This is a genomic window from Rosenbergiella australiborealis (assembly GCF_018494035.1).
In the GTDB taxonomy this organism is placed as follows: domain Bacteria; phylum Pseudomonadota; class Gammaproteobacteria; order Enterobacterales; family Enterobacteriaceae; genus Rosenbergiella; species Rosenbergiella australiborealis.
In genome coordinates, this window is the sequence record NZ_JABBFO010000014.1 from 1 (window position 1) to 57671 (window position 57671).

54 protein-coding genes and 1 tRNA gene (1 of these 55 running past the window's edge) are annotated in these 57671 nt (G+C 46.1%); 32 read left to right on the plus strand and 23 right to left on the minus strand.

What is annotated here, in order from left to right:
* Positions 1-499 precede the first annotated feature (499 nt).
* Both HGT73_RS12700 and ggt read right to left on the minus strand, forming a co-directional pair.
* Positions 500-598, minus strand: coding sequence for a YoaK family small membrane protein (locus tag HGT73_RS12700; protein ID WP_214215604.1), 99 nt, complete (start codon positions 596-598; stop codon positions 500-502).
* A 96-nt stretch (positions 599-694) separates the two neighbouring features.
* Entirely contained in the window at positions 695-2458 is a 1764-nt protein-coding gene (gene ggt / locus HGT73_RS12705; RefSeq protein WP_214215605.1) for a gamma-glutamyltransferase, read from the minus strand.
* Positions 2459-2672: 214 nt separating this feature from the next.
* Here ggt and leuE point away from each other — a divergent pair, with 214 nt between their 5' ends.
* A complete protein-coding gene (gene leuE / locus HGT73_RS12710; RefSeq protein WP_214215607.1) occupies positions 2673-3311 on the plus strand; it encodes a leucine efflux protein LeuE in 639 nt (212 codons plus the stop codon).
* A 29-nt stretch (positions 3312-3340) separates the two neighbouring features.
* On the opposite strand, the gene HGT73_RS12715 is transcribed toward leuE, so the two are convergent.
* A complete protein-coding gene (locus tag HGT73_RS12715; protein WP_214215609.1) occupies positions 3341-3664 on the minus strand; it encodes a DUF6388 family protein in 324 nt (107 codons plus the stop codon).
* A gap of 141 nt (positions 3665-3805) precedes the next feature.
* Here HGT73_RS12715 and yedD point away from each other — a divergent pair, with 141 nt between their 5' ends.
* A complete protein-coding gene (gene yedD, locus HGT73_RS12720; RefSeq protein WP_214215611.1) occupies positions 3806-4246 on the plus strand; it encodes a lipoprotein YedD in 441 nt (146 codons plus the stop codon).
* Between the two features lie 14 nt (positions 4247-4260).
* Here the strand turns inward: yedD and HGT73_RS12725 are convergent, their stop codons facing one another.
* From HGT73_RS12725 to fliD, 3 genes are read right to left on the minus strand one after another with little or no spacing between them, the layout of a single operon-like run.
* Positions 4261-4542, minus strand: coding sequence for a hypothetical protein (locus HGT73_RS12725; protein WP_214215612.1), 282 nt, complete (start codon positions 4540-4542; stop codon positions 4261-4263).
* On the minus strand, positions 4539-4937 hold the full coding sequence (gene fliS / locus HGT73_RS12730) for a flagellar export chaperone FliS (RefSeq protein ID WP_214215613.1): 399 nt from the start codon (positions 4935-4937) through the stop codon (positions 4539-4541). Before fliS ends, HGT73_RS12725 begins: the two co-directional genes overlap by 4 nt.
* Before the next feature lie 9 nt (positions 4938-4946).
* Positions 4947-6377: a flagellar filament capping protein FliD gene (fliD, locus tag HGT73_RS12735; RefSeq protein WP_214215614.1), complete on the minus strand. Its 1431-nt coding sequence runs from the start codon at positions 6375-6377 to the stop codon at positions 4947-4949.
* 178 nt (positions 6378-6555) lie between these two features.
* Between fliD and HGT73_RS12740 the strand changes: the two genes are divergently transcribed.
* Positions 6556-7398, plus strand: a complete 843-nt coding sequence (locus HGT73_RS12740; RefSeq protein ID WP_214215615.1) for a flagellin N-terminal helical domain-containing protein — start codon at positions 6556-6558, stop codon at positions 7396-7398.
* Positions 7399-7626: 228 nt separating this feature from the next.
* Entirely contained in the window at positions 7627-8343 is a 717-nt protein-coding gene (locus tag HGT73_RS12745) for an RNA polymerase sigma factor FliA (RefSeq protein ID WP_214215616.1), read from the plus strand.
* 33 nt (positions 8344-8376) lie between these two features.
* Here the strand turns inward: HGT73_RS12745 and putA are convergent, their stop codons facing one another.
* Positions 8377-12318, minus strand: a complete 3942-nt coding sequence (gene putA, locus HGT73_RS12750) for a trifunctional transcriptional regulator/proline dehydrogenase/L-glutamate gamma-semialdehyde dehydrogenase (protein ID WP_214215617.1) — start codon at positions 12316-12318, stop codon at positions 8377-8379.
* Positions 12319-12693: 375 nt separating this feature from the next.
* Between putA and putP the strand changes: the two genes are divergently transcribed.
* Positions 12694-14175, plus strand: coding sequence for a sodium/proline symporter PutP (putP, locus tag HGT73_RS12755; RefSeq protein ID WP_214215673.1), 1482 nt, complete (start codon positions 12694-12696; stop codon positions 14173-14175).
* Positions 14176-14222: 47 nt separating this feature from the next.
* Here the strand turns inward: putP and efeB are convergent, their stop codons facing one another.
* The 3 genes from efeB to efeU are packed head-to-tail and all read right to left on the minus strand — an operon-like array spanning position 14223 to position 18244.
* On the minus strand, positions 14223-15482 hold the full coding sequence (efeB, locus tag HGT73_RS12760) for an iron uptake transporter deferrochelatase/peroxidase subunit (RefSeq protein WP_214215619.1): 1260 nt from the start codon (positions 15480-15482) through the stop codon (positions 14223-14225).
* Positions 15483-15485: 3 nt separating this feature from the next.
* Complete coding sequence (gene efeO, locus HGT73_RS12765; protein ID WP_214215621.1) at positions 15486-16691, minus strand: iron uptake system protein EfeO; 1206 nt, start codon at positions 16689-16691, stop codon at positions 15486-15488.
* 5 nt (positions 16692-16696) lie between these two features.
* Positions 16697-18244 (minus strand): iron uptake transporter permease EfeU, encoded by a 1548-nt coding sequence (gene efeU, locus HGT73_RS12770; RefSeq protein ID WP_214215623.1) that lies wholly within the window; start codon positions 18242-18244, stop codon positions 16697-16699.
* Positions 18245-18933: 689 nt separating this feature from the next.
* Between efeU and phoH the strand changes: the two genes are divergently transcribed.
* Entirely contained in the window at positions 18934-19722 is a 789-nt protein-coding gene (gene phoH, locus HGT73_RS12775; RefSeq protein ID WP_214215625.1) for a phosphate starvation-inducible protein PhoH, read from the plus strand.
* 335 nt (positions 19723-20057) lie between these two features.
* Here phoH and HGT73_RS12780 read toward each other — a convergent pair whose 3' ends face one another.
* The 3 genes from HGT73_RS12780 to HGT73_RS12790 form a co-directional block, all read right to left on the minus strand.
* Positions 20058-21164 (minus strand): amidohydrolase, encoded by a 1107-nt coding sequence (locus tag HGT73_RS12780; RefSeq protein ID WP_214215626.1) that lies wholly within the window; start codon positions 21162-21164, stop codon positions 20058-20060.
* A 65-nt stretch (positions 21165-21229) separates the two neighbouring features.
* Positions 21230-21697: a YjiG family protein gene (locus tag HGT73_RS12785; protein WP_214215628.1), complete on the minus strand. Its 468-nt coding sequence runs from the start codon at positions 21695-21697 to the stop codon at positions 21230-21232.
* The gene (locus tag HGT73_RS12790; protein WP_214215630.1) at positions 21690-22370 is read right to left on the minus strand and encodes a nucleoside recognition domain-containing protein; all 681 of its coding nucleotides are present in this window, start codon (positions 22368-22370) and stop codon (positions 21690-21692) included. The genes HGT73_RS12785 and HGT73_RS12790 overlap by 8 nt, the downstream gene beginning before the upstream one ends.
* 400 nt (positions 22371-22770) lie before the next feature.
* On the opposite strand from HGT73_RS12790, the gene HGT73_RS12795 reads away from it, so the two are divergent.
* A complete protein-coding gene (locus HGT73_RS12795; RefSeq protein WP_214215674.1) occupies positions 22771-23655 on the plus strand; it encodes a LysR family transcriptional regulator in 885 nt (294 codons plus the stop codon).
* A 91-nt stretch (positions 23656-23746) separates the two neighbouring features.
* Here the strand turns inward: HGT73_RS12795 and umuC are convergent, their stop codons facing one another.
* The 4 genes from umuC to msrA all read right to left on the minus strand — a co-directional run bounded on the left by umuC (position 23747) and on the right by msrA (position 26438).
* Positions 23747-25009, minus strand: coding sequence for a translesion error-prone DNA polymerase V subunit UmuC (gene umuC / locus HGT73_RS12800; protein WP_214215632.1), 1263 nt, complete (start codon positions 25007-25009; stop codon positions 23747-23749).
* Positions 25009-25431 (minus strand): translesion error-prone DNA polymerase V autoproteolytic subunit, encoded by a 423-nt coding sequence (umuD, locus tag HGT73_RS12805; RefSeq protein WP_214215634.1) that lies wholly within the window; start codon positions 25429-25431, stop codon positions 25009-25011. The genes umuC and umuD overlap by 1 nt, the downstream gene beginning before the upstream one ends.
* A 247-nt stretch (positions 25432-25678) precedes the next feature.
* Positions 25679-25766: transfer RNA gene (locus HGT73_RS12810), tRNA-Ser, on the minus strand.
* A 138-nt stretch (positions 25767-25904) separates the two neighbouring features.
* Positions 25905-26438 (minus strand): peptide-methionine (S)-S-oxide reductase MsrA, encoded by a 534-nt coding sequence (gene msrA / locus HGT73_RS12815; RefSeq protein ID WP_214215635.1) that lies wholly within the window; start codon positions 26436-26438, stop codon positions 25905-25907.
* A gap of 281 nt (positions 26439-26719) precedes the next feature.
* Here msrA and otsB point away from each other — a divergent pair, with 281 nt between their 5' ends.
* From otsB to HGT73_RS12895, 16 genes are all read left to right on the plus strand, one after another.
* Entirely contained in the window at positions 26720-27487 is a 768-nt protein-coding gene (otsB, locus tag HGT73_RS12820; RefSeq protein ID WP_214215636.1) for a trehalose-phosphatase, read from the plus strand.
* Position 27488: 1 nt separating this feature from the next.
* A complete protein-coding gene (otsA, locus tag HGT73_RS12825; RefSeq protein WP_214215637.1) occupies positions 27489-28868 on the plus strand; it encodes an alpha,alpha-trehalose-phosphate synthase in 1380 nt (459 codons plus the stop codon).
* Positions 28869-29443: 575 nt separating this feature from the next.
* Positions 29444-29779 carry a flagellar transcriptional regulator FlhD gene (flhD, locus tag HGT73_RS12830; RefSeq protein ID WP_214215638.1) on the plus strand — a complete coding sequence of 112 codons (336 nt, stop codon included), beginning with the start codon at positions 29444-29446 and terminating at the stop codon, positions 29777-29779.
* Between the two features lie 13 nt (positions 29780-29792).
* Positions 29793-30377 carry a flagellar transcriptional regulator FlhC gene (gene flhC / locus HGT73_RS12835; RefSeq protein ID WP_214215639.1) on the plus strand — a complete coding sequence of 195 codons (585 nt, stop codon included), beginning with the start codon at positions 29793-29795 and terminating at the stop codon, positions 30375-30377.
* Positions 30378-30467: 90 nt separating this feature from the next.
* Positions 30468-31355, plus strand: a complete 888-nt coding sequence (gene motA / locus HGT73_RS12840) for a flagellar motor stator protein MotA (protein WP_214215640.1) — start codon at positions 30468-30470, stop codon at positions 31353-31355.
* The gene (gene motB, locus HGT73_RS12845) at positions 31352-32296 is read left to right on the plus strand and encodes a flagellar motor protein MotB (RefSeq protein ID WP_214215641.1); all 945 of its coding nucleotides are present in this window, start codon (positions 31352-31354) and stop codon (positions 32294-32296) included. Before motA ends, motB begins: the two co-directional genes overlap by 4 nt.
* Before the next feature lie 3 nt (positions 32297-32299).
* Positions 32300-34252 (plus strand): chemotaxis protein CheA, encoded by a 1953-nt coding sequence (gene cheA / locus HGT73_RS12850; RefSeq protein ID WP_214215642.1) that lies wholly within the window; start codon positions 32300-32302, stop codon positions 34250-34252.
* Between the two features lie 12 nt (positions 34253-34264).
* A complete protein-coding gene (gene cheW / locus HGT73_RS12855; protein ID WP_214215644.1) occupies positions 34265-34744 on the plus strand; it encodes a chemotaxis protein CheW in 480 nt (159 codons plus the stop codon).
* A gap of 79 nt (positions 34745-34823) precedes the next feature.
* The gene (locus HGT73_RS12860) at positions 34824-36491 is read left to right on the plus strand and encodes a methyl-accepting chemotaxis protein (protein WP_214215646.1); all 1668 of its coding nucleotides are present in this window, start codon (positions 34824-34826) and stop codon (positions 36489-36491) included.
* A gap of 91 nt (positions 36492-36582) precedes the next feature.
* Entirely contained in the window at positions 36583-37428 is an 846-nt protein-coding gene (gene cheR, locus HGT73_RS12865) for a protein-glutamate O-methyltransferase CheR (protein ID WP_276516180.1), read from the plus strand.
* Positions 37425-38474 (plus strand): protein-glutamate methylesterase/protein-glutamine glutaminase, encoded by a 1050-nt coding sequence (locus HGT73_RS12870; RefSeq protein WP_214215647.1) that lies wholly within the window; start codon positions 37425-37427, stop codon positions 38472-38474. Before cheR ends, HGT73_RS12870 begins: the two co-directional genes overlap by 4 nt.
* A gap of 37 nt (positions 38475-38511) precedes the next feature.
* On the plus strand, positions 38512-38901 hold the full coding sequence (gene cheY / locus HGT73_RS12875; protein WP_214215648.1) for a chemotaxis response regulator CheY: 390 nt from the start codon (positions 38512-38514) through the stop codon (positions 38899-38901).
* Positions 38902-38910: 9 nt separating this feature from the next.
* A complete protein-coding gene (gene cheZ / locus HGT73_RS12880; protein ID WP_214215649.1) occupies positions 38911-39552 on the plus strand; it encodes a protein phosphatase CheZ in 642 nt (213 codons plus the stop codon).
* 146 nt (positions 39553-39698) lie between these two features.
* Positions 39699-40847 carry a flagellar biosynthesis protein FlhB gene (gene flhB / locus HGT73_RS12885; RefSeq protein ID WP_214215650.1) on the plus strand — a complete coding sequence of 383 codons (1149 nt, stop codon included), beginning with the start codon at positions 39699-39701 and terminating at the stop codon, positions 40845-40847.
* Positions 40840-42915, plus strand: a complete 2076-nt coding sequence (gene flhA / locus HGT73_RS12890) for a flagellar biosynthesis protein FlhA (protein WP_214215651.1) — start codon at positions 40840-40842, stop codon at positions 42913-42915. The genes flhB and flhA overlap by 8 nt, the downstream gene beginning before the upstream one ends.
* A 1-nt stretch (position 42916) precedes the next feature.
* Positions 42917-43411 (plus strand): flagellar protein FlhE, encoded by a 495-nt coding sequence (locus HGT73_RS12895; RefSeq protein ID WP_214215652.1) that lies wholly within the window; start codon positions 42917-42919, stop codon positions 43409-43411.
* A 13-nt stretch (positions 43412-43424) separates the two neighbouring features.
* On the opposite strand, the gene argS is transcribed toward HGT73_RS12895, so the two are convergent.
* Complete coding sequence (gene argS / locus HGT73_RS12900) at positions 43425-45155, minus strand: arginine--tRNA ligase (RefSeq protein ID WP_214215654.1); 1731 nt, start codon at positions 45153-45155, stop codon at positions 43425-43427.
* A 229-nt stretch (positions 45156-45384) separates the two neighbouring features.
* Between argS and HGT73_RS12905 the strand changes: the two genes are divergently transcribed.
* Complete coding sequence (locus HGT73_RS12905) at positions 45385-45948, plus strand: VOC family protein (RefSeq protein WP_214215655.1); 564 nt, start codon at positions 45385-45387, stop codon at positions 45946-45948.
* A gap of 3 nt (positions 45949-45951) precedes the next feature.
* Here HGT73_RS12905 and HGT73_RS12910 read toward each other — a convergent pair whose 3' ends face one another.
* Positions 45952-47088 (minus strand): MalY/PatB family protein, encoded by a 1137-nt coding sequence (locus HGT73_RS12910; protein ID WP_214215657.1) that lies wholly within the window; start codon positions 47086-47088, stop codon positions 45952-45954.
* Between the two features lie 77 nt (positions 47089-47165).
* Between HGT73_RS12910 and cutC the strand changes: the two genes are divergently transcribed.
* Entirely contained in the window at positions 47166-47978 is an 813-nt protein-coding gene (cutC, locus tag HGT73_RS12915; RefSeq protein ID WP_214215659.1) for a copper homeostasis protein CutC, read from the plus strand.
* Here cutC and cmoB read toward each other — a convergent pair.
* Both cmoB and cmoA read right to left on the minus strand, forming a co-directional pair.
* Positions 47946-48926, minus strand: coding sequence for a tRNA 5-methoxyuridine(34)/uridine 5-oxyacetic acid(34) synthase CmoB (gene cmoB / locus HGT73_RS12920; RefSeq protein WP_214215661.1), 981 nt, complete (start codon positions 48924-48926; stop codon positions 47946-47948). The two genes, cutC and cmoB, sit on opposite strands and share 33 nt — an antisense overlap.
* Positions 48923-49651, minus strand: coding sequence for a carboxy-S-adenosyl-L-methionine synthase CmoA (cmoA, locus tag HGT73_RS12925; RefSeq protein WP_214215676.1), 729 nt, complete (start codon positions 49649-49651; stop codon positions 48923-48925). The genes cmoB and cmoA overlap by 4 nt, the downstream gene beginning before the upstream one ends.
* Before the next feature lie 248 nt (positions 49652-49899).
* On the opposite strand from cmoA, the gene aspS reads away from it, so the two are divergent.
* From aspS to ruvB, 6 genes are all read left to right on the plus strand, one after another.
* The gene (gene aspS, locus HGT73_RS12930) at positions 49900-51678 is read left to right on the plus strand and encodes an aspartate--tRNA ligase (protein WP_214215662.1); all 1779 of its coding nucleotides are present in this window, start codon (positions 49900-49902) and stop codon (positions 51676-51678) included.
* Entirely contained in the window at positions 51678-52115 is a 438-nt protein-coding gene (nudB, locus tag HGT73_RS12935; protein ID WP_214215663.1) for a dihydroneopterin triphosphate diphosphatase, read from the plus strand. Before aspS ends, nudB begins: the two co-directional genes overlap by 1 nt.
* A 65-nt stretch (positions 52116-52180) precedes the next feature.
* The gene (locus HGT73_RS12940; RefSeq protein WP_214215664.1) at positions 52181-52924 is read left to right on the plus strand and encodes a YebC/PmpR family DNA-binding transcriptional regulator; all 744 of its coding nucleotides are present in this window, start codon (positions 52181-52183) and stop codon (positions 52922-52924) included.
* Positions 52925-52953: 29 nt separating this feature from the next.
* A complete protein-coding gene (gene ruvC / locus HGT73_RS12945; RefSeq protein WP_214215665.1) occupies positions 52954-53475 on the plus strand; it encodes a crossover junction endodeoxyribonuclease RuvC in 522 nt (173 codons plus the stop codon).
* 89 nt (positions 53476-53564) lie between these two features.
* Positions 53565-54182, plus strand: a complete 618-nt coding sequence (gene ruvA, locus HGT73_RS12950) for a Holliday junction branch migration protein RuvA (RefSeq protein ID WP_214215666.1) — start codon at positions 53565-53567, stop codon at positions 54180-54182.
* A gap of 8 nt (positions 54183-54190) precedes the next feature.
* Positions 54191-55201 (plus strand): Holliday junction branch migration DNA helicase RuvB, encoded by a 1011-nt coding sequence (gene ruvB, locus HGT73_RS12955; protein ID WP_214215667.1) that lies wholly within the window; start codon positions 54191-54193, stop codon positions 55199-55201.
* Positions 55202-55370: 169 nt separating this feature from the next.
* On the opposite strand, the gene znuB is transcribed toward ruvB, so the two are convergent.
* Together znuB and znuC are read right to left on the minus strand one after the other, a co-directional pair.
* A complete protein-coding gene (gene znuB, locus HGT73_RS12960; RefSeq protein ID WP_214215668.1) occupies positions 55371-56156 on the minus strand; it encodes a zinc ABC transporter permease subunit ZnuB in 786 nt (261 codons plus the stop codon).
* Positions 56153-56911, minus strand: a complete 759-nt coding sequence (gene znuC / locus HGT73_RS12965; protein ID WP_214215669.1) for a zinc ABC transporter ATP-binding protein ZnuC — start codon at positions 56909-56911, stop codon at positions 56153-56155. Before znuC ends, znuB begins: the two co-directional genes overlap by 4 nt.
* A 79-nt stretch (positions 56912-56990) precedes the next feature.
* On the opposite strand from znuC, the gene znuA reads away from it, so the two are divergent.
* Positions 56991-57671: the 5' portion of a zinc ABC transporter substrate-binding protein ZnuA gene (znuA, locus tag HGT73_RS12970; protein WP_214215670.1), read on the plus strand. It continues 294 nt past the right edge of the window; the window shows 681 of its 975 coding nt (coding positions 1-681); it begins with the start codon at positions 56991-56993; its stop codon lies beyond the right edge, outside the window.

A 57671-nucleotide genomic window follows, 5' to 3' on the forward strand; every position in this document is an offset into this window, starting at 1 on the left:
GGTGTTAGCTCATTAATTAGCCTAACCCTATTAGATCAAAGTCCTGGCCAAGAGGCCAGGACTTTGTCAGCAATCTGCTACCCGCTTTTAGCGGGTTTTTTCATTTTTGGTGATCGCGCATGATGGATGCTACTGAGACAGTCTCGAATGCGAGATAAAAAAAACCCGCACGAAGCGGGAAGTAGGAACATAACAGGATTGAGTAGAAACATACTGGCCATTGATGGACAACAGCTCTTTTTTTCGGGGAGAAAAGAGTATGTCTTCATTAATTAAGCGTAGTATCAACATTGGTGATAATCAATAAAACAATAATAAACTTTGTGACTATTAGTGCTATGTGTATAAGTGGTTTAAGAGTGTTGTTATCACTAAAGCAAAAAAAAACCCGCCAGGGGCGGGTAAAATTTATTGCAGTTTTCAGGATGTAACAGCTTTGTCTCGCTATAACTAATCAGACTGACGTTTTAACGATAAGTTCATTCTTTTTAAAAAAAAGTTATGAACCGGGAATATAAGCGCCACTAGCGATAAACCAAATGAGTAAAGCTACGCCAGCGACAATAATCGCGACAGGGAATAGATAGCCTAATTTCATCGTTATTATTTCTCCTGCAAATAAAACGACCATTATCCCACTGAATGCAGATAAGACAACTTATCCGTGAAAAATAATGGTCGATAAAACGTGAAATTAGTAACCGCGTGCGGAACCTGCCGGACGTCTGACATCATTTGCGCCGTATAAATAGCCGGGTCTTACATTACCGGATACCGCGCTATCATTGCCTGAACTTGCTGTGCCCACCCCGGCTGCACCCGGTAAACCGACCATGATTAATTCTGCTGCGCCCCACGGCGTTTGCTCAACCATGTTATAACCCATTTTTGTCAGCAGATTCAGTGTGTCAGCAGAAAGGCCATTTTTCTCATAATAGACCTCATCTGGGTACCATTGATGGTGGATACGAGGGGCATCAACCGCTTCTTGGGGTTTCATACCAAAATCAATGATATTAAGCGCGGTTTCTAACGTAATAGTGATAATTCGTGAGCCGCCCGGGGAGCCCAGAACTAAAAAGACTTTTCCATCTTTGGTAACAATGGTTGGACTCATGGAGGAGAGTGGGCGTTTTCCAGGCGCAATACTGTTTGCGGTACCTTGGACTAACCCATAAAGGTTTTTAGCGCCAATTTTAGTGGTAAAATCATCCATCTCATCATTCATCAATACCCCACTACCCGGAGCCATTACGACGGCACCAAATCGGCCATTGACGGTATAAGTCGTTGATACTGCATTCCCAGAATGGTCAATGATTGAGTAATGCGTGGTTTCAGGCTTTTCACCAGTCGCCACCAGCGGTTTGATTTGTGAGGAGGGGGTGGCTTTATCGGTTTGAATTTTTTCCCGCAATGTGGCCGCGTATTGCTTATCCATGAGTTTAGCAACGGGATTTTGTACGAAGGCAGGATCGCCAAGATAGGTATTCCTATCGGCATAGCTAAAGCGCAGGGCTTCAGTTAACGTATGAACCATCGCTGCGGAGTTAAAGCCCATTGATTTTAGATCATAACCTTCTAAGATATTGAGCGTTTCACAGAGTGTTACCCCCCCAGAGCTAGGCGGTGGCGCAGAGACGAAGGTATAACCGCGGTAGGTACAGGTTAGCGGCGTTAATTCTGTCGCACGATAGTGGGTAAAATCGTTAGCCGTAATAATTCCGCCGCCTGCCGCTGAGGCTTTCTCGACGGCTTTAGGGAATTGACCATGATAAAAGGCATCGGGACCTTCTTTAGCAATCCGCGATAATGTCTGCGCTAAATCGGTTTGTCGCAAACGATCACCGGGTTGTAATGGACTACCGTCTGGACGTAAGAAAATTTTCGCTACGGCAGGATTTTGTTTAAAGCGAGCAACCGTAGTGTCTAAAATATCCGTATCCGCGCGGGTCAGAATAAACCCCTCTTTGGCTAGCTTTATCGCGGGAGCCATGACGGCTTCACGGCTTAATTTGCCGTATTCACGACGAGCCATCTCCAGCCCCATAACAGTGCCAGGAACACCTGTAGCTTTCCACCCATAAAGACTGCTACCTGGGATTAATTCCCCTTGTGCATTTTGATACATTGAGGCGGTTGCAGCTCCCGGGGCGGTTTCACGAAAATTGATAAACGTGTCTTTGCCATTGGCTAAATGAATTGTCATAAATCCGCCACCGCCAATATTACCACAGCATGGATTCACTACGGCTTCGGCATACCCGACGGCAACCGCTGCATCAATTGCATTTCCACCTTGTTTGAGAATATTTACGCCAACTTGTGTGGCAAGATCTTGTGACGTGACCACCATACCATTTTTAGCTTCGACTGCTGGGGCTGAGGCCGCTTGTGCAAAAGGAGCGGGGGACAAAATAAGCAGAGTGAGTGCTGAGCGTGCGTATTTCCTAAACATAGAACTATGACCTTTTTGTTTATTTCTTTCTACCCTAAACGTATTTTAAAAAAACTCAAGAAATTCAATAGGCTATCATTAGTAAAAATTATACTTGTGACAAGGCACAAAAACGCTGTTCGGGACTGGAGTTTTATCACGCAATCTTTGTTATTATTAGCCTTTCGATTCGCTGGTTTTCAACACGCTCAGAGTTTATTAAGCGAGGTTTATCGTGTTTGCAGAGTATGGTGTGCTAAATTTTTGGACTTATGTGGCAGGTGCTATTTTTCTAGTCTTGATCCCTGGACCCAATACACTTTTTGTTCTAAAGAATAGCGTTGGCCGTGGCGTAAAATATGGTTATCAAGCCGCGACCGCGGTATTTATTGGCGATGCGGTTTTGATGTTTTTAGCTTATGCCGGAGTAGCTACCCTCATTAATACCACTCCCGTGTTGTTTAATGTTGTGCGTTATCTGGGGGCTGGATATCTGCTTTGGTTGGGCATTAAAATGCTGTACACCACTTTTAGTCACCGTGAGTCCAGCCCCGTCCAATCAGCAAAAAAAGAGCGTGGTGCGGTGTTTAAACGCGCATTGGTATTAAGCCTTACCAATCCAAAAGCGATTTTATTTTATGTTTCGTTTTTTGTGCAGTTTATTGATGTGAAAAGTGCCCATCCCGGGATTGCCTTTTTTATTTTGGCGACGGTATTAGAAATCGCGAGCTTTTGTTATTTGAGTTTGATTATTTTTACTGGGGCTTCACTGACACGTGTTATCGGAACGCGTCAGCGTTTAGCTAAGGTTGGTAATTCGATGATTGGTTTGCTGTTTCTTGGATTTGCCGCACGACTGGCTACCATGCAGTGAACAATACGCTCACTGAGTGAGCGTATTCATTACAAATGGTTTTTTTCGCAAAACTCTTCCCAAGTCATTCCCAACGCTTCTGCATGGCTGCGCAGATAGCTTTCTATCGCTTGCGCGGCGACAGCATTATCGGTTTCGACTAGTTGAATAGAAAAAATGATGCCATCGAGCTGTTTTTGGCGGATGAAGGCGGCGTAAATGCGCTCAGCATGGAGGCTACGCAGCTGCTCGACGGTCATGCCATTATCACGAGCATCTTTTTCGGTGACTTCGTCAAGTGCGACTTGGAAATCGGGATGGGCGGAAAAAAAGATGTCGCGGGCTTGTGCATAATACTGTTCTGGGGTTTTCATGGATTTGCGCTAACTCTTGTAAAAATCTGAGTTAATTGTACCTGTTTTAGGCAAAGATGTCAGTGCCAGTCATTCACCAGCTTGCATTGTGCTATCAAAACATTATACCTTAGCGCCAGAAAAAATCTGTAGGGATACCTTATGAAAACTCGATTACTACTGTCTCTTTTCTTACTCGCGGGTTGTAGTCCTATTACTAACTATCAAACTATTGTTAAAACACCTGCACCGCAATCGTTAGAGGGAGTGTGGCGTACAACTGGCCCACAGTCTGGATTACTGAGTCAGAATGCTGTCGGGTATTTGATTATTGATGGGGCGGGGAACACGCTGGACTGTCGTCAGTGGCAACGTGTTATTGCTAAGCCAGGGAAACTCAGTCGTATTAACGATAAATGGGTCAATGTGAACTATCAAGTGAGAATTATGCCGTTAAAGATTGATAACGGCATGTTACGCTATGACAGGCTGACGTTAGCCAAAGTGCCGGCAGCCAGTGAGGAGTGCCAAAAAGCATTAGCAGAAGCAAAACGACAGACCTCTGCAGCGACCATTCAGAATATCGAAATTAAAGGACAATAGCGGATAAAGGCGGATTATACCGCCTGATAAGCCAGCTTGATTTTATCCTGAGTCGTTTGATGGATCATGGCTTCAACGTCATCACGTAATTGATACAGCGATGTCTCAACAGTCTTATGGGCGGCCAGTAGTGTAGAGGTTAATGGCCGGTCACTCGCTTTATCCAGTCGCCTGACCGATGCATAATAAGCATCCGTAATTGGAAGCAACGCTAAGTAATCCCTCTCGTCTATTGCTTGTTGTAGCCTATTTAGGACGTCAATGCTTTGCGCTACACTGTTCAACGAATCCTTCACGATACTCTGTCCTTATCTTGTGATTGTTGCCAAGCCTCGGCGATATTTTGCAGCAGTTCACGGCAATGATCGAGTTTACCTTGGTCATCGTGCAGATTTGCCAGCATCAGTTGTTGAATGAGGTAGTGGAATAACGACAATAACTGTTTTGCCAGCACGTCTTCAGCATAAGGCTCTAACGCTTGAATCAGTCCCGTATCAATAATCGCGACGGCTTTAGCGATCATCGCACCTTTGGCCGCAATGTCACGACTTTCCATCGATAAGCGAGCGCGGGTCAGGGCATTTAATGCCCCTTCAAACAATAGCGTGGTCAGCTGTGTCTGACTCGCGCTTAGTACCGCACTTTCGACCCCTACCTGTGCATAGAGGTTGACGAGCTGCTGTTTCTTCATCGAAAACCCTTAATCATCCGAGGAGGAGAATTGTGCCGTTAAATACTCTTTGGTTTGTGTCATTTGTGAAATGACTTTATTTAACAGTGTAAATTGGGTTTTATAGCGAGCCATCGTCGCTTCAATACGTGATTGCTGCTGGTCGTAGCGAACCTCCAACTTATCGTAAGCGTCATTTAACGCACTGACGGCATTGGTTAGTATGCCTTTTGAGGAGTAGGTGTCACTCAGTATTGTTGTGAGCGCTTTATTCGCAACGGTACTAAATCCGCTGGATTCCCCATCACCTAAGAAGAATTGATAGACGGCTTGCGGATTATTGGTTAGCGCTGCGGAAAGTTTGTTTTCATCAATATTCAGGGTTCCGATACTGCCATCAGCAGCCTTGGTCGTGTTTTGCGTTATTCCCAGTTCCGCCATGATAGTGATGGCCCCAGATTGAGCGGTGGTCAGTACTGAACGTAATTGGTTTTGAATATCGCGCACTGTGCCATTACCCATTAGGGGACCATTACTGGTAGTGTCGGTCGATAAGCTACTGGAGCCCGCAAATTTTGTGATGCTGGTGACGACAGATTGAAAATTATTGTAGGCCGACACCCAGGCTTTGATATTTTTTACCGCGTCGGTGGTGTTATTGGCAATCTCTAGACGCTCATCTTCTGTAGAGACCGCGGTTAATTGCAAGGTGACGCCATACGGTGCATCGACCACCGTATTCGATGCGCTCTGCACTTCAATACCATTAACGACTAACAGCGCATCTTGGCCTGCAGACGATTGCTGCATACCTGAGGACGCGATGTTATCGCCATAACCGATTAAGGCTTGCAGTTGATCATCCCCACTGACGGAGAGACTAATGGTATTATTGGCGCCAGTCTCTTTGGCAGAAATAGACAGGTAATATTCACCGTCATTCGATTTGATACTGGTGGCCACCACGCCAGCATTGCTTTTATTAATCGCGCTGACAAGACCGTTTAAGCTGGTATCACTATCATTGAGCGCGATAGTCACCGGATCACCTTCGCCCGTTGAGATAGTCAGTGTTCGTCCTTCGCCGCCAACAGTCCCTAAAGGTTGCTGATTACTCTTTATCTTATCCGATAATAAACATTGGGCAGTCGCCAGTTGTTTTACGTTAACTTGATAACTACCGACACTGGCATCACTACTACTGGTCGCGGTGAATGATTTATGACTACTGATGATGCTGGTGGCGTTTAAGGCGCTTGCTGAACTGAGTGCTTTTGTTGCAGTTTGTAAGGACTCTAGGGCAGTACGCAGTTGACCAAAGGCGGATATTTGGCTCTTCACGGTAGTCGCCTGTTGGGCGATTGGCGCTAAACTCTGTGATTCAAGAGACTCTAGCTTACTGTACAGTGCATCCAAATCGTAAGCCCCGGTTCCTATATTTAAATTAGTAATTGTTGCCATAAAAACTCCTGATTTTTATCGTTACTAGCGTTTTTATCGGCAATAAATAGAAAAGAGTGAGTGGAGAGAAAATATTTTTTTCAGTTTTATAAAGTTAGGAAAAGGGGCGCCGATAATCCTTTTGACCACGCATTGAAGCACAGTGCGTAACCATTAACTCGGAGCAAAGGAACTGTATATGGCTGTTATTAATACTAATATCATGTCTTTAACTACCCAGAATAACTTGAATAAATCTCAATCAGCGCTGGGAACGGCAATTGAGCGTCTCTCTTCAGGTCTGCGGATTAACAGTGCTAAAGATGATGCGGCTGGCTCTGCGATTGCAAACCGCATGTCCTCAAACATCCGTGGGTTAACACAAGCCTCGCGTAATGCCACGGACGGTATTTCGCTAGCACAAACCGCTGAAGGTGCGCTTAATGAGATGAACTCCAACTTACAACGTATTCGTGAGCTGACTGTACAAGCAAAAAATGGTACCAACAGCGCAGAAGACGTTAAATCGATTCAAGCGGAAGTGGATGCACGCTTATCGGAAATTACCCGTATCGGTACCGCGACGACCTTTAACAACATCAAACTATTTGATAGTTCACAAAGTATCAGCATTCAGGTCGGTGCCAATGATGATGCTGCAGCCAACGTTATCACGGTTTCACTGACCGACGATGGTTTTAAGTCTAAAGCATTAGGTGCAGCTTTTAGCGTGAGCAGCAGTGGTTCCGGAACGGGTGGGGGAACTGATGCGTCGTTAGCTGAAATTGATAAACGTATCGCCGCTGTTGACTCAGCACGCAGTAGCTTAGGTGCTATTCAAAACCGCTTTGAATCAACGATTAATAACTTAAATACCACGGTCAATAACTTGAGTGCTTCGCAGTCACGTATTCAAGATGCTGACTATGCGACAGAAGTTTCCAGCATGTCACGTGCACAGATCCTACAACAAGCGGGTACCTCAGTATTAGCGAAAGCAAACCAAGTGCCGCAAACGGTATTATCGCTACTACAAGGTTAATATCGTCGCACGAATATCTTAAGAGTATGAGTGTTCAGTGAGTATGAGCGGCCCGGATTCATGATTGAATTCGGGCCGTTTATATTATGCGTCAACAGTGGATATTGAATGACTGAAAATCGTCCTAACAAGCTCATCACGAAAGCGGGGGTTTTTCTTGCGATAAGAAAGGAGGGATAGGCTTGATAATATTGACCATCGATAAATGGAGAGATGGGAAAATGCACGATGGAGTGTCTATATAATCACGAAGGGTTGCAACAGGAGGAGATTGATTGGCATCGTTATTTGCAATTAGTCAGGCATGAAGCGTTACGATTACAAGTACGCCTTCCCGCCAGTGTGGACTTAGATGATTTACTGCAAGCAGGTGCAATAGGTCTAATGAATGCGATATCACGCTTTGATGCACAACATGGGACAGCGTTTACAACTTATGCAGCTCAACGTATTCGCGGTGCGATGCTCGATGAATTACGTGAACGCGATTGGGCGCCACGAAGAGTCAGGCGTGATGCGCGCAATGTGGCTGCCGCGATTGCCCAGATCGAACAGCATACCGGACGCAATGCGACGGAAGCTGAGATCATTGCAGCCTTAAATATTACCCAAGCGGAATATCGTGCCATTTTGATGGAGACAAATAATAGTAAATTATTTTCTTTAGAAACGTTGTATGAAGATCATAACGATGCGACAGATCAGTTATTTGCTTCGCAAGGCGAGCAAAATCCCTTGGATACGCTTATTGACCAAGACTTACGTCAACAAATTATGAATGCGATAACCCAATTGCCAGAAAGAGAACAACAAGTGCTAAGCCTGTATTATCAAGATGAATTGAATTTAAAAGAGATTGGTGCAGTCCTTGGGGTAGGCGAATCACGGGTAAGTCAGATACACAGTCAAGCGATTAAACGGCTGAGCAGTCGCTTACGTGAGTAAGCAAGGCATGGAGGTCATGCCTTGCTGTATTGATTAACCGATAGTCATTAAGCTGGCATTACCTCCTGCCGCTGCGGTATTGACACTGATAGAGCGTTCAAATAGGAAGCGCTCCAAGACAATATCTGTTTCACCGTGATCATACCCTTGCACTAAGGCTATAGGGCCTGAACGTTCGGCGACTTGTTGGCACAGTGCAGAAAGTTGATCGGTATCTCCATGATAGATGACCGCATCGTAATGATCACTTAAAGCATTGGTAGAGAGATCAATGCAGTTACGAACGGCATCCGGCAAACTCTCAAGAAGCTGACGGTGGTCGTTATCTTCCGGCCATAGCGCTCGGCTACCACAAGCCGTTACCGCGGCGAGTTGAATCAAACGGTCGGAAGCCTCTTTAGCGATACAGAGGACACGGGAGCGCGGAAGGAGTTGATAGGTATTACGCTCGCCGGTAGGCCCAGGAAGTAAAGCGATACGATTTGAGACAGTGGTATCTCGATAAGTCTTACAAGCCTCGGCGAGAGTGAGCTGTTGATTTTGCTCCGCCCACAATTGCAACGCACTGACTGGCGCGACATCTGAGGGTTGATCTGCCGTTGAGTGTAGAGGTAATCGTGACAGTGTCACTTTAGAGCCATTGCTGGGTGTACTCGACAAGAGGCGGGTAAGGTACAAGGGTCCCCCGGCTTTTGGTCCGGTTCCCGACAAACCTTCTCCACCAAATGGTTGTACGCCTACGACGGCACCTACCATATTGCGGTTAACATAGAGGTTCCCCGCATGCATGCGTTCGGTGGCTAAGCGGATAGTTTCATCGATGCGACTGTGTACACCAAAGGTTAATCCATAACCTAATTGATTGATGTCGTTCAGAAGATGACTAAGATTCTTACTGTTGTAACGTACCACGTGCAATACGGGCCCAAAGATCTCTCTTGTTAAATCTGCTGCTGAGGAGAGTTCGATAAGCGTTGGACGAACGAAGGTACCTTGTGCGAGGGCTTGTGAGTCACTCTCGCCATGCCAACTAAATTGTGTCACCTTAAAGCCGCGCTGTTGCATGGCATCGATATGATTCACAATATTGTCACGGGCCTCTTCATCAATCACTGGACCGATGTCTGTGGTAAGTAATTCTGGATTCCCGACGCGGTATTCCGCCATCGCACCACGTAGCATCTTTAAGGTGTGGTCAGCAATATCTTCTTGCAAACAGAGTAAGCGTAGCGCTGAACAGCGTTGGCCCGCACTGTCAAATGCCGAGGCAACAATATCGACGACGACCTGCTCGGTCAATGCTGACGAGTCGACGACCATTGCGTTAATACCGCCAGTTTCCGCAATTAACGGAATGGGACGGCCTTGAGGGTCAAGACGTTTGGCGAGTTGACGTTGTAGCAAGGTCGCGACCGCAGTAGAACCGGTGAACATCACGCCGCGAGTTCGTTTATCCGCGACCAATCGCGCACCGACACGTTCACCGTCACCCGGTAGAAATTGTAATACCCCACTTGGAATACCTGCTTCTAACAGTATCGATACCGCTTGGTAGGCAATCAGTGGCGTTTGTTCAGCAGGTTTTGCGAGTACGGTGTTTCCTGCCGCCAATGCTGCGGCGACTTGGCCGGTAAAGATAGCCAGCGGAAAATTCCAAGGACTGATACAGACAATCGGCCCCAGTGGACGGTGAGTGTCGTTATCGAAATCTTGAGTGACTTGATCAGCATAATAGGTGAGGAAATCTACCGCTTCGCGTACTTCAGCAATGGCATTTGCATAAGTTTTACCCGCCTCTCTGACTAATAGCCCCATCAGCGTTTGTAATTGTCCTTCCATGAGCATAGCCGCACGCTTCAAAATTGCCGCTCGTTCACCAGAAGGGGTCGCAAACCATATCGCACTGGCTTCATGGCTAGCATCCAAGGCTAAATCGACTTGCGCTTCACTAGCGTTAATGACTTCGCCAACGATATCTTGCAAGTAAGCGGGGTTACGTACTGGCTGGCCACTTTGATTTTCGCTCTCAACACCGAGAATCGGTTTAGCGATCCAAGCCTGGGATGCGGTATTTAATAAAGCACTGGAGAGCGAGGCTAAACGATGCTCATTCGCCATATCTAAGCCTGAAGAGTTAGGGCGACTACCATACAAATCACGCGGTAGATGAATACGCGGATGCGGCAGCCCAACTTGTCCTTCTTCTCGGGTAAAGGCATTAATACTGGCAACAGGATCGACAATAAGTTCTTCAACCGTTAAGGACTTGTCAGCAACACGGTTAACGAACGAAGTATTCGCGCCATTTTCCAGTAAGCGGCGGACTAAATAAGCGAGTAGTGTCTCATGGGTACCTACCGGTGCATAAATCCGGCACGGACGATTTAATTTCCCTTCTGACGTTTTTCCTACAACTTGTTCATACAGTGGCTCGCCCATTCCGTGCAGACACTGGAATTCGTACTGACCTGGATAGTAATTGTTCCCGGCGAGTTGGTAAATTGTCGCCAGACTATGGGCATTATGTGTCGCGAATTGTGGGTAGATCAAACTTGGGGTTGCCAGCAATTTTCGTGCACAGGCAATATAGGCCGCATCGGTATAGACCTTGCGCGTATAGACAGGGTAATCTTCCAGACCTTCAACTTGGGCACGTTTAATTTCACTGTCCCAATAGGCCCCTTTCACCAGACGGATCATTAAGCGACGTTGGCTACGTGAGGCAAGATCAATCAGCTCATCAATAACAAAAGGACAGCGCTTTTGGTAGGCTTGGATCACAAATCCAATCCCGTTCCAACCTGCTAAAGCGGGCTCAAAACAGAGCTTTTCCAATAGGTCGAGCGACAATTCTAACCGGTCAGCTTCCTCGGCATCAATATTGATACCAATATCATAGTCGCGGGCCAACAGGGTGAGTGACTTAAGAATAGGGTAGAGCTCTTCCATCACACGATCGTATTGGGCACGCTGATAACGGGGATGCAATGCGGAGAGTTTAATTGAAATCCCTGGTCCCTCGTAAATACCTCTGCCGTTTGAGGCTTTACCAATAGCATGTATCGCTTGCTGGTAGGAGTGCAAATAGGCTTTTGCATCTTCAGCCGTCAGTGCTGCTTCGCCGAGCATATCGTAGGAATATCGAAAACCTTTATCTTCAAGTTTACGGGCGTTAGCTAAGGCTTCGGCAATCGATTCGCCAGTAACAAATTGCTCCCCCATTAAACGCATCGCCATATCAATCCCTTTACGGATCAATGGCTCGCCACTTTTACCGATAATACGATTGAGGGATCGTGACATATTCACTTCGTTATGCGTTGAGACCAGCTTACCGGTTACTAACAGTCCCCACGTCGCCGCATTAACAAACATAGAATTACTTTGACCGAGGTGGGCTGACCAATCCCCGTGGCTAATTTTGTCGCGGATCAGTGCATCGCGTGTTGGCTTATCTGGAATACGTAACAGGGCTTCTGCTAAGCACATTAAGGCGACACCTTCTTGCGAGGAGAGTGAAAACTCCTGAAGCAGGCTTTGTACCAGTCCAGAGCGCCCCCCTTGATTTTTCTGGTTACGAAGTTTCTCACTCAAATGTAAGGCAAGCGCATGGACCTTCTCTGCGACATCCGGCGTCACTTTTGCTTGTTCGAGAATCATCGGTACCATATCGACTTCAGGACGACGCCACGCAGCCGTCACCGCTGCACGTTTAACACTCTGAGGCAGAACGTGTTCGGCGAACTCTAAGAACGGCTGATAAGGCAAGGTCATGTCAACAGGTTCATGGGCGGCCGTTTCCGTGGACGGCATCGAGATTGACGGTAGTGTTTCACCCGCTTCGACTTGTGCTAACAAATTAAAAATAGCCTGTTTAATCAGCCAGTGCGGGGTACGGTCTATTTTGTGCGCTGCGCGTTTTAAACGTTCACGGGTCTCATCATCAAGTTTGACGCCCATAGTGGTGTGTGCCATGCCAATTCCTCGTCGTGGAAATCAATAAAAGGTTGCACCTTGACTATCTCTCGGGTTGCACCCTTTGTGCAACCCATTTAAGTGAAAAAAGTGAACAAGCGTGAAGAAAGAATAATTAGTAGTGAATTTATTCAAAATTAATTGCGTTTTAAGTGCGATTTAGTTCAAAAAAAAACAATTTGCAGTGGAAAAATATTGATCCTGATCGTTGTTTTATCAAGATACGGCAGAGTGCGACTTTTTTCATGTTAAAAAAATGTGTCCAGCATTATCGCTGAGGTAGCTTTTTTTCGACTTATCAGTGCCTATTATAGGCACGTAAACATGATTTAACTGGGTAAAGTGTATTGATAATATTAATAAAAGAGAGAGTTAATTATGGTAACTACCCCATTGTTAGTAACTTTCTGCATTTATATTGCAGCAATGTTACTGATTGGTTTTGCAGCATGGCGTTCAACAAAGAATTTTGATGATTTTATCTTAGGAGGACGTAGCCTAGGTAGCTTGGTCACCGCATTGTCCGCAGGTGCCTCTGATATGAGTGGCTGGTTATTGATGGGATTACCGGGGGCTATTTTTATCGCGGGAATTTCAGAAAGTTGGATTGCGATTGGCCTGATCATTGGTGCTTGGATCAATTGGAAACTGATTGCAGGCCGATTACGGGTGCAGACTGAATACCACGGTAATGCCTTAACGTTGCCTGACTATTTTACTCACCGTTTTGATGATCAAAGCAAACTATTACGAGTGATTTCTGCATTAATTATCCTTGTCTTTTTTACCATCTACTGTGCATCGGGTATTGTTGCTGGAGCGAGATTGTTTGAAAGCACTTTCGGTATGGATTATACCACCGCACTATGGGCCGGAGCAGCTGCCACCATTATTTATACTTTCATTGGCGGTTTTTTGGCCGTGAGTTGGACGGATACTGTTCAAGCGAGCTTAATGATTTTTGCACTTATCTTAACGCCAATTATGGTCATTATTGCTGTGGGCGGTGTTGAGAGTTCTCTCGCCGTGATCCGAAATATTGATCCTCAGCATCTTAATATTTTTAATAATTTAAGTTTTATTACCATTATTTCATTATTGGGCTGGGGGCTTGGCTATTTTGGTCAGCCACATATTCTCGCGCGTTTTATGGCAGCTGATTCTCATCATTCAATGCGTAATGCACGACGTATTGGTATGACATGGATGATTTTGTGCTTAATGGGCGCCGTCGCCGTTGGCTTCTTTGGTATCGCTTATTTTGCTGATAATCCTTCTCATGCTGCACAGGTCAACGCCAACAGTGAACGGATATTTATCGAATTAACTCAATTATTGTTTAATCCGTGGATCGCAGGAGTGTTGTTATCCGCCATTTTAGCTGCGGTGATGTCAACGTTAAGTTGTCAGTTATTGGTGTGCTCCAGTGCACTCACCGAAGACTTTTATAACGGATTTGTTCGTAAAAGTGCAGGGCAACGCGAAAAAGTTTGGGTAGGGCGGCTTATGGTATTGATGGTTGCATTAATTGCTCTTGCGCTAGCCAGTAACCCTGAAAATAAAGTGTTAGGGTTAGTCAGCTATGCGTGGGCAGGTTTTGGCGCCTCTTTTGGCCCAGTGGTGTTACTCAGCGTTTGTTGGTCGGGAATAAGTCGAAATGGCGCGCTAGCCGGTATGGTTATAGGCACCCTTACGGTCATTATTTGGGGGTATTTTGGTTGGTTTGGGCTTTATGAAATGATTCCGGGTTTTCTGTTAGCAACACTAGCGATTATTCTGGTGAGTGTAGTAGGAAAGGGGCCTTCGCTACAGGTAAGAGAACGTTTTCAGCAGGCAAATCAGGCGTATTTGGAGTAAAGATGATGATGATGAGAGCTAGGGCTCTCATCATCATACGTTAAGGCTTAGCTAAATAACTCAGCACCGATGTAGCTCCCTTCTTTTGCTGCAGGAGGCACAAAAAACAGCGCACTGCCTATATGTGAAATATATTCATTAAGCGCATCCGATGCCCCTAACTTACGCTGCAACTGTTCAAAGTGGGCAGGATCATTTTGATAACTGATAAACAGGAGTCCAGCATCCAATTGCCCATACTGATTTAGGCCATCGGTGTAGTTATATGAGCGGCGTAGAATGCGAACACCTTGGTTATTTTCGTGCGCGGCTAACCGAATATGTGCCGTTGCCGGTATCACTAATTCCCCGTCAGGGTTCTTTTTATGAAAATCAGGGGTATCAAATTCATGCGTTCCTGACAGCGGCGCGCCGGAGAGCTTATGGCGTCCAAAGATATTGTTTTGGTCGCTAACACGATCCGTATCCCAGTTCTCAATATTCATTTTAATCTTACGTACAACCTGGTAACTCCCGTAGTGTTCCCAAGCCGGGCCTTGTTGAACCCAAACGTGTTGATCAAAGTCTGATTTTTCCACCAAATTACGGGTACCATCTTTAAAACCAAACAAATTACGTGGCGTTTCTTCACCTTTACCGGCGGAAGCTCGTCCAAAGCCCATCACTGTCCAGCGGGTCTGCGCTGCGCCAAGGGTTTTGGCGATACGCGCCAACACGCGAATAGCATGGTAGGCGACTTGCGGATCATCGGCACAGGCTTGTAACGAGAGATCACCGCCACTTAACTCAGGCTGAAGGTTGTCGCTAGGTAATGCTGATAAGGGGCGTAAATGAGTCGGGCACTTAGCTTTAAGACCGTAGGTATCAGTAAATATCGAGGGACCAAGGCCAATAGTCACCGTTAATGAAGAGGGATCTAACCCCACGGCCTCACCGGTATCTGTGCCAACACTCCCATTGCGTGAGGGTTCTACTGTACCTACCGTTGCCCCTTGTACCAGTTGGGCAATTGCCGCTGACCAGCGAGCGAGCAATATTTGCAGCGTTTGCGCGGTAGGTGTCGTCATATCAAACGTCATATACATAATATGACGTTGCGGCGGGGTGGTGATCCCCGATTGTCCTTGGTCACCATAAAATGGCCACTGATGGGAGAGAATGATATTGTCTTTATCATTCTCTTCCTGAGTCGACGCGAAGGCAGGGGTCAGCGCAGGGATCGTTAGCGCGCTCGCTAACGATCCTTTTAACATATTACGGCGTGAAACCCTACCACGGGAAAACAGTGATTTATCGTGAAGACTCATGGTTTAAGCTCCGGCGTGGGTCGCCACTTTTTCGGCAATGTGCGATAACGGCTCTTGCAGTGCTTGAATCGCACGACTTAATTTCGCCGCATTTTCTGCTTTCAATGCACTGGTGTAGGGACGGTATCCGCCTAGGCTTTGACTGTCACGGTATTGATCCAATAGCTTACGTACCGCGGTGAATTGCTCACTCACTTGTTGAGTTAAGGTCGGGTCAATTTTCTCAAGTCCAGGTTGTAGATAGGCGAATGCTTGCATCGCACCTTCGACATTACCGGCAAAATCAACCAAATCAATATGACTGTAGGCTTCCTCTTCGCCATTAATTTTTGTGTTTTGCACTTCTTCAAGTAAATCGGCAGCCCCATTCGCTAAATCTTCAGGCTTATAGGTCAGACCTTTAACCTGTTTATTTAATTCGGCGATGTGGATCACTAGCCCTTTTGCCGTTTGTTGGGTTTGCTTGTCAATTTTTCCCTTTTCAAACAAGTCACGTTCAATGGCATGGAAGCCGTGCCAGCCTACCGCAGGATCGAGGTTTGATGCACGCATATCGATCAGATAATCCAAGTTACCGGCATTATCCGTCGCTTTGTAGCCCGGTAACAGAAAACCGTCTACGTCTGATTCAATACGTTCATAGTAAGGACGAGCTTGTGCGTAAGCGATTTTTGCTTGCTCAAGTTGACCGGCGTCGATTGCCGTTTGTAACGCGGTAACTGCGGTAACCATTCCGGCGACAGTGCTTTCAACGTAGCGTCCATAGCCGTCTGTACCTTGTTTAAGGAGTGCACTAATACTGTCCGTAGAGTGGGCATTTTTTTGACCGGTGACGGTAAAATCAATAAGTTCTTTTGCAGCACCAGGGCAGTAGATCTGATAGTGTCCACCGTCTAAATTTAGCGTAAATTTTACCGCCGGTAAGCCTGGAGCAAGGTTCTCTTTTTCACCTAAAATTCTATCGTTATTAAGCAGTTCTATTTCAGTAATTGCCGTCGCTGTTTTATTCACAATATTAAAGGTGACAGGGCCGGCATTGACGCTCTTTTGGTCAACCTGACACTGACCGCCTTGATCGCCAACTAGCGTCACATTAACTTGTGTGACTCCGGTGGTCGGTGCTGCGTTAACCGTGTTTGCGGCGAGTAGCAGTACGGCTAAAGTGCTTAATTTCATTGCGTGATGGCGAACTTTCTGCATCTTCATCATGATCGTTATCTCGTTAAAGTTGTAGAGTAATTTTCTACGGTGTTCTTTTTATTACGTAAGCTGAGCAACAAACAACCGAGGCTGATGACTATCAGGACGATAGGCAATTTATGCTGAATAAAATCGATAACTGTTTCTTCACTTCGATAGTTGGCTAAGGTTTCAGTGAGCTGTTGTTGCCATTGCTGGCTAGGTTGCCACGGACAGCCGATAGCGTCAGGCGGCAAAGTGACATTCAGCAAACGCGGTGATGGTAAGCCACTGCCACTTAGCGCTAAGATGCTGTGTGGGGTGGCTGCGGCCGCGATGATCTGCCCGTCTTGCAGCGTAAGGGCTATCTGACAGCTCAGTTGCCATTGACTTTGATACGGACCTGGGTGTTGTTGTGGATGAAGCCCTGGTGGTATGCGGTGGTGATAAAGCTCAGCGACTTGATCGAGCGTTAATTCAGCCGGTGCCGCTTGCCACACTACATTACTGTTCAGTGATAGATCCGTTACCGCGGGGTCTTGTGCTGAGGAGGGGAGTGGAATTAATTGCGGCGGTTGACCACTCAGCATTAACGCGATCCCACTTTCTTGACGTACAAGCTCACCGATCGGTTGTTCGCCAGTCCCATTTTGAGCGACGACCAACGGTAGATGAGTCGGTAAAGTGAGTACCGGCGTAGAGAAACCTCTCGCACAGAACAGTGCGCCGACTAGCATAACGATGCTTAGAGATTGATATAAACGACGTGCGAGTGTTGGGCTGGGTTTGTAGCGTTCAGGCCAACTCAGCAGTAGGGTAAAGAAGCCCAGATACCCCATCCATCCGATCACTTCAATACGGCGTGGGTCGGTAGGAATTCCCAATACACCACTGATCAGCGCCGCTCGAATTGAACCGGGGGGCACTAGCCAGTCAAGATTGAGTAATTTCTGTTGACCAATGAGCAGCCAGCCTGCTTCGTGTGCGCTACGCAGTGCTGAGACAACGAGACCGGCAGCCACTAAAATCAGAAAAATACCGGTTATTCTAAAGAAACGTCCTAGATTAAGACGCACACCCCCACGGTAAATTCCCCAGCCAATGATCAGCGCCAATAGAAGACCGACTAGGGCACCGATGGCTGCCCAAATAGTGGATTGTGCAGCGGAAAAGGTGGCGAGAAGAAAGACACTGGTTTCAAACCCTTCTTTTAATACCGCGAGAAATGCCATCATTGGTAGCGCCCAGTGGCTCGAACGGCTGAGTGCCGCAGAGGCCTCGTTTTCCAATTCACGGCGCAACTGCGGCGCGTGTTGCTGCATCCAGATGATCATGCTACTGACGAAGACAATAGCAATAGCACCGATGATCGCTTCCATGGCTTCTTGTTGTGCTTGTGGGAGCGCACGTTCGGTAAGACTCAAGCCGATACCGACCAGTGCGGACAATAACACAGCGCTACTCACGCCCCACCACATGGGCGCTAACGCTTGCTGATTTTTTCGTAAAAACGTCGCGATGATACTTACGATTAGAACGGCTTCTAACCCTTCTCGTAGCGCGATGACCAAGGTTGCTAGCACGGTCACTATCTCTGAGTAAAATAATGTAAATAGGAATGGTTAGTAATATCATTTCTATTTATTGCTGTAAAAGGATTCTCATCGATTCATAGATCTTTCTTATAGTTTTAAATGTATCAGAATATTTCAACAAATAGGGAAGAAAAAGGGGGGAGTGGGGAAGTCAGTAAAGGGGGCATTGTGCTTGAGAATCTTTATTAAACTGGTATTTATCAACATATTGATTCTTATACTAAAATAACAATAACTTTGTGTCGATAAAACGGCTATAAGCTGTGATTCTGGTCTGTTCGGTGTTTTGGCAATGTACTACCGTTTAGCTATCTCTATCACAAAAATGTCATTTTAAAGTGATAACTGTAATAAGTGTTGATTTGTTCTATAGTTATTAGACATGATGTGACTGCAATAACATCATGTATCATACCAACCATTGGGAGATCGCGCATGAGACAACCTAGGTCAGGGGATCACAGTGTTGACCGTGTTGCTATTCAGTTTATGGGATCGAACTCTCGTCTCTATTCACCAACCGTAATGTACTCGTCTGTACTGTTTTCTTGCTACAGTTTATGTCAACGATTTCTATTCTTAGGCAGTAAGGCTCATAAGGAAGCTAACCTCTAAAGTGTTCAACTATACGTCGCCAATAGGCTAACGATAACTGAAACCAACAGTAAGGTGCCATCATGGGAAGACAAAAAGCAGTAGTGAAAGCACGTCGTGAAGCAAAACGCGTTCTTCGTAGTGATGCGCGGAGCCACCGCTCCCGCGAAGAGGAATCAGTCTCTTCTCTCGTTCATATGAGTGGTCTTGATGCTATCGGTATGGCACGTGACGTGCGCGATCGCCAACCTATCGTCGCCCGTAATGACTCACAATCCCTTTACTTACAAGCAATAAAATCCAAATCGTTGATTTTTGCTACGGGCGAAGCGGGATGTGGTAAAACATGGATCAGTGCTGCAAAAGCCGCAGAAGCTCTGATTAATAAAGATATTGAACGAATTATTGTGACCCGTCCGGTGCTGCAAGCTGATGAAGATTTAGGTTTTCTGCCTGGTGATATTTCTGAAAAATTTGCCCCTTATTTCCGCCCCGTTTACGACGTTTTAGTCAAACGCTTGGGCTCATCCTTCATGCACTATTGCCTGCGGCCTGAGATTGCAAAGGTTGAAATTGCGCCTTTCGCTTATATGCGTGGCCGGACGTTTGAAAATGCCTTTGTGATCCTTGACGAAGCACAAAACGTGACGGCCTCACAGATGAAAATGTTCCTCACTCGTCTAGGCGAGAATGTTACGGTTATTGTTAACGGTGATATTACGCAATGTGATCTTCCTGCGGGCGTAAAATCTGGTCTCGCTGACGCAATGCAGCGTTTTTCTGATGATGATGTCGTGAGTGTGATCCGTTTTGGGGCTGAGGATTGTGTGCGTTCTGAACTTTGTCAACGAACGCTCCTCGCTTACCAATAGTGGTGTCGTAAAACCGCCTGAGCGTGAAGTGGTCCCGTAAGGGTATTTCACAACAAGGCGGTTTTTTATTGCTATCACTATTTGATAGAGAAAGGTACTTATTGATATAAGCAAAAACGGTAAATGAGGTAATACCCAGATGCATAGACCTTTATACTTAACTAGAACCTTGCCTAGGTAGAAAAAGAATAAAATATTGAGGATGATGGCTATAGCCGTGAACGGTATCTCACTATTTTCACCTAAGGTCGTGCAGCGATTAATGGTCTATCGCAATAATCCGTTTATCTTGGTGTGCGTTGGCCTCTGTTGCAGAACCTAAGAGGCCAACACATTTATTCACCGAGGACTTGTTGAATGCATGATTTAAAGATACGAACCCCGATAGCTAAGGCATCGCGGTCAAAATGCATATCAGGATGATGTAGACCGGGTGTCAGATTCGCGCCCAGTCCCCAAAAACCGCCTTTAATTTGTGGACAAAGACGTAGGTAATGAAAAAAGTCTTCGCTACCGGGAGTTGCCTTCGCGGGCAGTAATGCCTGTTCGCCTAGCTGAGAAATAATGGCTTGACGTATAATATCGGTGGCATCTTCATCGATAATTGCGGCAGGCATCTCTTTCAGAATAGCAATCTCCACATTTGCGCCTAGTGCTGCGGCACTACCTTCTAGTGCTGCGGTCACTTTCTCTTTTAATTCAGTCATAGGCGCGTTCTCTGCAGAACGGAGATCCCAGCATACTCGCGCTTCTGAAGGAATAGAGTTAGTCACTCCTGCATCACAGAGAAAGCGTGTAGCTTTAGCGCTAAAGGTCAGAGAAGGTGACAGATGAATGCTGTTGACCGCCTGAACAGCTTGTACTGCAGCATCTAATGCGTTAATCCCTAAATGCGGACGGGCGGCGTGTGCCGCTTTTCCCGTAAAGATAGCTTCCACCGTTGCAGAGGCAGAATAATACATTGCCGCCACCGCTTGACCCATCGGGCATTCTTCTATTGGGCGTAGATGAAATCCCAATAACATATCAACGCCATCTAGCGCACCGCCTTCTACCATTTCAATCGCACCGGCGCCCAGTTCTTCAGCGGGTTGAAACAATATTCTCAGCTTTCCTTTTCGGACTACTCCTTCACGGATGGTTTCTTCTGCCGCCGTTAAGACCACAGATGAATGTCCATCATGTCCGCATGTATGGCGTGCGATATGCTGACCGTTGATAATATGTCCGAGTGCATCCATGTCGGCTCTTAACGCTAACACCGGGCCAGGATGGCCGCTATCGAGTTCCGCAATAATACCCGTCGTTCCATTAATATTGCGCTTAACGTCAAAACCTGCTGCTTCTAAGGCCGAGGCGATATAATGAGACGTTTTGAATTCTTTGAAGCCAAGTTCTGGGATTTCATGCAAAACATTAAAATGTTCTAAGGTTCGTGACATATTTCACTCCTTGAGAGGTTATTCGGCTTAAGTCGAGATATAACAGAACTGATATTTGGACCGCTTTAGGCGATAAAGCGCATTACCAACATAGCGATTACGGCATTAATCACGCTTGTCGCCATCAGTAAGGGCCAATATTTTTTTGGGACATCCGCAACACCAAGTAGTCGCCCCATGTATTGTAATTGTGCCCCCATAAGGAAAATGGCTGGGATAAGAATAGTAATCTGCGTTGGATCTAGCGTCCCTTTAGTTAATAAGCTGACCGCGACGCCGGTGCCTGCTGACGAAGAGAGCCAAGCAGTCAGTAAAACGGTCACGGCTTCACCAGGTAGGCCAAATATACTCATTAATGGTGCAAAAAGATGACCAATAAACTGCATGATCCCCAGCAAATTCAGTATCTCGGCAATGACATATGCCATCACCACATTTGGCATTAAATTATTAATGGCAATATTGAACCCTTTGCGGGCACCGATAACAAAAATATCAAACGGATTGGTGGGGGTTGGGAGTGGGTTACTCATGGATAAAATCCTTCTTGTAGACAGTATGTAAGACGACACGGACGATTCCCGCTCCGACAAACTTCAATACAAACATCAGCAGTAATGGAACGATAAGTGGGGTGGTTAAGGAGGCAAATAATGCAGAACCGATGGCAAAATAATTATTAATCAAGCCAGCTCCAGAATATTGCCAAGCCCCCATTATCACCACATGCTTACGGGTGATTCTTTTACTGTCATACAGCTCTTTACTCAATGCCGCACCAGCATCGGTACTCTGTAAATCGGTGATCAATGCCAATCCGGTATATCCGGGTAATCCCAGTAGTGGTTTAAGTAGAGGTGTTAATAATTTGTGTGCAGCCCGGATTGCACCATAATGGGTAAATATTTCGAGTAAACCGAGGGCCAGCATAACGGTAGGGATTAGCGATAGTGCAAAGAGAAAGCCAGCCTTCGCACCTATACCACCACTGCCGATAAACGTTTCTGAAGCACCGGTTTTTAAGGTACCAAAGGCACCGCCCAGAGTAGTGAAATCGAAGGCGCCTAGCCACGGCATCCCTTTGACATTAAAAAATAGGCCAGAAAACACCAGTAATACAGCGAGTAATGCGATCCATGCACCGGGTGTTACCCGTAGAGAAGTTTCATCCTTGTCCGACCTGTGCTGAGTGGAGTGTTGATTCATTATTATTCTCTTTATTATTTAATTACGTGAATTAATGGTTGTTAAAAGATTAAAATTTGGTATCTCCTTATTGTAATGAAAATAATGTTCAGGATTTATACCCGGTAAAATACAGGAATTAAAATAAGTAAATGATATACAAACTATTACCAGTATTAATGTTCGCTATAACCTTTATATGGGTAATTAATATCCCTGACTATAAAGATACGCATTATTAGGGTGCGCTTTGCGCTATTTTGGTGCGAATCGTTACTTTATTTAAAATGTTAGTTGTTATTTATTTAATTTGATTATCTGAGAAGGTTATAAAAATATAAATATTATTTTATTAATGATATTGTTGCTTTCTAGTCAACAGTTAGGCGTAAATGGTATGCAGGCGTTTCATGAAAAACCGATGAGTTATTTGTACGAAGTGGGGATTCATGGCGGCATTCGTCGGGCGGCAGATATTCTCGGTATTAATCCGTCGGTGATCAGCCGTCAAATAGCGTTGATGGAACGTGAATTACAACTCCCGTTATTGGAACGTCGTGGGAGATCTGTTGTATTGACCGAGGCCGGTCGTCTATTAGCCGATGATTATGCTGATAGCCGTCAACGCCGTCTTAAACTTGAAGGGTATTTAAAAGATTTACGTCATATGCAGGGAGGAACTGTTTCGATCCATATCGGCGGCGGTTTTGTAAGTACCCTCATTCACGATATTGTGTCCCGCTTTTCACTGGCCTATCCACAGGTATTTGTCGAAATCACTGTCGCTAATATGCAAGAGATGTTAAATGCAGTGATCCACGGTGAGACTGATATGGCAGTGGCTTTTGGGGCAATAGGTAACCCTGAAGTTAAACGCTATAGTTTTACACGAGGTCCGGTGTGTGCGGTGATGTCCCCGCAGCATCCACTGAGCAGTGAGACAGCGGTGAGTATTCCCACTCTTGCCAAGCAACGGCTTATTGCGCTGAGTGACCAGTTTGGTCTACAACGATATATGAATGAAATGTTCCGCAGTCACGGTTTAGTTTTCACTCCGGCTTATCGTTGTAATTTATTTTCGACAGCGATGGAGCTGAGTGTTGCCGGTCTGGGGATTTCGTGTATGACAGCCAGTGCCGCGAGTTCAATGATTGCTACAGGACAACTTGTGGCGATTCCTATAAACCATAAAATAGCGAATGAATCGCAGTGTCATTTACTGCGTAACTCTGACCGACGGTTTACTCCGGCAGCGCAGCATTTGTGGCAGTTGTTACGTCATACTTTTAATGATCAATCCCGTTGAACGGCCAATTGTACGGTAAGCTATGCGCCGATATAGGGGGTGTCGGATAACCGATCCCTAATTTAGTAGGATTAAAAATACGTATAGTGCGTTATCTCACCCAAGGCAGGTCACTATAACGAGTAGTATAAGCGGGTGATAATTTTTCCCGTTTCATCGCCCAATGTTTTTCAATGCCTTGACCGGCAAACCAAATCGAGCCCTTACCACTTTGGTTAATCCCATCGACGACATGCATTAGCGCCTCGCTATTGGCGCGAGGCGCGAGTGGATCGAAAAGATTAAGCTGCGCAACGCCCTGTTGAAAAAAATCGCCAAGGATAATACCGGCTTTCATATAACGTGGTCCATCGCGCCATATCTGTTCTAGCAAACAAAGCGCGAGTTGGACGATATCGCGCGTATCTTGCGAAGGGGTGAATAGCTGTCCTGTTAGCTGATTGGCGTAAAAGGTCTCTCCAATAGCATGAGGGCTGGTGCGGATAAATACCCCGACCTGACGACAAAACTGTTTTTCAAGCCGTAATTTTTCTGCAGCACGCACCGCATAACTACAGACGGCTTCGCGCATATGTGCGTAGTCGGTGATTCGCTGCGAAAACGATCGGGAACAGAGGATCTGTTGCTTGACGGGGGCGAACTCCTCTAAGGCAAGACACGGCTCGCCACGTAATTCGCGCACGGTACGTTCGACGATTACCGAGAAGGTCTTACGGATAAAGCGAGTATCTTGTTTTGCGAGGTCGGCGGCGGTATTGATGCCGAGTTGTTGCAGCTTTTTGCTCAGTCTCCGTCCAATTCCCCACACTTCGTCAACCGGGACGAGGGGGAGTAATTTTTGTTGACGGAGAGGGGAGGAGAGGTCGACGACACCGTTAGTTTTTAGCCATTTTTTTGCCGCATAGTTAGCTAATTTGGCGAGTGTTTTGGTTGGAGCGATCCCAACCCCCACCACTAGGTGAGCTTCTTGCTTGATTCTCTGACGGATCTGTTGACCATAGTCTTCCAGTGAGCAGTAATTCTGCATACCGCTAAGATTTAAAAACGCTTCATCAATCGAGTAGATTTCGATATCGGGCGCCATCTCTTCCAAGAGCGTCATAACACGATGGCTCATGTCGGCATACAACGTATAGTTAGAGCTAAAGATATTTATACGTTGTGCAAAGGCCTGCTGACTTAACTTAAAATAAGGTTCGCCCATCCGCACATTGAGGGCCTTTGCCTCCGCAGAACGTGCAATGACGCACCCATCATTATTACTTAGCACCACGACTGGCTTACCACGAAGATCAGGCCGGAAAATAGTCTCACAGGAGGCGTAGAAAGCGTTAACATCCACTAAGGCAAACATTAGGCACCCAGTGTTTTAATCACATGCTTAACGACACCAAAAATTTCAAAGTGATCAGCATCTTCGATAGGGATGGCGGCATAAGCACTATTTAACGGTAGCAGGTGGAGGGTAGGGTGTAGCATAAGCTGTTTAACGGTAAATTCACCGCCTAGCGCCGCGACAATAATATCACCGTGTTTAGCCGTTAATGCACTGTCCACGACCAGCATATCGCCTTCCGTAATACCGGCATCAATCATTGAGTCGCCGCTCACTTTGACAAAATAGGTGGCACTTGGATGGCGGATCAGCAATTGATTAAGGTCGATGCGTTGCTCAACATAGTCAAGGGCGGGTGATGGGAAGCCACAAGGAATGCGACTCATAAACAACGGCAGTTCAAGGCAGGTGTGTATCGGTACAGGCTGATAACATTGCATCGTTATTTCTCAGATTAATACTGTAAATATATACAGTATCTGTATTTTGCCGATTATCGCAAGAAAGAAAAAATCAATTTTAAATAACAGCATGATTTTAAAGTGATTTTATATTATTAGGCTATCGATAGGTGGATAATAAGATAAAAAAAAACCCCAATGCTAAGCATTGGGGTTCTGCTATTAACGTTTTGGATAACGCTAATATGTTTAGACAAAGAGTAAAAAGTTATTTGTCTAAAGAATATGGCGGTGAGGGAGGGATTCGAACCCTCGATACGTTGCCGTATACACACTTTCCAGGCGTGCTCCTTCAGCCACTCGGACACCTCACCAAATTGTTTGTCAGCCTTTACCGTGCTAACGGGGCGCTACTATAGGGAGTCACCCCGTAACGGTCAAGCACTATTTTAGGCTTTTTATCTATCTGCTCAAGAGCTGAGCGACTTGCGGTGGCATCATGCGCTTTCGGTTCAATCCTTAACCCGATCAGCGAATTTCTTACGTAACTTTTGTAATTTAGGAGGAATAACCGCCATACAAAAGCCATTGTTTTCACCGACGCGATCCCAATAATTCTGGTGATACTCTTCAGCCGGATACCACTCGGTAAAGGCTTCTATCGTAGTCACAATCGGCTGTGCATGATCCTGCTGGGCGCGTTCGATCGCCTGCTCTGCTGAGCGCTGCTGTGACGCGTTTAAGGGAAAAATCGCTGAGCGGTATTGCGTACCAATATCATTACCTTGACGATTAAGCTGAGTCGGATCATGCGTGGCAAAGCTCACATCAAGCAAATCATCATAACTGATTAATTGAGGATCAAAACCGATACGGATTGCTTCCGCATGACCGGTTGTCCCACTGCATACTTGTTCATAAGTCGGGTGTGCTGAAGCACCGCCGGTATAACCACTTTCGACGGATAAAACACCTTTCAAACTTTGGAATACGGCTTCTGTGCACCAAAAACAGCCGCCTGCAATAATCGCATAGTCAGTTGCCATGTTGTCCTCATTGTTATCATCAATTTTTTACCACCATAGAGTAGCCGAATGTGGAACAGCTGACTATGAACAGATTGTGCAGTACGGTGTATCGTGCAGAATTATTTAAGTAACTTTCTGATTCGTCCGGCAATTACAAAGTTTGAGTCTATACTTAGTAACATTAATTAATCAGATAGTATTCTTAATTGATACATTTTTGTAACTCACGGGCATAAATAAAGCGTGTATTGCGCGGTTTACTCCCTTGTTACGGCTATGTGCAACCGAAGAGAGCGAGCATGATGAGTAAACCGCAACATGATGGCCAGCAAACCGACTACGCATTTTTTTTCGATATCGATGGTACTCTCGCACCCCTTCAAGATATGCCTGACGCTGTGCAAATTCCCGCGACGGTCATTGAACAGCTTATCGACCTATCAAAGCTATCCGACGGAGCCGTTGCTTTTGTTTCTGGACGTCCGCTCAATCAAATCGACCACTTAACGCAACCACTGCGTGGCGCTGCGGCAGGGACTCATGGCGCAGAAATTCGTACCCTGGACGGTCAACATCTAGGAGCGAGCGCCGATACACAGCAACTGCGTGCGATTGAACAACAGTTAGCTCTTCATACAGACAGTATGGACGGTGTATGGATTGAGAAAAAGGGGGTTGCCTTTGCCGTGCATTATCGACAAGCCCCAACGGCACAACAGGTATTGCATCAAATCGTACAACGTATTGTTGATGGCTATCCCGCATTTACGGTGCAAGCAGGAAAATGCGTATGGGAAATTAAACCGCGAGGCTACGACAAAGGTAAAGCAATCAATTATTTAATGATGACTCCCCCCTTTATTGGACGTATTCCCGTTTTTATTGGCGATGATGTCACCGATGAAGCGGGCTTCCATATCGTCAATCAGCAACAAGGTATCTCGATCAAGATTGGAGCAGGTGATAGCGAAGCAACACATCGTTTTGCTGAGGTTGAACAGCTCTACCGCTGGATTGGGAACTTACTGAACAATAAGATAACGCTACAGACAATGAGGAGTGTATAGCATGGGAAGATTAGTGGTTGTTTCCAACCGTATCGCACTCCCTGACCACAGTAAAAACGGTGCAGGTGGTTTAGCCGTTGGGTTGCTGGATGCTCTACAAGAGCAGGGAGGATTATGGTTTGGTTGGAATGGCGAAATCAGGGAAATAACGGGTGAGGATGAGCCGTTATACACCGAGCAAGATAAGAATATTACCTATGCAGCCTGTTCACTGACACAAAATGACTATGATTTATATTACAGTCAATTTTCTAACACGGTCATCTGGCCTGCTTTTCATTATCGCCTAGACTTGGTCGAGTATCAGCGTGAGGCCTGGGAAGGCTATCTACGCGTTAATCAGATGCTGGCAGAAAAACTTTATCCGTTATTGCAACATAACGATGTCATTTGGGTTCATGATTACCATTTATTACCCTTTGCGGCGGCGTTACGTTTGCATCAGGTGAAACAACCGCTGGGGTTTTTCCTGCATATTCCTTTTCCCGCGCCAGAAGTCTTAATGGCACTGCCTGATTACCAAGAAATTTTACGCCTTATGACGGCCTATGATTTACTCGGCTTTCAAACCGAGCGGGATGCACAAGCCTTCCTCTCCGCGATTACTCAAGAAACGGATGTGGTTACAGTCGAAAAAGGTATTTATCAAGCTTATGGTAATACGTTTCATCTACACGATTATCCGATTGGGGTCGATCCTGATAGTATCAGCAAATTAGCACAAGGCCCGTTACCTCCGAAGATGCAAGCGATCCGTAAGGAGCTGGGCGATGCAAAAAACATTATCGCCTGTGAACGTCTCGATTATTCAAAGGGCATCCCTGAGCGTTTTTTGGCCTATGAAAGTTTCCTAGAGAAATACCCTGAACAGCGTGGAAATATTCGTTATACCCAAATTGCCCCGACCTCACGTGGGGAAGTACAAGCCTATCAAGCGATTCGCCATCAGCTAGAAACGGAAACCGGAAGGATCAATGGTAAATATGGTACGATGAGCTGGACCCCGCTTTATTACCTTAACCAGCATTTTGATCGTCGTTTACTGATGAAGATCTTCCGTCTTACGGACATTGCCTTAATCACACCTTTACGCGATGGGATGAACCTTGTCGCTAAAGAGTATCTTGCGGCTCAAGACCCGGCCGATCCAGGTGTTTTAATTCTATCTAAATTTGCTGGGGCGGCTTGCGAGCTCACCGAGGCGCTACTGGTCAATCCTTATGATCGTGATGAAGTCGCCCGGGCAATCTACCAAGCGATAACGATGAGTCAATCGGAACGCGTAGATCGACACGCTAAAATGATGGCGATTTTGCAGCATCAGACGATCACTCGCTGGCGCGAGACGTTTCTTGATGACCTGTATCAAATTTTGGAATAAGGGAATCGCTGTGGAAAATATTTTCCTATCACTAAGCTGATAGGAAAATACATTAATAACAATGTAAAATTCTTAATAAGCTTTATCAAATATTCTGATTTTTGATCATTTTTACTTTATAGTTTTTAAGGTAAGTATTTTTCTGCCTATTTTTCTCCCAGTCGTATTGAACGAATTGTATCCTTAATGGGCTAAATATAGCCAAAAAAATAGTGTATTTAGCGATATTAAATATTTGTAATAAGCAAATTTATTTTTTTTTGATCTAAAAATAGCCAAGTACATATTTAATTATATTGAAGATGTTTTTATATTAAGCATGGTTAATATTTAGTTATATTTCACTGAATGTTTTAGTTTTTAATGCTGTTATGAAAAAATTGTTTTTATAAAAAACTTCATTGAGGTATTTGTCATATGATCTAAATCAATATGAAATAGGAATAGGTAAAATTTCATATTGTTAAATCATTAATAACAATGTAAGTTCTAATTATATTATGAGTAATAGTCAGTTAATTTTTATGCAATTACTCTTTGTAGTGATGGAGTAATCAAGACCATTGGAGGTTAGTGTGGATAATTTAGATATTGTAAAACAAATATATGGAATTAATTTATCATATCTTCTTCTCGCTCAACGGATGCTGAGTGAAGATAAATACGCTGCATTTTATCGATTAGGTATCGATGAAGATCTAGCGGAAAAAATAATGGGATTAAACCTCCACGAATTAGTGAAACTATCAGAAACCAATCAGCTTATATGTAAGTTACGCTTTGAACAAACTGCTATTATCGAGACATTGACGCAAGATTCCCGTGTTGATGATCTTCAACAAATTCATACCGGAATCGTGTTAGCGACGCATTTATTACAATCAAGAACCAACAATAAACGTATTCGATAATAGCGGAAAAGTGATGAAAGAAAAAAGTGTATTGCGGGAAGGGCAGGATATTCGTGTTGCGATGGATCTTATTCGTTTAGGGGCTAGACTACAGTTACTCGAAAATGAAACCGTGTTAAGCAGAGGTCGTTTAATACGCTTATATAAGGAGATTAAGGGGTGTCCCCCCCCGAAAGGAATGTTACCCTTTTCAACGGATTGGTTTATGACTTGGGAGCATAATATTCATGCGACGGTATTTTTCCATGCATGGAAATTTCTCAGAAAGACTACAGATAAAACGGATGTGGAATGTCTAATTCTTGCCTACCGCTTGTACTTGGAGCAGTGTCCAGCCACTGAGCAAGATGATGAACCATTACTAGGTTTAACACGTGCATGGACATTAATCCGCTTTGCCGAAAGTGGAATGATTGAGCTATCAACCTGCCGCCTCTGTCAGGGGCAATTTATTAATCATGCTCACCAACCTAAAGGTAGTTTTGTTTGTAGTTTATGCCAGCCCCCCTCTCGCGCAATAAAAAAGCGTAAACTTTGCTATTCAATGGCCGATAAAGAAGAGGAAGAGAATAAAGGGTTACTCTATGGGGCATTATAACGTATTTTATTGATTATACACTTCCATAATATACCTTTCAGTAACTCCTTTATTTAAAAACCCAGGGATATACCTTGTTAGGGAGTGACTGTGTTTATAATAATTGGCTATATTATAGTAACTGCATCGATTCTCGGTGGCTACGCAATGGTTGGTGGTCATCTGGGGGCTTTATACCAACCTTCAGAACTGGTTATTATTGGTGGTGCGGGAGTCGGTGCTTTATTTGTGGGTAATAACGGTAAAGCTCTAAAGAAAACATTAAAATCCTTACCGACTTTATTTCGCGGCTCTAATTATACAAAGCAACATTACCTCTCACTAATGAGTTTACTTTTCAATATTATGTCTAAATCAAGGCAGCAAGGAATGCTGTCAATAGAAAAAGATATTGAAAGCCCCGAGGAGAGTGAACTCTTTAACCAATATCCCAAACTTATTGCCGATGTTTTGCTGATGCATTTCCTCACTGACTATTTGCGCCTAATGATTAGCGGAAATATGAGTGCATTAGAAATAGAGTCACTGATGGATGAAGAGATTGAAACTTATGAGCATGAAAGTGATGTTCCTGCACAGAGTATTGCCGCTGTAGGTGATGCATTGCCTGCCTTTGGTATTGTTGCCGCGGTCATGGGGGTGGTTCATGCACTCGCCTCCGCCGACCGGCCTCCTGCTGAACTGGGTGAGTTAATTGCCCATGCAATGGTCGGTACATTCTTGGGAATTCTCCTGTCATACGGTTTTGTCTCGCCATTAGCAACAGTATTACGGCAAAAGTCAGCAGAAAAAATCAAAATGTTACAGTGCATCAAGGTCACCTTATTGGCGAACTTACATGGCTATGCACCTCAGGTTGCGGTGGAATTCGGCCGTAAAGTGCTCTACACCTCAGAACGTCCGGCCTTTACCGAGCTTGAAGATTTTGTACGCAATAATAAACCGGGAGCACGTACCTCGGAAGGTGGTGAAGAGTGAAGGAGACTAAACCACCGATTATCGTTATTAAAAAGAAAAAGAAACATGGTCGCCATGAGAGTCATGGTGCTTGGAAAATTGCTTACGCAGACTTTATGACTGCAATGATGGCTTTCTTTATGGTGATGTGGCTGATTTCCATTGCTGATCCGCAGAAATTGGAATCGTTAGCGGAATATTTTCGTATGCCTCTGCACGTAGCCATGTCTCCCGGTAAGTATCAGAGTGATGCGACGAATATCATCCCCGGTGGAGAAGCGGGTCATGATACGCAATCGATACAGAGTATTCCTCAACCTACTGCTCGGGAGAAGGAAAAAGAACGTGATCGTCAGGCATTACAAAGGCTTAAAAATAAAATTGAAAATATTTTGAGCACAGACCCGCGCCTTAAAGCATTACGCTCTCAACTCTTTATCACGATGATTGAGCGTGGTTTACGTATACAAATTGTGGACAGCCATCAACGACCGATGTTTCTCAAGGGCAGTGCAAAAATTGAGCCCTATATGATGGATATTTTACATGCTTTAGCGCCGATTTTTAATGATGTTCCAAACAAAATCAGTATTGCTGGCCACACCGACGATTCGCCATATCTGATGGGCGATCGCGGATTTAGTAATTGGGAACTCTCCACGCAACGTGCAAATTCATCACGACGTGAGTTAGTGAGAGCCGGTCTGACTGAACGTAAAGTGATCCGTATTATTGGGATGTCAGACACGATGAATGTGAAAGGGCTGAAAGCCGATGCACCGGAAAATCGCCGTATTAGTGTCTTAATTTTAACCAAAGAGGCACAAAGCGATATTGAGAAAGAGAATGATCAAGGTCAGGCACTGACGATCTCTGCAGCTGACGATCTTGTACAAGCGATTACACCTCATGGAAAAGTGGTAGAAGAAAGTCATCACGTATCAACACAGGAGAAAAAATAAACAATGGATATTGCTGATTTTTATCAAACCTTTTTTGATGAGGCGGATGAGTTATTGGCTGATATGGAACAGCATTTGCTGGCGCTTGATCCGGCAACGCCTGATCCTGAGCAACTGAATGCGATATTTCGTGCCGCGCATTCGATTAAGGGAGGAGCAGGAACCTTTGGTTTCACCATTTTACAAGAAACCACGCATATATTGGAAAACATTCTCGATAATGCGCGTAAAGGTGAATTGCAATTAAACAGCCAGCTTATTGATCTCTTTCTGGAAACCAAAGATATCATGCAAGAACAACTCAATGCTTATAAACAGTCAGAACAACCCGATGAGGAGACTTTTCAACGCATCTGTGAGCAATTACGAAAAATTGCCTTGAGCGAGCAGAACCACCCGGTTCAGCCTAAGAGTGAACCTAGAGTTAAACCTGAGGGACAGGCAGAAAATAGCGAATCATTACGCATAAAACTATCGCAGTTAAAACCTAATGAAGGTGAATTGTTACTTCAAGAGATCAACCACCTTGGCACGATGACGTTACTCGAGCAGGATAGTCAAACTATTGAGCTCATTGTTCAAGGTGTTAGTCGCGAGGCATTAACTGCGGTACTTTGTTTTATCATTAATGAAGACCAAATCCATTTTCTTGAGAGCGAAACACCCGCACCATCGCAGGAAGCACCGCATAGTCCTGATGTTCGCGCTCCCACGCCTAGTGTACAACAAAATAGTAAACCGCCTGCTCCAACCAATAAAGCGCCCGATGCTGGCAGTATTCGTGTTGCAGTTGAAAAAGTCGATCAACTGATCAACTTGGTGGGGGAACTGGTGATTAGTCAGTCAATGCTCTTGCAACAGGTATCAGAGTTAGACCCTACCACTCACAGTGCGTTATGGAATACGGTTAATCAACTTGAGCGTAATGCTCGAGATTTACAAGAGTCGGTAATGTCGATACGAATGATGCCGATGGAATATGTGTTCAGTCGTTTCCCTCGCTTGGTCCGTGATCTCGCGGCTAAGTTAGGGAAAAAAGTGGCGCTTACCCTACAGGGGGGATCGACAGAGTTAGATAAGAGCTTAATCGAACGTATTATCGATCCATTGACTCACTTAGTCCGTAATAGTTTAGATCACGGCGTAGAGTCAGAAGAACAACGCCGCGTAGCAGGGAAATCGGCTGAGGGTAATCTGATCTTGTCGGCTGAGCACCGTGGTGGGAGTATCTGCATTGAAGTCGCTGATGATGGTGCGGGGTTAAATTTAGACAAAATTTATCAAAAAGCACTGAGTTCGGGAATTCCGGTACAGGAGTCAATGAGCCCGGAAGAGATTGCACAACTTATCTTCGCTCCGGGGTTTTCTACTGCCGAAAAAGTGACGGATGTATCAGGTCGCGGAGTTGGGATGGATGTGGTGAAGCGTAATATCCAAGATATGGGCGGTCACGTTGAAATTGCAACCGAATCAGGAAAAGGAACGACGATTCGGATTCTACTGCCACTGACGTTAGCGATTTTAGATGGCATGTCAGTCAGGAGTGGGCATGAGGTATTTATTGTTCCGGTCAACGCCGTTATTGAATCATTACAACCTCGCAAGGGCGATTTAAAATATCTCGCCGGCGGAGAGCGAGTTTTAGAAGTGAGGGGAGAATACCTCCCCCTTATTTCTTTAGCCAAAATATTTGATATTACCGCGGCCCATGAAGATCCTACTGAAGGGATCATTATTATTTTACAAAATGCGGGTAAACGCTTTGCATTATTAGTCGATTATCTGATGGGGCAACATCAAGTCGTTGTTAAAAATTTGGAAAGTAATTATCGCCGTGTACAAGGTATTTCAGCGGCGACAATTATGGGCGATGGTAGCGTTGCCTTTATTATTGATATTCCAGTATTACAAGCCATTAATCGCGAAAAAATTTCATTACAGAATGAGAGCGAATAGTTAAGGATAGCTATGGAAAATAAAAATGAAGAAGGACAAAACCAAGAATATCTTATTTTTACGTTGGGGAAAGAAGAGTATGGAATTGATATATTAAAAGTTCAGGAAATTAGAGGCTATGATCACGTTACACGCATAGCGAACACACCTAAATTTATTAAAGGTGTCACAAACTTACGAGGAGTCATTGTACCGATTATTGATCTCCGGATTAAGTTTGCGCAAAAAAACGTCGATTATAATGATAATACTGTAGTTATAGTGCTGAACTTGGCTGAGCGGGTAGTGGGAATAGTGGTGGATGGTGTCTCGGATGTTTTAGCCTTATCGCCTGAAGATATCCGTGCGGCGCCTGAGTTTAGTGTTACGCTTTCCACCGAGTACCTAACTGGATTAGGGGCGTATGGCGAAAGGATGATTATTCTTGTTGATATTCATAAATTATTAAATAGTGAAGAGATGGCATTGGTCGATCGGCTTCATACGCAGTAAAAATATTCTCTGTAACGATTATTGAAGAAAAGGACGAAATTACCGATAAGGTAATTATAAAAAGGACGATAGGGGACCTATGTTGCGTAAACTAAAAGTTGTTACCAGTTTATTATTAATTCTTTCCATTATGGGCGTGATACAAATTATTAGTAGTACGCTATTTTTACAAATGTCAAAGGATAACCAAGCGATATTTTCGCAGAATCAAAAGTTGAGAATTCAACAGCAAAGTATATCTGATGCGACCTCTTATTTGTTAGAGGCAAGATCCAATATTAACTTTGGTATGATTTACAGTTTACAACGATCCAAGGATGTCGGTTTTGAAGAGAGGATAGGAAAGTTTTTAAATAGCGCGGAAGGTAATCTCCAACAGGCGGATGAAGAATATAAAACGTTTTGGAATACGTTCACTGATAAAGAAAAAGAAGACACTAAACTCGATGCAATGGCTCGTGCATTTATTGATTACCGTAATGGACTTAACACCCTCTTGGAATTATTACGAAAAGGGAAAGTGAATGAATTCATGACCACTCCCGTTATGGATAAACAGCGGGTTTTTGATACCAAGATGGATCAGTGGTACGAACGCAATGAAAAGCAGGTAGAAATTGGTATTGATAATAGTCGTGAACAGTATGAACACGCCTTAATCTTAACCGGCGTCTTTATCCTCATTACCTTATTCGTGATTTTCTTAGCATGGGTAGGTATTCATCGTATCTTACTCAAACCACTGCATGCTTGTATTCACCATATTCAAAATGTTGCCCGCGGTGATTTAACGCAGTCGATTGAGATAATAAGTAAAAATGAGATGGGTGAACTGTTAACCACAGTGCAGCATATGCAGGATGAATTAAAGCATACCGTCGGATTGGTCCGTGATAGTTCAGAATCCATTTTCAGTGGCGCCAGTGAAATTGCTAACGGAAGTAATGACTTATCAGCACGTACCGAGCAGCAAGCTGCATCGCTCGAAGAAACCGCTTCCAGTATGGAACAGCTTACGGCGACGGTAAAACAAAACGCCGAGAATGCTCGACAAGCCTCACAGTTGGCGCTGAATGCTTCTGAGACGGCTCGGCATGGCGGTAATGTTGTCGATAATGTTGTCACGACGATGAAAGATATCGCCGATAGTTCAAAGAAAATCTCTGACATCACAAGTGTCATTGATGGTATTGCTTTTCAAACCAATATTCTTGCATTAAATGCTGCGGTAGAAGCGGCGCGTGCTGGTGAGCAAGGCAGAGGCTTTGCGGTGGTGGCTGGAGAGGTACGTAATCTCGCCCAACGCAGTGCCCAAGCAGCGAAAGAAATTAAAATTTTGATTGAAGACTCGGTGAACCGTATCGATTCGGGATCACAGCTGGTGGAGAATGCAGGAGTGACGATGGGCGAGATTGTTAATGCGGTCACCCGAGTGACTGACATTATGGGCGAAATCGCCTCCGCCTCCGAAGAACAAAGTCGGGGTATTGATCTGGTCAGTACAGCGGTAACCGAAATGGATCAAGTTACTCAGCAAAATGCGACATTAGTGGAAGAATCTGCCACTGCAGCAGCTGCTTTAGAAGAACAAGCGGGTCTACTCAAACAAGCAGTGGCGGTGTTTCAAGTTGGCCATCACTCGGTTTCCAAGTCATTGGCGCCGGTGAGTAAGAAACATCCACTGCCTTCTGCTAATACGGTGAGTGCGGGACAGATGACCAATAGTAACGATTGGGAAACCTTTTAATTTACCATTTTGATCGGGTAGGGTCTGACGTGAAGGCCTTACCCGAATGAGCAGAGAAAGCGAAGGGATTATGCAGAAACAACCCCCTATTATGGCCTCAACTCGCCCTGCGGCACAGAGTGGACGTTATGAGTTATCGGCGCAAGATTTCCAAAAAATAGCGACGTTGATTTACCAACGGGCAGGAATAGTGCTGGCGGCACATAAACAAGAGATGGTGTATAACCGTTTATTGAGAAGAGTCAGAGCCTGTGATTTTACCAATTTTAGCCAATACATTCAGTTTTTAGAAAAACATCCACAAAGTGATGAGTGGCAACAATTTACCAATGCACTGACCACCAACTTGACGGCTTTTTTTCGCGAAGCCCACCATTTTCCGATTTTAGCGGAGCATGCACGGTCTCATAAGGGGTGTTATACCCTGTGGTGTTGCGCCGCCTCTACCGGTGAAGAACCCTGGTCACTAGCGATAACCTTAGCGGAAACGCTAGGGCTTGCGCCGGGACGATTTAAAATTTTTGCCAGCGATATCGATACGCAAGTTTTGGAGAAGGGTAAACAAGGGATTTACCCTCAAGAAGCGCTCTCTATGCTCACCCCTGAACAGTTACAGCGTTATTTTTTTAAAGGGACAGGTAACCATAGCGGCTTAGTGAGGGTCAGGCCTGAACTTGCTGCCACGGTAGACTTTTATCCGCTTAATTTACTCGCTCAGGACTGGCAATTAAAAGAGAAGGTCGATGCGATATTTTGTCGTAATGTAATGATTTATTTCGATAAAAAAACACAACAAACCTTACTGCATCGTATGGTTAATGTGCTGCAGCCTGATGGATTATTGTTTGCCGGTCATTCAGAAAATCTAAGCCAATTAAGTACCGATTATTCACTGTTAGGCCAGACTGTCTACCGACTTGCTGAGAGGAAAAAATGAGTAAAATAAGTGTGCTGTGTGTGGATGACTCCGCACTAATCCGCCAACTGATGACGGAAATCGTCAATAGCCAAAAAGATATGTATATGGTGGCCACTGCACCGGATCCTATAGTCGCCCGTGAGCTCATTAAACATTATGATCCCACCGTACTGACGTTAGATATTGAAATGCCGAAGATGGATGGGCTCGACTTTCTTGAGAAGTTGATGCGATTACGGCCGATGCCAGTAGTGATGGTCTCTTCGTTAACGGAGCGAGGTTCAGAGGTGACATTGCGGGCCTTAGAACTGGGGGCCGTTGATTTTGTAACGAAACCACAAATGGGCATTCGCGAGGGTATTTTACAATACAGTGAACTGATCTGTGAAAAAATACGCTCGGCGGCACAAGCGCGGCTGCCTAACCCAAATAGCCGTACCCAAGTGAGGCCAGTATCACTTAAGACGTTAATCGGTAGTGAAAAAGTGATGGCTATCGGCGCTTCGACGGGTGGTACTGAGGCTATACGACAAGTGCTTGAACCCTTACCCCCCGCTTGCCCAGCGGTACTGATTACCCAACATATGCCTGCAGGGTTTACCCGTTCTTTTGCAGAACGACTCAATCGTATTTGCCAAATTACGGTGAAAGAGGGTGAACAGGGGGAGCGAGTCCTACCGGGACACGCTTACATTGCGCCGGGCGATATGCATATGGAACTCACTCGCTCTGGGGCTAATTACCAAATACGGCTGCTGGATACGCCCCCCGTCAATCGTCATCGCCCGGCGGTCGATGTGCTTTTTCATTCAGTCGCTGCATGCGCCGGGCGCAATGCGGTTGGGGTATTGCTGACCGGAATGGGTAACGATGGTGCTGTTGGATTATTAGAAATGAAAAAAGCAGGGAGTTGGACTATTGCTCAAAATGAGGCCAGTTGTGTGGTGTACGGCATGCCTCGTGAAGCCGTATTGCTCAATGCGGTTTGTGAAGTAATACCTCTTGATGAGATCAGTCAACACATGGTCAGTCGTTTGGCCTCGGGGCAAGCTATACGCATTTAAGCGTTAAGAGCTCATTAATCAGAATAAGGAAATCATTATGGCGGATAAGGCACTCCATTTTTTAGTGGTCGACGATTTTACAACCATGCGGCGTATTGTACGTAACTTATTAAAAGAATTAGGTTTTACCAATGTGGATGAGGCCGAAGATGGTCAAGAAGCATTGAACAAATTGCAAGCAGCTCATTTCGATTTTGTCATATCAGATTGGAATATGCCGAATATGGACGGTTTGACCTTGTTAAAAACGCTTCGTGCCGAGGAAAAATTTGCCAATTTACCGGTGCTAATGGTGACGGCTGAGGCAAAGAAGGAGAACATTATTGCGGCAGCGCAAGCGGGAGCGAGTGGGTATGTAGTGAAACCTTTTACTGCGGCAATATTGGAAGAAAAACTGAATAAAATCTTTGAAAAATACGGAATGTAAGGAGTTGCTATGAACCATCCCTTACCGCCGAGTGATCATGATCCTATGTCAGATATTATTGTTCGTTTAGGATCGCTGACGCGTATGTTACGCGATAGTCTGCATGAGTTAGGGCTTGAGCAAGCGATTGCCGATGCGGCGGAGGCAATCCCCGATGCAAGAGGCCGATTGACCTATGTTGTGGATATGACCACACAGGCTGCGAATCGGGTACTGACGTGTGTTGAACAGGCACAACCGGAACAAGAGCAGCTAGCACAACAAGCAGAAGCCTTACAACAGCGTTGGGACCAGTGGTTTGCTGAACCGAAGAGTTTTGATGAGGCTAAAGCGTTGGTCGCGGCAACACGGGAGCATCTCGCGTCAATCCCGTTAATTACTGGTAAAACCAATCAGCTATTGCTTGAAATTATGATGGCTCAGGATTTCCAAGATCTGACCGGGCAAGTGATCAAAAAGATGATGCATGTCGTCGAGCAAATTGAAACGCAGCTATTGATGGTATTGCTGGATAATATTCCTGACAACGCGCGCGTGACGCCGACACAAAAAAATAGTCTATTAAACGGACCACAAATCGACACCACAGCCAGTGGCGTGATTGCGAATCAGTCACAAGTTGATGATTTATTAGATAGTCTTGGTTTTTAGTGATACTCCCCCTCATTATTACTGACTCATATCGCTTCCGTTGTGCTTATTATTAGCCTAATAAGCACCTTTTTTACCGTTGTTTGGCCAATAGCCTGATCATGATTCTGGCATGCTACGGGGAATTATCCGTATAGGAAGCCCCAGTGTCTGAAGAAGATAAAGACGATAAAACCGAAGAACCCAGTAGTCGTCGTATTGAAAAAGCGCGCGAAGAAGGTGATATTCCCCGCTCACGCGAATTAACGTCATTGCTGCTACTCTCAGCAGGGCTACCCGCATTAATACTCAGCCTACCGGCAAGCTGGCAAGGTTTACTGCGTATTGTCCATGAGAGCTGGCAATTTGATCTTGAGCAGGTTAATGCTTATCAATGGGGCGCTTCCAGCGTTGAAATGATCCCGTTCAGCCTGAAGCTCTTTCTCCCTCTTGGGGTCGGTTTATGGGGTGTTTCGGTCATTGCATACCTTATTATTGGCGGTATAAACCTCAGTTCTCGTGCGTTACAAGTGAAGTTTTCACGACTCAATCCCTTAAGTGGGATGAAAAAATTTTACAGCGCACAAACGGTGGCCGAGTTAGTCAAATCCTTACTGAAGGCCTGCATCGTTATTACGATAGTCCTCAGCGTGTTAGCGCGACAACAATCTGAAATACTTGGCTTGCTTCATCAACCTCTAGCGTCTGCGTTAGTGCAAGGATCCCATCAGTTACTCTTACTTTGGCTATGGATCCTTATTGGGATGATCCCAATGGTTGCGTTCGATGTTTTCTGGCAACTGTACGCCTATCACAAAAAATTACGGATGACACGCCAAGAGATCCGCGACGAACATAAACAACAAGAAGGGGACCCGCATTTGAAAGGACGTATTCGTCAGCAAATGCGCGCGACGGCGAGACAACGGATGATGGCTAATGTCCCGACTGCCGATGTTATTCTCACTAACCCGACACATTTTGCTGTTGCACTGCTCTACCAAGAGGGAAAAATGCACGCGCCGCAAGTGGTTGCAAAAGGGCGCGGACAGATAGCGCTAAAAATTCGTGAAATGGCAGGTGAACATCGTATTCCTACTCTTGAAGCACCCCCGTTAGCCCGTGCGCTATGGCGTCATACCGAAGTCGGTGACCCCATACCCGGCCCACTCTATACCGCTGTGGCAGAAGTATTAGCTTGGGTTTGGCAAGTGCGCCGTTGGCGACAAGTTGGTGGACAAAAACCGCCAATTCCACTTGAACTTCCGATTCCCGCTGAGATGATTGTTGACTTAGAGAAAAATGAACATGAATAAGTTATATGCGCGTTTACGCCTGCCTATGCATTGGAATGATGTTGAGTGGCAAATTTTAGTCGGGCCTATTTTAATCTTGCTGATCCTAGCAATGATGGTTTTACCCTTACCCGCTTTACTTCTCGATCTGTTTTTTACGTTTAATATTGCCTTGTCAATTATGGTCTTGCTGGTGGCGATGTTTACGCGAAAAACCTTAGAGTTTGCCGCTTTTCCCACAATTTTACTGTTTGCGACCTTATTACGTTTAGCCCTGAATATTGCATCCACCCGGATTATTTTGCTTGAGGGCCATATGGGTGAAGCTGCGGCAGGCAAAGTGATTGAAGCCTTTGGTCACTTTTTAGTGGGTGGGAATTTTGCAATTGGCGTGGTGGTTTTTATTATTCTGATTGTTATCAACTTTATGGTTATCACCAAGGGAGCGGGCCGGATTGCAGAGGTGGGTGCGCGCTTTGTTTTAGATGGGATGCCTGGAAAGCAGATGGCGATCGATGCGGATCTTAATGCCGGTATTATTGGAGAGGAACAAGCCAAACAACGCCGCCAAGAGGTAACACAAGAAGCTGATTTTTATGGGTCAATGGATGGGGCCAGTAAGTTTGTCCGCGGAGATGCTATGGCGGGCATTATCATCATGGTGATTAATATTGTTGGAGGCTTGCTGGTCGGTATTTTGCAACATGACCTTTCCGCTAGCCAAGCAGCAGAAACTTATACATTGTTGACCATTGGCGATGGGTTAGTCGCACAAATTCCAGCATTAGTGATTTCAACGGCGGCGGGGGTGATCGTCACTCGGGTCAGTAATGACAGTAATGTCAGTGAACAGATGGTCGGCCAACTGTTTAATCGTCCGCAAGTGATGGTCTTAAGTGCTGCCGTATTGGGGTTGCTAGGGTTAGTCCCTGGTATGCCGAATGGTATTTTTTTAGTTTTTACTCTGTTGTTATTAGGGATCGCGTGGTGGTTGCAAGGCGCGGAACAGCGTAAAGGGCCAGATTCTTCAATAGCGATGCCATCACAGTCGTCGCAGCCGATTGAGGCGAGTTGGCAAGATGTGATGATTGAAGATACCTTGGCAATGGAAGTGGGCTATCGATTAATTCCGTTGGTGGATGAACAGCAACAAGGCGAGTTACCGGGACGTATACGGGCAATTAGGAAGAAATTCGCCACCATGATGGGTTTTTTACCGCCGGGAATTCATATTTCGGATAATTTATCGCTCGCCCCCGCCGACTATCGTATTTTGCTTAAGGGAGTCATTATTGGCGACGGTGAGGTCTGGCCCGGAAGATGGTTAGCCATAAACCCCGGCAATGCAACCTCTGAGTTACCCGGGGAACCGACGCGGGACCCTGCTTTTGGATTACCTGCTATTTGGATTGATGGGGCGTTAAAAGAGCAAGCACAAACTCAAGGGTTCACGGTTGTAGAAGCCAGTACGGTCATTGCTACGCACCTTAACCATTTGTTAAACCACCATGCGAGTGAATTATTTGGACGATTAGAAGCACAGCAATTAATCGATCATGTGGCCAAAACATTACCGTCGCTTGTTGAAGGGGTGATTCCTGATCTTTTACCCTTAACGACAGTGCATAAGGTGCTACAAAATTTATTGTGTGAGCAAGTATCTATTCGCGATATGCGTACTATTTTGGAGACACTGACTGAACATGCCAGCGCCACACAAAGTAGCCTTGAACTCACCACTGTTGTGCGGGTTGCATTGGGTCGAGCCATCACTCAGCAGTGCTTCCAAGAGGATGAGATAATTCAAGTTATTGGGCTCTCTCCCGCATTAGAAGGACTTTTGCACCAAGTGATGCGTAATGGGGGTGGGCTTGAACCGGGTCTTGCCGAACAATTGGTGCAGCAAGCCGGTAGTGCGATTGAGAACCAAGAGGGATTAGGGGTGACGCCAGTGCTTTTAGTTGATGCTGGCTTAAGACTATTATTAGCGCGTTATTTACGTCGCCACTATCGGCAATTAGTGGTGATGTCGACGGTTGAGTTAATGAGCGAAAAACCGATCCGCCAAACCGCGACGCTGGGGGATTAATATGTGGCGACACCTCATATTCGGGCTAGCAGTCTTGGCTGGAATACAGAATGCGCAGGCGACCATCGTCAGTACATCACTGGGTCACGCGGGGCAAGCATTGATGCGAAAAGGGCAATGGTATCATTTTCGTCTGGGAGAGCTTCCCCTCGGGGATCTCGGTGAGGTGGGTATACTCAGTTGGCAAATTAACAGCTTACAGCCTTGGCCACAGCCACCGTTGATTTTGCTCTGTCGTGATAGTCAGTGTCAACGTTTGAACTCGGTAGCTGGCCGAACCCAGCGATTCGTAGGCTGGAAGAGTCAAGGAGTATGGTATATGCGTATTCAATTAGCGGGGATTGGCGCACAGCATCCGCCTATTCAGCTTAATGGGCTTCATCTTACGGTTAATTATCGGGTAGAGGCAAGTCAGCACCGTCTTATTGTCGTAGACGAAGGGAATAAAGAGAACCCTGTTGGTGGGAAGTCCCCCCAACAGGTTAAGATTGATTAACAAGATGAGGGGACTACATCCGCTTGATGGTCTCAATTCCCAGTAAATCTAAACCGGTTTGTAATGTTCTGGCGGTCAATGCCGCAAGTTTTAAACGAGACTGACGGCTACTCTCGTCCTGAGCGGTCAATACCGGGCAGTGCTCATAGAAACTTGAGAAGAGTACCGCAACATCATACAAGTAGGCACAAAGAACGTGAGGGGTACCTTCGCGAGCGACTTGGTGTAACGTCTCTTCAAATTGCAGTAAACGTGTAGCGAGTGCCGCCTCGCGAGATTCTGTCAGTGCCAGAGGTCCTTGCAGGGATTGTTCATCAATGCCTGCTTTACGAAAAATGGACAGCACCCGGGTATAGGCATACTGTAAATAAGGGGCCGTATTTCCCTCAAATGACAGCATATTGTCCCAGTCAAACACATAATCGGTTGTGCGGTTTTTGGAAAGGTCAGCATATTTTACCGCACCAATACCAATCACTTCGGCAAGACGATTTAAGGTTTGAGTATCCATTTCTGGATTTTTTTCTTTAACTAGTGTTAGTGCGCGTTCGTGAGCTTCATCTAATAAATCCGCTAAACGAATAGTTCCCCCTGCCCGGGTCTTAAAGGGGCGACCATCTTTGCCTAACATCATCCCGAACATATGGTGCTCGAGTGGAACGGACTCCGGTACATAGCCAGCTTTACGTACAATCGTCCAGGCTTGCATTAAGTGTTGATGTTGACGTGAATCAATATAATAGATCACACGTTCGGCCTTTAAGGTTTCGTAACGGTATTTTGCACAGGCAATATCTGTGGTGGTGTAAAGATAGCCACCATCTTTCTTCTGAATGATGACCCCCATTGGTTCACCTTCTTTATTGGTGAACTCATCAAGGAAAACTACCGTGGCGCCTTCGCTCTCGACGGCGAGTCCTTTCTGTTTGAGGTCGGCAACAATACCCGGGAGCATGCTGTTATATAAACTCTCGCCCATAACATTATCTGCCGTTAAGCTGACGTTTAGACGATCATAGTTGCGTTGGTTCTGCTCCATGGTGATATCCACCAATTTACGCCACATGGTTAGGCAATATTCGTCACCGCTTTGCAATTTCACCACATAGCTACGTGCACGGGCAGCGAAATCGTCATCTTCGTCGTACGCAATTTTTGCTGCGCGGTAGAAGGCTTCAAAATCTTGTAAAGCAATATCCGCCGAGTGGTCAGCTTGTTGTTGCTCAAGATAGGCGATCAACATTCCAAACTGTGTTCCCCAGTCACCTAAATGGTTAGCACGGATAACCTTATGTCCGAGTTTTTCAAGGGTACGTACCGTTGCATCACCGATAATAGTCGAACGTAAGTGACCGACGTGCATTTCTTTTGCCACGTTCGGCGCAGAATAATCGACGACGATGGTTTGCGGCGTTACAGGAGAAATATTCAGCTGTGGGGAGCCTAATGCCTGCTCGACTTCATGAGCAAGCCAATGTGGGTCAAGAAAAATATTGATAAAACCGGGGCCGGCAATTTCTGTTTTACTGGCAATACCGGTTAGCGCTAAATGTTCGACGACCTTTTCTGCGAGCTGACGCGGAGGCATACCTAGTCGTTTTGCTGCGGCCATAATCCCATTAGCTTGGTAGTCACCAAATTGAGGTTTAGCAGATTGACGGATGAGGGGTTCGCTGTCGGCCGGAGCGCCGGCCGCAAACATTGCCTGACTAACTTTGTCGCACAGAAGAGCCTGAATATTCACCGGTTTACCTTTATCAATAAAGTGTGTGGTGTCCCACACAACATAAGATGCTATGGCATCAATACGTAATAAGTTTTAATGACCGAGCAGTATACGTAAAAAAGCGTAACGCGTCAGCTTACATCTGCATTTGTCATTGAGAGTGATTGAAATTAATCGGCTTTCGACTTTACAGGCAAGCCGCAGAGGGCGAAAATGGCGAGATACTGAATCACGGCCATAGAGCATTATGCACACACTGTTTACCGCACTTCCTGAATTAGCAGACGATCTGTCCCGTTTTGAACAAGCCCTGACGACTTTTACTGAGCAGCTTGGGTTAAATCTTGCACCATTAAGCATTGACCATATTTCGTTACGTTGTCACCAAGAGCGCACAGCAGAATGCTGGGCAGCGCAGCTCGCACAGCATGGAACGTGTTTTTCCGATGCTATCATTGGTGGACGGCCTATTCATTTATATCGTCTTTATCAGCCGTTAAAGTTATTGGGTCATTCTATCGAGATTGTTGAACTGCCTTGGCCAGGCGAAAAACGCTATCGTCATGAGGGCTGGGAACATATTGAGGTGGTGTTACCGGGCTCTCCAGCGCTTCTTGGCCAACGGGCGATGTCGCTTATTGACGATAAAGGCTTGGTCATGCCAGGAATCAGTATCAAAACGCGTCGGCCTAAAACGCATCCCGGGGCATTGGATAACACCACACTGGCTATGACCAATGGCGATATTACGATCAAGTTTCATACTTGGCCTATCGATCTTGTCGTGGCTAGCGAACAGCGCGTTTCCTAAACTTTAGGCGGCATTGACCGCCTGCGTAAGACGGCTTAATGCAAGATCGAGCAAGGTGCGACTGCAGCCAAAATTAAACCGCATGGCTTGTGGATCCCCATAGGGCGCACCATCAGTAAACCCTAATCCATGATGTTCAAACCATTTGTGCGGGTCGGATTTGCCTAATGCAGAGACATCCATCCAAGCTAAAAAACCGGCTTCGGGGGTGATTAAGCGCAAAGCGGGTAATGTCGTCAGGTGTGCTGCCAAGTGATCACGGTTCGCACGCAGATAGTCGCGTTGTGCATTCAACCAGTCTGCACCTTCACGCCACGCAGCAAGGGTTGCTGTGACCCCTAAACAGTTGGGGACGGGCATCCGCAAGGCTATAGCTTGGCGCAAGGTTGTCCGGAGTTCAAGGTTAGGAATAATGGCTACTGCACAACCGAGTCCCGCAAGATTAAAGGCTTTCGCGGCAGAAAGCAGTGTAATTGAGCGTTGTTCGCATTCTGTCGATAAGGCGGCGAAAGGCGTATGCGACAGGCCCGGCTCGAGTAAGAGATCGGCATGAGTTTCATCGCTACATACCCATAAGTTATATTCGGTTGCGTAGGCGGCCAATTGCTCTAGTTCTTGTCGACGATGGCTCCGCCCTCCAGGATTATGAGGGTTACAAAGGAGAAAGAGCCTGTCTTGGTGGCTTAACGCCGGTAAGGGAGAGTGGAGAAGGTTAGTTTGGTCGAAAATAGGGTAAGGGATGTGACGTTGTTCTCGACCACTAGAGATGGCACTTTGAGTAAAAGGCGGATAGATCGGTGTGTGACAGATTGAGCGTTGTTCGGTAGAAAGTAAACATTGTTGCAGTAACGAGAAGAACGGTTTAATGCCAGATAACGGGACAACCCAATCTGGGTCGATCGTCCAGTGATACTGTTTACTTACCCAATCTGCCGTGACGTTGGCGAGTGCGCCTTGGTCATGCGCATAGCCAAACACACCATGTGCGACACGTGCTTGCAATGCCTGCTGAATGGAAGGGGCAACACGAAAGTCGGTATCGGCCACCCAGAGTGGGATGATATCTTGATCCCGATATTTGAGCCATTTTTCACTATCAGTGTGATACCGCTCGACTCTTTCGTCAAAATTGAATGACATTCAAACTCCATGCAGGTATGTAAGGAGAGGCGCTATTTACGATAGCATAACCATGTGGTCTGACAAAGGAATCGACTATGCCGACATTAGAAATATGCTGCTATGGCTTGGATTGTGCACTATCGGCCGCTCAAGCTGGTGCTGATCGTCTTGAACTTTGTGCCGCACCTCAAGAGGGGGGCTTAACCACTTCGTTAGGGACCTTGCGTGAAGTACGATCACGCATTCATATTCCCGTTCATCCTATTGTGCGGCCTCGCAGTGGTGACTTTTGTTACAGTGACAATGAATTTAAAATCATGCTTTCTGACATTGCTCAAATCCGTGATATGGGGTTTCCTGGCGTGGTGACAGGTATTTTGTGCCCAGAAGGGTTATTGGATAAAGCAAGAATGCAAAAAATGATGACTGTCGCAAAAGGTATGGCCGTCACTTTTCATCGTGCTTTCGATCTTTGTAGTAATCCACATCGTACTTATCATGAGCTGGCCGATCTCGGGGTGGCACGAATACTCACCTCCGGACAACAGCAGTCTGCAGAGGCTGGTTTACCTTTATTACAGGAATTAAATGCGATCGGTACTGGGCCAATTATTATGGCCGGTGCGGGGGTACGTTTATCTAATCTCCCCAAATTCCTGGAGGCAGGGATTAAGGAAGTGCACAGCTCAGCGAGTCGGCAAGTGCCCTCCGCGATGAATTACTGCAAAGCGGGCGTATCAATGTGCTCCGATAAAGTGGCCGATGAGTATTTACGCACTGAGGTTGACCCAACGGTCGTTGAAGCAATGCAGACGTTAATCCGTTTACAGCGTGATGCTCAGCCAACAATTCTCACCGAGCACCACTTTGGTCATTTAGACCACCTCTCCGGGTTTACGAGCAATTAACACTGCTCGTAAAGGCGCGTGATAACCTTCGACAGTCAGCTCTGGGTTTTCAGGATCTAAAAACTCGGCAAGCGACTCACTCGTCATCCAAGAAGTACGTCGCTGTTCGGTGACAGGTGTCACCGCTTGATCGACGATGCGTACATCAACAAATCCGGTTTTTTCCAACCAACTTTTCAACGCAAGTGCTGAGGGCAGGAAGTAGACATTACGCATTTGTGCATAACGTTCACCCGGAACGAGTACTTGATGCTCATCACCATCAGTGACAAGTGTTTCTAATACCAATTCCCCGCCATTCACTAACTGATTCTTCAATTGCATTAAATGATCGAGCGGAGAGCGTCGGTGGTAGAGCACACCCATTGAAAAAACCGTATCGAAGGCTTCGGAGGTGGGCAGTTGTTCAATCCCTAATGGCAGCAGATGGGCTTGTTGTGAATTACCCAATAGTTTACGCACGGCTTCAAACTGACAGAGGAAGAGCTGCATAGGGTCAATCCCAACGACCATTTTCGCCCCTTGACCAATCATCCGCCACATATGGTAACCACTGCCGCAACCAACATCTAACACTAATCGGTCTTTAAGAGGGCTAATATGAGGTAGCACACGATCCCATTTCCAATCCGAACGCCATTCAGTGTCGATATGAGTGCCATAGAGATAATAAGGGCCTTTACGCCAAGGCATCAATTGACGAAGCAGTGACTCAATACCTTGTCGCTGGCGGGGAGTAAGGTCGGGATGCTCAGCATAAACCCGCTCGACCAAGTCGAGTGTAGTGGGTGTTAAAGCGGGTAAATATTGAATGGCCTTATGCCATTGACGGAAATGACCATGTAGGTTTTCACGTTGCCACTGTGCTAGCTGTGCAGGGATCACTTCTAACCACGAGGCGAGTGGGCCTGTAGCAATTTGTTGGTAAAAATTTCCAAAATCTATCATTTGATGGCCACTAACGATCCAAAATTAAAACATTGAAACCAGAGTTCTGCGTGCGAGAAACCGACATCCCGTAAGCGTTGTTGATGAGTACTGACCGTGTCTGTCAGCATCACGTTTTCGAGCATACTGCGTTTTTGGCTAATCTCTAGTTCGCTATATCCATTCGCGCGTTTAAAGTCTAAATGCATATCAAACAGCAATTCGCCCATCTGCTGATCGGCGAAACTGAACTTTTCTGAGAGTACTAATGCGCCGCCAGGACGTAATCCGTGCCAGATTTTTTCCAGCAGGGCAGTACGTTGTGCTGGGGGAATAAACTGTAGCGTAAAATTTAGAACGACAAGGGAGGCGTTGTCGATATCGATATGTTGAATATCGGCTTCGATAACCTGTACCGGAGTTTGGGCCCGAAACGCATCGATATGTCGGCGACAGCGTTCAACCATCGCGGGAGAGTTATCGACAGCAATGATTTCACAGCCATCGACCGTAATATTTCGTCGCACCGAGAGCGTTGCTGCACCCAGCGAGCAGCCGAGATCGTAAACGCGGCTATTTTCCGTGACAAAACGGCCCGCTAACATGCCAATCATCGAGATGATGTTGGAGTAACCAGGGACTGAGCGCTGGATCATATCTGGAAAGACTTCAGCTACTCGTTCATCAAAAGTCCAATCGCCCAATTTTTCAATTGGCGCGGAAAATAAACTATCGCGGTGTGACATAACGGAGTTCGATAACCTTGCTGTAAAAGAGATATTGTCGCAGAAACTATGCAGCTGCGCATCAATAAGACCGATTTTTAACAATTTTCGATAATCAAAAGGGTTAATTGCACAGATATCGAGCGCTATTACACTCAGAGACTTATCCTTGACATTATTTTTCAGTATAATGCGAGCCATTTTGCAGCAACATCGCCAGGTAGCAGGTACCCAACGTTAAATGCCTGCCGGGCCCAAAAGGATAATCAATGCGTACACTATATTGCGGACAACTTAATGTGTCCCACATCGGTCAACAAGTGACTCTCAGCGGTTGGGTGAATCGTCGTCGCGACCTCGGGAGCTTAATTTTCATCGATATGCGTGATCGCGAAGGGATTGTTCAGGTCTTTTTTGATCCGGATGAACAACAGGCATTCCAGCGTGCAGCTGAGTTACGTAATGAGTTTTGTATTCAGGTTACCGGTAAAGTGCGTGCCCGCGATGAGCGTAACAAGAATGCCGAGATGGCGACCGGAGAGGTTGAGGTATTCGCAACGGAGTTAACGATTATCAACCGTTCTGAACCGTTGCCGCTCGATAGTAATCATGTTAATAGCGAAGAAGCCCGCCTTAAATACCGTTACTTAGATTTACGTCGCCCTGAAGTCGCGGCACGTTTCAAAACACGCGCGAAAATTACCGCTTTTGTTCGTCGTTTTATGGAAGAGAATGAGTTTCTCGATATTGAAACGCCGATGCTGACCAAAGCAACGCCAGAAGGCGCTCGGGACTACTTGGTGCCAAGCCGAGTAAATAAAGGCGAGTTTTATGCATTACCGCAATCGCCACAGCTCTTTAAACAGCTTTTAATGGTCTCAGGCTTTGACCGTTATTATCAAATCGTTAAGTGTTTCCGTGACGAAGACTTACGTGCAGATCGTCAGCCAGAATTTACACAAATCGATGTTGAAACCTCGTTTATGACCGCCCCTCAAGTGCGTGAGATCATGGAACGCCTGATTCGTGAGTTATGGTTAACTATCAAAGGGATTGATCTCGGTGAGTTTCCACAGATGACGTGGGCAGAAGCGATGCGTCGTTTCGGTTCCGATAAGCCGGATTTACGTAACCCTATGGAGCTGGTGGATGTTGCCGATTTACTGAAGAACGTGGAGTTTCAGGTATTTTCAGGTCCAGCCAACGATACAAAAGGACGTGTCGCAGTATTACGCGTTCCTGGTGGGGCGCAACTGACGCGTAAGCAACTGGATGATTATACTAAATTCGTCGGTTTATATGGCGCGAAGGGCATGGCATGGATGAAGGTCAACCAGCGTGACGCTGGACTGGACGGCGTGCAGAGCCCAGTAGCGAAATTCCTCACGGCTGACATTATCGAGCAGTTGTTGGAAAGAACAAACGCGCAATCAGGCGATATTTTACTGTTCGGTGCAGACCAGGCGAATGTGGTAGCGGATGCGATGGGCGCATTACGTCTTAAAATCGGCCGTGAATTAGCGCTGACCGATGAAAGTCGCTGGGCACCGCTGTGGGTCGTTGATTTCCCTATGTTTGAGCAAGACGAAGAAGGGCGTTTAGCTGCCATGCACCATCCTTTTACCGCTCCTCGCGACCTTACGCCAACCGAGTTAAGTGCTGCACCGAGCGATGCCATTGCGAATGCCTATGATATGGTTATCAACGGCTATGAAGTCGGTGGCGGTTCCGTGCGTATCCACACTAGCGATATGCAACAAGCCGTATTCAGTATCTTAGGGATCAGCGCTGATGAGCAGCAAGAGAAATTTGGCTTCTTACTCGATGCATTAAAATACGGTGCGCCACCGCACGCAGGCCTCGCGTTCGGTTTAGACCGTTTAACTATGTTGCTGACGGGTACGGATAATATCCGTGATGTGATTGCTTTCCCGAAAACGACGGCAGCTGCATGTTTAATGACTGATGCGCCAAGCGAAGCTAATCCGAGCGCCCTGCAAGAGTTGGCACTCCAGGTCGTCAAAAAAGTTAAGACTGAGTCGGCGTAATGACTTACAAGCACCCGGTTTCAGTGTTAGTGGTGATCTATGCGAGAAACACTAAGCGGGTGCTATTGCTACAGCGGCAAGATGATGCGCAGTTTTGGCAATCGGTCACGGGTAGCCTAGAGCAAGGAGAGTTGCCTTCGCAAGCCGCGCTTCGCGAAGTGCAAGAGGAGACCGGGTTTATTTATGATCCGGCCCATGATTGCTTTATCGATTGCCAGACGCAGATTACCTTTGAAATTTTTGAACAGTATCGCCACCGTTATGCGCCGGGTGTGACACAAAACCAAGAACATTGGTTTAGTTGGGGGCTTGAGAGCGAAAAAATGCCGCATCTCACCGAACACACGGCTGCACAGTGGCTTCCTTGGCAACAGGCTGCGGCGTTAACTAAATCGTGGAGTAATCGCCAAGCCATCGAACAACTGTTCGCCGAGTGATCATTCGATTGGAATACGCAACCCGCGTGTTCTGTTTACCATTATTTGTTTGAGAGAAGAAGATTATGGCTGGACATAGTAAGTGGGCGAATACGAAACACCGTAAAGCGGCACAAGACGCCAAACGTGGGAAAATTTTTACTAAAATTATTCGTGAGCTTGTCACGGCAGCAAAATTAGGCGGTGGCGATCCAAGCTCTAACCCTCGCTTACGTGCGGCAATGGATAAAGCCTTATCGAATAACATGACCCGCGATACTATGGATCGTGCTATCGCACGGGGTGTCGGCGGCGATGATAACTCCAATATGGAAACTATCATCTATGAAGGCTACGGTCCCGGCGGCAGCGCTATCATGATCGAATGTTTAAGTGATAACCGTAACCGTACTGTGTCAGAAGTGCGTCATGCTTTCACTAAGACTGGGGGTAATCTTGGCACCGATGGTTCAGTCGCTTATCTCTTTAGCCGTAAAGGCGTGATTGCTTACGCGCCAGGTCAAGACGAGGATGCGCTGATGGAAGCGGCACTCGAAGCGGGTGCGGAAGATGTCATGACCTATGATGATGGCGCGATCGATGTCTTTACTGCATGGGAAGAACTTGGGGCGGTCAAAGATGCCTTGATTGCTGCAGGACTGACGCCTGATGAAGCAGAAGTCACGATGATCCCTTCGACAAAAGCCGAGATGGATAGTGAAACGGCACCCAAGCTGTTACGGCTGATTGATATGCTTGAAGATTGTGATGATGTACAAGAAGTTTACCATAATGGTGAAATTTCCGACGAAGTCGCCGAGACCTTATAGGTGATATTCACACGTGTAAGTCGACGCTTATGGCAATAATCCTCGGTATTGATCCGGGATCTCGGGTGACCGGATACGGCGTAATACGCCAAGTCGGTCGTCAACTGACTTATTTGGGTAGCGGTTGTATTCGTACGAACACAACCGCTTTACCTGAGCGTCTGCGGCTAATTTATGCCGGCGTGAGTGAAATCATTACCCAATTTTCGCCCGACTATTTTGCTATTGAGCAAGTCTTTATGGCCAAGAATGCCGACTCTGCGTTAAAGCTCGGGCAGGCAAGAGGAGCGGCAATTGTCGCAGCAGTCAATCAAACCTTACCGGTTTTTGAATATGCAGCGCGACAAGTGAAACAAACCGTCACCGGCACGGGGGCGGCGGATAAAGCCCAAGTTCAGCATATGGTACGTACACTACTCAAACTTCCGGCTAACCCACAAGCCGATGCTGCGGATGCGTTAGCCATTGCAATTACCCATTGTCATATTAGCCAAAACGCGTTGAGTATTTCCGATAAGGCACTGGTGCTGACTCGTGGGCGATTACGCTAAAACAAGCGTAGGGCTGGATATTCATCCAGCCTTTTTTATGGTATAAACGCAGCATTGACTGTCGCTAACGCATTGAAAAGGGTATTTGTATGATCGGACGTCTTAATGGAATCATTATAGAGAAACAGCCACCGCTGGTGCTACTGGAAGTGGGTGGTGTCGGTTATGAAGTGCATATGCCGATGACGTGCTTCTACGAACTCCCCGAAAAAGACCATTCCGCTATTATTTTTACCCACTTCGTAGTGCGGGAAGACGCCCAGCTCCTCTTTGGCTTTAATCATAAACAAGAGCGCACATTGTTTCGCGAATTGATTAAGGTTAACGGTGTCGGCCCTAAATTAGCGTTAGCGATTCTTTCTGGTATGTCAGCCCAACAGTTTGTCAATGCGGTAGAGCATCAAGAAATTGCTGCGCTAGTGAAGCTGCCGGGGGTGGGCAAGAAAACCGCCGAACGTTTGGTGGTGGAAATGAAGGATCGCTTCAAAGGAATGCACGGCGAGTTATTCAACACCGAAAGCGAGTTTACCCTCACAGCGCCTGAGTCTGATCAGGTATCGAGTAACGACGCCGAGGCAGAAGCAGTTGCGGCGCTTGTTGCGCTCGGTTATAAGCCACAAGAAGCCTCAAGAATGGTGAGTAAAATCGCAAAAACGGGTGCTGACAGTGAAACCTTAATTCGTGACGCCTTGCGCGCGTCGCTATAAGGACCATTATGATTGAAGCGGATCGCCTAGTCTCTGCAGAAGTGACTCATGAAGAAGAGCGTTTTGACCGTGCCTTACGCCCGCGTCTACTGGATGAGTATGTGGGCCAACCCCATGTGCGCGAACAGATGGAGATTTTTATCCGTGCGGCTAAAATGCGAGGCGATGCCCTCGATCACCTGTTGATTTTTGGCCCTCCAGGCTTAGGAAAAACTACCCTAGCGAACATCGTGGCGAATGAGATGGGGGTAAACCTGCGCACCACATCGGGTCCAGTATTGGAGAAAGCGGGGGATCTCGCCGCCATGCTCACCAACCTCGAACCCCATGATGTGCTCTTCATCGATGAAATTCACCGCTTATCACCGGTGGTAGAGGAAGTTCTCTACCCGGCGATGGAAGATTATCAGCTCGACATCATGATTGGCGAAGGACCTGCGGCTCGTTCGATAAAAATCGACTTACCTCCCTTTACGCTGATTGGCGCTACCACGCGTGCAGGGTCGCTGACCTCGCCGCTACGCGATCGTTTCGGCATCGTACAACGGCTAGAGTTTTATCAAGTGGCTGATCTACAATCCATCGTGAAACGTGCGGCAGAGTGTCTGGGGTTAGCGCTGAGTGAAGAGGGTGCGCTAGAGATTGCGCGTCGCGCGCGCGGCACGCCACGGATTGCCAATCGTTTACTGCGCCGAGTCCGTGACTTTGCCGAAGTCAAAGCAGCGGGAGATATGAGCGGTAAAGTGACCGCGAGCGCGCTAGATTTATTAAACGTAGACAGCGAGGGCTTTGACTATATGGATCGTAAGCTATTGCTCGCGATTATCGATAAGTTTAGTGGCGGCCCCGTTGGTTTAGATAACCTTGCGGCGGCGATTGGCGAAGAGCGGGAAACGATTGAAGATGTGATTGAACCTTATCTTATCCAACAGGGTTTTATCCAGCGCACGCCGCGAGGACGATTGGCAACGCAGCACGCATATCAGCATTTCAATTTAATCGATCAATTTAGTAAATAATAACGATTAGATCATTGCATGTTAAGAAGAGGCATCCTAGTGGGGGCCTCTTTTCTTTTTATAGGGCTATAGCTGCAAGGCCAAGGGTAGAGGGCCTTTATCGTCGTTCGTAGAATAAGAAGCGTGGATGGGGATGATTTATCGCCTCGGGTTACCCGAGGCGATAATCTTATTGCGCCAATTTTTTTAAGCCACTAAGGATAAACAGCACACTGGCGGTGAGGACGACAGAGGGGCCTGCGGGAGTATCGTAGTATGCGGAGAAGGTGAGTCCACCTGTAACCGCCACCATACCAATCAGCGTAGCGAAAAATGCCATTTGTTCAGGGGAGCGGGCGAAGCGTCGTGCGGTTGCCGCGGGGATGATCAGCAGTGAGGTGATGATGAGTGCACCGACAAACTTCATCGATACGCCGATGGTCAGCGCGGTCATTAGCATTAACAGCATTCTGGTTCTCGGCAGATTAACCCCGTCTACCTGAGCTAGTTCAGGGCTAACGGTCATTGAGAGGAGTGATCGCCATTGAGAGAGTAATACGGTGAGTACAATCACTACTCCACCGGCCATCATCCATAAGTCTGCAGGCATCACCGATAAGAGATCACCAAATAAATAGGCCATCAGGTCGACACGAACGTTGGACATCAGGCTGACCACCACCAGCCCTAATGAGAGAGCGCTATGTGCCATGATCCCAAGAAGGGTATCAATGGCAAGGTGGGGACGATGTTCGAGGATGACCAACAAAATGGCGAGGATTAAAGTGACGGCAATCACTGCGTACCAAGGGTTAACATGTAAAAGTAACCCGAAAGCCACCCCGAGTAATGAGGCGTGAGCGAGTGTATCCCCAAAATATGACATCTTGCGCCATACAACAAAAGCCCCGAGAGGTCCGGCAGTAAGGCTCAATAAGATCCCGCCCAGCCAGCCTGGCAGTAACAGTTCAATCATTGGATCTCATTCTCCTTGCGCAACACAATTCGTCCTTTTAGGTCGTGTCGGTGATTATGGTGATGACGATAAATAGCCAGTTGTTCAGACGCTCGCGTACCAAACATGGCGGTAAATTCAGGATGTTGAGAAACCACTTCCGGCGGCCCTGAGCAGCAAACGTGATGATTAAGGCAGAGTACATCATCGGTTTTTGCCATCACTAAGTGCAGATCATGTGAGACCATCAACACTGCACAACCTAATTCATGACGCAGTTGGTTGATTAAATCATAGAGAGCGACTTGGCCATTGACATCAACACCTTGTGTGGGTTCATCAAGCACTAAGAGCTCAGGTTTTCCCAGTAAAGCCCGTGCCAATAACACGCGTTGCATTTCCCCCCCAGACAGTTTTTGCATGGCAGAAAGGCGAAGATGATCGGCGTTAACACGTTGCAAGGCAGCGTGAATATCCACATGTTTCGCTTGTCGAGCGAGGCGCAAAAATCGCTCGACATTGAGGGGTAACGTAATATCGAGGTGGAGCTTCTGTGGTACGTAACCAATCCGCAGCCCTGATTTTTTCTCGATGGTTCCCTGAGTCGGCGTAACCAGACCGAGTATCAGTCTTACAAGCGTTGATTTTCCCGCACCATTAGGGCCGAGCAACGTCAGTATTCTACCGGGCGTCAGCGTTAAGGAAATATTTTGTAAGACCTGTTTTTGACCGAATGCAACATCGATATTTTGCAAAGCCACGAGGTTCGATGACATGGTTAATCAGTTTTCATTTCAAAAGGAGATGTTATATTATCACATAATCCCTTTGAGTTTTATAGATGAGATAAGCGTAATGATGAAAAGAAAAGGCCATTTACCGAAAATAATAGCGGGCATTGCCATGATAGTTGGTGTGAACAGTGCCTCACAGGCCGATGTCGTGACATCAATTAAACCCTTAGGCTTTATTGCCGCCGCAATTGCGCAGGGAGTGACCCCGGTAAAAGTGGTGTTGCCTGATGGTGCTTCTGAACATGATTACGCCTTACGCCCCTCAGATGTACGTTTGATCCAGAAGGCAGATTTATTGGTATGGGTGGGTCCGGAGATGGAATCTTTTATTACGCGCAGTGCTTCACAACTGCCGATAAACAAAAATCTTGAGCTTACGGCTTTACCTGCTATTCATTCTCATCTAGTAGGAGAGATTGAAGATGATCACGATCACGATTTGAGTGATAGAGATACGCTATCATCTTCAAATTCTACTGATCGGGAACAGTCTGATAGCCATTCTCATCAAGGAACTTATAATATGCACATCTGGCTGTCTCCAGAGATGGCCTTATTGAGTGCAACGGCGATTCATGATCGCTTGGTACAATCCATGCCAGCAGAAAAGGCCAAACTCGACCGTAATTTATCGCAGTTTACAGTAAATCTGGAACATGCCGATAAAGAGATACGTCAGCAGCTTATGACAGTGAAAGATAAAAGATATTATGTTTTTCATGATGCTTATACCTATTTTGAG

Coding starts and splice junctions, on each gene's coding strand:
- HGT73_RS12700 (WP_214215604.1), bottom strand. CDS start 598: ATGAAATTAGGCTATCTATTCCCTGTCGCGATTATTGTCGCTGGCGTA.
- ggt (WP_214215605.1), bottom strand. CDS start 2,458: ATGTTTAGGAAATACGCACGCTCAGCACTCACTCTGCTTATTTTGTCC.
- HGT73_RS12715 (WP_214215609.1), bottom strand. CDS start 3,664: ATGAAAACCCCAGAACAGTATTATGCACAAGCCCGCGACATCTTTTTT.
- yedD (WP_214215611.1), top strand. CDS start 3,806: ATGAAAACTCGATTACTACTGTCTCTTTTCTTACTCGCGGGTTGTAGT.
- fliS (WP_214215613.1), bottom strand. CDS start 4,937: ATGAAGAAACAGCAGCTCGTCAACCTCTATGCACAGGTAGGGGTCGAA.
- fliD (WP_214215614.1), bottom strand. CDS start 6,377: ATGGCAACAATTACTAATTTAAATATAGGAACCGGGGCTTACGATTTG.
- HGT73_RS12740 (WP_214215615.1), top strand. CDS start 6,556: ATGGCTGTTATTAATACTAATATCATGTCTTTAACTACCCAGAATAAC.
- HGT73_RS12745 (WP_214215616.1), top strand. CDS start 7,627: ATGGAGTGTCTATATAATCACGAAGGGTTGCAACAGGAGGAGATTGAT.
- putA (WP_214215617.1), bottom strand. CDS start 12,318: ATGGCACACACCACTATGGGCGTCAAACTTGATGATGAGACCCGTGAA.
- efeB (WP_214215619.1), bottom strand. CDS start 15,482: ATGAGTCTTCACGATAAATCACTGTTTTCCCGTGGTAGGGTTTCACGC.
- efeO (WP_214215621.1), bottom strand. CDS start 16,691: ATGATGAAGATGCAGAAAGTTCGCCATCACGCAATGAAATTAAGCACT.
- phoH (WP_214215625.1), top strand. CDS start 18,934: ATGGGAAGACAAAAAGCAGTAGTGAAAGCACGTCGTGAAGCAAAACGC.
- HGT73_RS12780 (WP_214215626.1), bottom strand. CDS start 21,164: ATGTCACGAACCTTAGAACATTTTAATGTTTTGCATGAAATCCCAGAA.
- HGT73_RS12785 (WP_214215628.1), bottom strand. CDS start 21,697: ATGAGTAACCCACTCCCAACCCCCACCAATCCGTTTGATATTTTTGTT.
- HGT73_RS12790 (WP_214215630.1), bottom strand. CDS start 22,370: ATGAATCAACACTCCACTCAGCACAGGTCGGACAAGGATGAAACTTCT.
- HGT73_RS12795 (WP_214215674.1), top strand. CDS start 22,771: ATGAGTTATTTGTACGAAGTGGGGATTCATGGCGGCATTCGTCGGGCG.
- umuC (WP_214215632.1), bottom strand. CDS start 25,009: ATGTTTGCCTTAGTGGATGTTAACGCTTTCTACGCCTCCTGTGAGACT.
- umuD (WP_214215634.1), bottom strand. CDS start 25,431: ATGCAATGTTATCAGCCTGTACCGATACACACCTGCCTTGAACTGCCG.
- msrA (WP_214215635.1), bottom strand. CDS start 26,438: ATGGCAACTGACTATGCGATTATTGCAGGCGGCTGTTTTTGGTGCACA.
- otsB (WP_214215636.1), top strand. CDS start 26,720: ATGATGAGTAAACCGCAACATGATGGCCAGCAAACCGACTACGCATTT.
- otsA (WP_214215637.1), top strand. CDS start 27,489: ATGGGAAGATTAGTGGTTGTTTCCAACCGTATCGCACTCCCTGACCAC.
- flhC (WP_214215639.1), top strand. CDS start 29,793: ATGAAAGAAAAAAGTGTATTGCGGGAAGGGCAGGATATTCGTGTTGCG.
- cheA (WP_214215642.1), top strand. CDS start 32,300: ATGGATATTGCTGATTTTTATCAAACCTTTTTTGATGAGGCGGATGAG.
- cheW (WP_214215644.1), top strand. CDS start 34,265: ATGGAAAATAAAAATGAAGAAGGACAAAACCAAGAATATCTTATTTTT.
- HGT73_RS12860 (WP_214215646.1), top strand. CDS start 34,824: ATGTTGCGTAAACTAAAAGTTGTTACCAGTTTATTATTAATTCTTTCC.
- cheR (WP_276516180.1), top strand. CDS start 36,583: ATGGCCTCAACTCGCCCTGCGGCACAGAGTGGACGTTATGAGTTATCG.
- HGT73_RS12870 (WP_214215647.1), top strand. CDS start 37,425: ATGAGTAAAATAAGTGTGCTGTGTGTGGATGACTCCGCACTAATCCGC.
- cheY (WP_214215648.1), top strand. CDS start 38,512: ATGGCGGATAAGGCACTCCATTTTTTAGTGGTCGACGATTTTACAACC.
- cheZ (WP_214215649.1), top strand. CDS start 38,911: ATGAACCATCCCTTACCGCCGAGTGATCATGATCCTATGTCAGATATT.
- flhA (WP_214215651.1), top strand. CDS start 40,840: ATGAATAAGTTATATGCGCGTTTACGCCTGCCTATGCATTGGAATGAT.
- HGT73_RS12895 (WP_214215652.1), top strand. CDS start 42,917: ATGTGGCGACACCTCATATTCGGGCTAGCAGTCTTGGCTGGAATACAG.
- HGT73_RS12905 (WP_214215655.1), top strand. CDS start 45,385: ATGCACACACTGTTTACCGCACTTCCTGAATTAGCAGACGATCTGTCC.
- HGT73_RS12910 (WP_214215657.1), bottom strand. CDS start 47,088: ATGTCATTCAATTTTGACGAAAGAGTCGAGCGGTATCACACTGATAGT.
- cutC (WP_214215659.1), top strand. CDS start 47,166: ATGCCGACATTAGAAATATGCTGCTATGGCTTGGATTGTGCACTATCG.
- cmoB (WP_214215661.1), bottom strand. CDS start 48,926: ATGATAGATTTTGGAAATTTTTACCAACAAATTGCTACAGGCCCACTC.
- cmoA (WP_214215676.1), bottom strand. CDS start 49,651: ATGTCACACCGCGATAGTTTATTTTCCGCGCCAATTGAAAAATTGGGC.
- aspS (WP_214215662.1), top strand. CDS start 49,900: ATGCGTACACTATATTGCGGACAACTTAATGTGTCCCACATCGGTCAA.
- nudB (WP_214215663.1), top strand. CDS start 51,678: ATGACTTACAAGCACCCGGTTTCAGTGTTAGTGGTGATCTATGCGAGA.
- HGT73_RS12940 (WP_214215664.1), top strand. CDS start 52,181: ATGGCTGGACATAGTAAGTGGGCGAATACGAAACACCGTAAAGCGGCA.
- ruvC (WP_214215665.1), top strand. CDS start 52,954: ATGGCAATAATCCTCGGTATTGATCCGGGATCTCGGGTGACCGGATAC.
- ruvA (WP_214215666.1), top strand. CDS start 53,565: ATGATCGGACGTCTTAATGGAATCATTATAGAGAAACAGCCACCGCTG.
- ruvB (WP_214215667.1), top strand. CDS start 54,191: ATGATTGAAGCGGATCGCCTAGTCTCTGCAGAAGTGACTCATGAAGAA.
- znuB (WP_214215668.1), bottom strand. CDS start 56,156: ATGATTGAACTGTTACTGCCAGGCTGGCTGGGCGGGATCTTATTGAGC.
- znuC (WP_214215669.1), bottom strand. CDS start 56,911: ATGTCATCGAACCTCGTGGCTTTGCAAAATATCGATGTTGCATTCGGT.